The sequence below is a fragment of the Citrobacter sp. W9 genome, from assembly GCF_026719375.1.
In the GTDB taxonomy this organism is placed as follows: Bacteria; Pseudomonadota; Gammaproteobacteria; order Enterobacterales; family Enterobacteriaceae; genus Citrobacter; species Citrobacter werkmanii.
Window position 1 is genome coordinate 1 of sequence record NZ_JAPPTE010000011.1, and the last position, 57,274, is coordinate 57,274.

Here is a 57,274-nt window from a genome sequence, read left to right on the forward strand (position 1 = left end):
TTCAGTCATTACAATGAATATCACCCACACAGTGCGCTGGGATATCGCTCACCGCGGGAATTTATACGCAGGAAATTATCGCAACCGTAAGAGAGAAAATGCGTCTGGATATATAGGGGCAAATCCAAAATCAGAGATGACTGGGTAATCACGGCGGGGTTTCTGGCCTAAAATAGTGTTTTAACATGACAGGGGCTTGGCCGTGGAATACTCAGTACTAAGTAACAACTGCAGAATGCCGATGGTTGGTTTTGGCGTTTTTAAGGTCACCGATAAGGAAGAGTGTAAGCAGTCGGTTTTAAGCGCTATTCGCACCGGTTACCGCCTCATCGATACCGCAGCCGTATACAGCAATGAAGATGCCGTGGGTGGGGCCGTTCGTGAAGCCATCGCCGAAGGTTTGTGTACCCGCGAGGAGTTATTTATCACTTCTAAGCTGTGGGTCCAGGATATGGCCAACTACGATATGGCTAAAGCCGGTATTGAGGCGTCGCTGAAAAAATCGGGCCTGGAATATTTTGATCTTTATTTATTGCATCAGGCCATGGGCGATTATTTCAGCGCCTGGCGCGCTCTGGAAGAGGCTTATGAAGCCGGTAAACTGAAGGCCATTGGCGTCTCCAACTTCTATGCGCATGTGTTAGCTAACTTCTGTGAAACCGTCAGAATTCAGCCGATGGTGAACCAGGTCGAATTGCATCCTTACTTTGCGCAACCTGTAGCCATTGAAACGATGAAGCGCTACAACGTTCAGCCTGAAGCCTGGGCGCCGTTAGGCGGTGGGAGGCATAAACCATATGAAGATGAAATGCTTCAAGGAATTGCGGATGTCCATCAAAAAACCGTTGCTCAGGTTGTTCTGCGCTGGAACGTGCAGCGCGGCGTGACGGTGATTCCTAAATCCACCCGGCAGGAGCGTATTGCAGAGAATTTTGCCATCTGGGATTTCTCACTCACGGATAGTGAAATGGCGCAAATCAGCGCGCTGGATCTAGGCTATGTGGGTGAGGCGGTGAAGCATTTTAATCCTGAATTCGTTCGCGGCTGCCTTGGCGTTAAAATCCACGACTGACCGTGTTGAAAACGTCGCGAGCTCGTAAAACGGACAACTTTTTTGCCTGCGTTAAAATGGCTGGTGTGATTTTCCGCCAGCCATTTTAGGTTTCCGGGGGCTGGTGTTCCCGGCAAATCAGCAACGAATCCTCTTCACTTAACACCTCTTTCGTCAGATTACAAAATCCCTGACCACCCGTTTTTTGGTGGAATCGACAGCTATGGCAAAGACCAAAGCCAGGCACATTGTTGGTCTGCTGGATCCCACGTAACAGTTCAAATAGTAGCTCTTTAAGTACCGTCGCGCGTTCACCCATCGCCGTTTCACCTGCCACTAAAAACGTCGGCGGGAGCAGGGCATCCAGTAACGTACCGGCTGATTCAGTTAACTGTAAATGTACGCTGCGTTTATCGCGGGCATCCTGCTTGCGAACAATCAGTCCTTTGCTTTCCAGGAGCTTCAGCGATTGCGATACGGTGCCTTTGGTGAGACCGAGGTAGTCCGTTACGCCAAGCGGCGTATTGGAATAACGGTTGCAACGGGCCAGATACATTAACGCGCTGAGTTGTACCGGCTGCAGATCCGCCAGTAATGGATGTTGGCGAAACCACATCCGTGTCAGGCTGGAAAGCCTGTCCAGGACATCGAAAAGTGACATATCGTGCATAACAACTTCCTCCTCGACATATAGTATCGATTAAAAACTATATTGACAAAGCATAAAAGTGGCGTAGCATAAATTATAGTATCGAGTCGATACTATAAGTTAAAAGGAGATCCATCATGACGAAAGCCCGTTTTTATCATGCCGGTTGCCCGGTTTGCGTTTCCGCAGAACAGGCGCTGCTTCAGCATCTGTCCTCTGATGTTGCAATCGATGTTATTCATCTGGGAGAACAACCTGGCCGGGTTGCGGAAGCCGAACTGGCTGGCGTGAAGTCCGTTCCGGCGCTGGTGATCGACGGCAATGTGCTGCATATCAATTTTGGCGCCCCCATTGAAGCGCTGAAATAACCCGGTGCGTTCGGGAAGTGGCGTCAGCAATTTCCCGAACATACGGAGCTGTAAGGAAGGGACGTTATGAATGCGACGGGAAAATACCATCCGATAGATTGCGATCTTCATGATTATCTGGAGGTCGCCTGCCTGTACCATTATTGGTTGCGTATTGAGCTAACCGATGGCACGTGTATGGATGCCAGAGCGTTGACCACCTGCACCACCAGAGATAAAGAAGAATTTCTGCTGGTGGAATGCCATAACAACCAACAAAAAATTCGTCTGGATCGTTTGTCTGCGATCGCTACGCTGACGGCCGGGGCGACGTTTAGCGTCGTGAGCTTTCGTTGAGTAACGTCGCAACAAATTCGCTGCTGCTATACGGTATAAATACGAATGTCATGCGCCTGGAAAGCCGTGGCATACTCTTTGCTGATATTTTCCTCCACGACAATCACATCAATATTGCTGCTTTCGGTGACGACATAACGGGCGACGGCCGGGATCTTTTCCGCCGTCAGTGCGACGATAGTTTCATTGCACTGTTTGATTACCGCCTTTTTGAACTCGCAATCCGCATAATCAAATCCGGTTAAGCCGGATTCTGGCGACATCGCGCAGCCGCCAATAAAACCCTGATCGAATAAGATGTTCTGCACTTGTGCGGTAGCGGTGGACCCCACACATCCTCCCGAGGATCTCTGCACCGCGCCGCCCAACATGATGACCTCAAACAGCGGTTTTTCCAGCAAAACGGCGGCAATCTCTGGTGAGTTGGTCACTACGGTTAATGCCAGTTCGGCCGGCAGGGCTTCAGCCATCGCTAAATTTGTGCTGCCCGTGTCGATAAAAATGCAGCTTCCGGATTTGACCAACCGGGCGCACCTCTGCGCGATACTGCTTTTTTTCGCCATATTAATGCTCTTGCGTACGGCGATGTCTTCGGATTCAGGAAGGGTAATGACCGCGCCACCATAAACCTTTTTACACACGCCATCTTTACTCAGCTCATGCAGGTCGCGGCGGATCGTATGTTCAGAAACGCCTAACCGACTGGCGAGCTCGGAACAAATAACTCTGCCGTTTTCCTGCAAGATCTGATAGATAAGCGCCTGGCGCTGTTCCGGGAAAGTAGCATAATCGAGCATAAATACTCCAGTTAAATAAAAATATCGAGCAGCATCACGCATGATCGTGCATTATGATTAACGATGTCAACATTCTTGAGAACATACTGTTCGGAATACAACGAGAAGAGGTTCGCGATGAAGATTGCGCATATGGCTTTATGGACACAGGATCTCGAGCAGCAAGCGCGTTTCTGGGTCACGTTCTTTGACGGCAAGATTAACGAAAAATACTGCAGTCAAACCAACCCTGGATTTGAATCTTATTTTGTTCGTATTGGTGATGAGATAGCGATTGAAATAATGACCAAACCGGGCCTGACAAGATGGCAGCCAGACAATAACACCTGCGGATGGGTGCACCTTGCACTCTCTGTCGGCTGCGCGGCAAAAGTTGATGCCATCGCGAAACGCGCTCAGGAACAGGGGATTTTAATTTCTGCTCCACGAACTACCGGCGATGGCTATTACGAAGCGGTAATACGAGATCCTGATGGTAATTTCATTGAGATTGTCGCCTAAAGGTGTACAAATTTCCCTGCTGATAAATGGCATCGGTGGCTGATTATTGATGAATATTGTTCATAGGTTCGTTCTTATTTAACCCTCTAATCATCGGTGCGTTGGGTCTCTATAATTTTACTGTTTCAGTACCCACCGGCAGTACGCTGGCGTTATTTTGGAGAATCAAACATGCAACATCAACTGGATGCCAGACAGCAGGCAATCATACCTATTGCCGCGTTCACCGCTACAGGTCAGAGTGAAAAACTGGATGCAGCATTAAATGCCGGGCTGGATGCGGGACTCACCGTCAATGAAGCGAAGGAAATTCTGCAACAGCTCTATGCTTACTGCGGTTTCCCCCGCAGCCTGAACGGACTTGCTTGTTTAATGTCCGTGGTTAAAAACCGTAGAGAAAGAGGAATTACCGACCCAGAGGGAAATCCGGCCACGCCGCCGACGGAGGGCTGGGACAGTTTCCTGGCGGGGAGTTGCACCCAGACCCAGCTCGTCGGACATCCGGTCAGTGGGCCGCTGTTCGATTTTGCGCCTGCTATTGATGTCTGGCTAAAGGCACATTTATTTGGCGATATTTTTCAGCGTGATGTCCTCAACTGGAAGATGCGGGAGCTGGCGACGATTTCTGCGTTAGCGGTATTAGGCGGTGTGGACAGTCAACTGAAGAGCCATTTTGCTATCTGTCTGAATATCGGCATTACCACTGACCAACTCATTGAATTTATTGCAATACTCGAACAGCATTGTGGTAGTGAGATAGCAACTAATGCCCGCGCGGTTGTTGATGAATGTCGCGGTTAAGGTAATACCTAATCCCTGAGGAAATCTTAATGGTCATGAACGTGAAGGGTTATGCCGCTCTGGCGGTGAAAGAAGATCTGGTTCCACACAGCTTTGTTCGTCGCGATCCGCGCGAAGATGACGTGGTGATTGATATCTTATACAGCGGTGTTTGTCACTCAGATATCCACAATGCCTATAATGACTGGGGCGGGGCTAAGTATCCGATGGTGCCGGGACACGAAATCATTGGCCGTGTGGTGCATGTCGGGAAGTCGGTGACCAAATTTGCCGTAGGCGATCTCGCCGGGGTTGGCTGCATGGTTGACTCATGCCAGCACTGTAGCGCCTGCGAACAGGGGCTAGAGCAATATTGCGAAGAGGGTAACACGCTCACGTATAACGATATCGATCGTCATGATGGCCTGCCTACCTTCGGGGGCTATTCCGACAAGATTGTCGTTACCGAAAAGTTTGTTGTGAAGGTTCCAGAAGGGATAGATTTACGCGGCGCCGCGCCGCTGCTTTGTGCCGGGATCACCACATGGTCGCCGCTGCGTCACTGGCAGGTTGGAGAGGGCAGTAAAGTCGCAGTTGTTGGGTTGGGCGGCCTCGGGCATATGGCCATCAAACTCGCTAACGCATTGGGGGCTGAAGTTACGCTGTTCACGCGTTCGCCAGATAAAGAAGCAGATGCCAGACGTCTGGGTGCCAGTCACGTTGTGCTTTCCACTGACTCTGAGCAGATGAAGGCAGCCGGTAATCAGTTTGATCTGATTATTGATACTGTTCCGTATGTCCACGACCTGAATCCCTATATCCCAACGTTGGCGCTAAGCGGTACGCTGGTGCTGGTTGGCTATCTGGGCGCATTGGATCCTTTCCTGAATACGGTTCCACTGATTCTCGGGCGGAAATCCGTCGCGGGTTCGGTTATCGGCGGGATTGCAGAAACGCAGGAAATGTTAGATTTTTGCGGCCAGCACGGTATTACAGCCGATGTCGAAGTGATCAATATTCAGGATATTAATAGCGCCTGGCAGCGGATGTTGAAAAGCGATGTGAAATACCGCTTTGTGATTGATATTGCCTCGCTGAAATAACGCTAAAAAAGACGCGGATTTCCGCGTCTTTACGTATGCTAGTGTGTCGATGGCGATACTTCAGGATTATCCATATACAGCGTCTGGCTGGGGAAGGCGAAGTCGGCGCCGTTTGTCTGGACTATCGAAATAATTTTCAAATAAACGTCCTGTTGTACCGCAAGCCATTCCTGCCATACGGTAGTTTTCGTGAAGCAGTACACCATGATATTTAACGATGAATCAGCAAATTCATTGAAATAGACCAGTAGAGTTTGTTTCTGGTCTATCCCCGGATGATTTTGCAGCATTTGTCTGACCGCCTCGACAACTGCCCCAATTTTATCGGCATCTTCATATCGCAATCCGATCACCGTTTTGATTCTTCTATTGGTCATACGCCCTGGATTTTCTACGCTGATTGAGGAGAAAATCGAGTTTGGGACGTACAAGGGGCGATGATCGAAGGTGTTTATTTTGGTCATTCGCCAGCCAATTTCTGTCACTGTGCCTTCAATATTACGGTCCGGGGAACGGATCCAGTCACCGATGCTAAACGGTCTGTCGAAATAGAGCATAATGCCGGAGAAAAAATTGCTCAGAATGTCTTTACCTGCCATACCTACAGCGATACCACCGATGCCGCCAAAGGTTAGCAGACCCGATAAGCTCATGCCGAAATGTTCGCCATACAGCAAAATGATGGCGACCACGATGGTAATCTTAATGATCCGCGACAGGATCCTCGCGCTGGTAATATCTCTGCCTTTATTAATCTGCGTCTTTTCAAACTGATTAATCACCAGAAAAAGTTTGATTGTCAGAATCAGCGCAATTAACGAGGTGCAGATGAAATCGACTACGCTGGGAGAGATAAATTTCAGGTTGTAACTCTCGATCACGTTATTGGCAATACTGCCGAACGTTCCAATGATAATGGCATAGACGAAAAATTGTGCCGCATGAAATATGAACCCTTTGCAACGTCTTTCACCACGGTGAAACCAAACGCTCATCAGCACCAGTGCGGTAAAGCAACTGAGAATTACCGTCAAATTAAACGCATTATTCATAAACAGTTCAGCGATCATGATCCTTCCTGGCAGCTCCGTGGTTGCTAAATATCATCTGACATCCCGCTCATCGGATATTTTACGCAGTTTTGGCGCTCAGATCATTAATCAAAGGGCGAGAGAAATAATGCAATCAGCGCTATTTTCAGCGCAATCACGCAGGCGTCACTGATGAAGGGGCGTTATGTAGCAGACAGTAAGCTGATGTCATGGTATTGTTAGCGCAAAGTAACAAGATTTTCATCTGCAAAAGGACAGTACTATGATCATGGCTAAGCTGAAGACAGCGAAGGGACGAAAGTTTTTGTTGTGCCTGCTTGGAGTGTTTATTATCGCAGCGTCGGTAGTCACGCGAGCGACGATCGGCGGCGTTATTGAACAGTATGACATTCCGCTATCCGACTGGACCGCCTCAATGTATGCCATTCAATCTGCAATGATTTGCGTCTACAGCATGGTGTTTACCATTCTACTTGCCATTCCGCTGGGCATCTATTTTCTTGGTGGCGACGAGAAACACTAAATGTTTATCATGCCGGATGAATATCCATCCGGCATTGTATGGTGTGGTTAGTCGTCTTCGTCGTCATCCAGTTCAACTGGCGTCTGATACTGATCCGGCTTGATAACCAGCAGGTCACAGCGTAGATGATCGATAACCTGCTCAGCAGTATTACCGAGGAATGCAGCAGAGATACCGGTACGTCCGACGGTACCCAGGACCACGATGCCCGCCTGTAAGTGTTCGGCTAAATCAGGAATAACCTCTTCAGGCAATCCTTTTTCAACGTGCGTTACTTTCTCATCGATACTGAATTTCTGGCGTAATGCCTTCATTGCCAGCAGATGCTGTCCACGGATTGCATCGTTATATACGCTGGGATCAAATTCAGGGAGCTCAATCGCAATGTTTATGGGGGTAACAGGGTAGGCGCCAACCAGATGCACTTCGGTATGGTTAACCTGTTCCGCCAGTTGCAGCGTTTCTTTGACCAGTTTTTCATTAAGCGCGTTGTGATAGGCCTCTTCACTGGCGAGGTTCACCGCAACCAGCGCTTTACCGCCTTCAGGCCACGGCTGGTCTTTAACCATCCACACCGGGCTTGGACATTTACGCAATAAATGCCAGTCGGTCGGAGTGAAAATCACGGCTTCCAGACGGTCGTGTTGGTGCGCCATTTTTAGCACCAGGTCATGCCTGGCGCTAATGACTTCCTGGATGATGGCTTCAAAGGGACGGTTGTGCCAGACCACTTTGATCTCAATAGGGATCCCTGCTTCGATGTAGTATTTCGCTTGTTCACGAATCCACGCTGTTCGCTGGCTGATGACACCCTGACGCATTGCTGTACGCTCATCGGGCGACAGCAGGGTAGTCATCTCATAGGAAAAGTCATAGATCGGCAAAAAGGCTTTAATTTTGCCACCAATCCGTTGATGCAAATAAACAGCTCGCCGTAATGCTGGTTGATCGTCCTGGTTAGGGTCGATGACGACCAGCATATTTTTATACATAGCCATACAGGGTCTCCTTACAACTGTCATCGCAGTTTGTAATTAAAAGAGTAACCCAATAATGTGGATTGAAACAGGGGAGAACCTCCTGCCAGATCAATAAATCGGGAAAATTTAGTGATTTGACAGAAGGATAACAGAGATACTTGCAGAACGATTACGCAACGTTACGCGTGTGGCCAGCAAGAACTGCCAGCGCATCGCTATTCTCAATAGTGATGTATTTGCCTTTTACCGCCAGCATACCGCTTTTCTGGAAACGCCCCAGCAGGCGGCTAATAGTTTCAACCGTCAGACCGAGGTAGTTACCGATGTCGCCACGAGTCATGGTCAGACGGAATTCACGAGGCGAGAATCCACGCTGGGCGAAGCGGCGGGACAAATTGTAAATAAAGGCCGCCAGGCGCTCTTCAGCGTTTTTCTTCGACAACAGCAGGATCATGTCCTGGTCGCCTTTGATTTCGCCACTCATCAGACGCATCATCTGTTGACGCAGATTCGGCATTTTGCCGGACAGGTCATCCAGAGTTTCGAAAGGAATCTCACATACCATTGAGGTTTCCAGAGCCTGGGCAAAGCTCGGGTGATGACCGCTGCCAATCGCGTCAAAACCTACCAGGTCACCTGCCAGATGGAAACCGGTGATTTGCTCATCGCCTTGCTCGGTAATGGTATAGCTTTTAATCGTTCCGGAGCGGATAGCATAGAGTGATTTAAGTTCATCACCTGCTTTAAAGAGCGTCTGCCCCTTTTGGATAGGCTTTTTGCGCTCGATGATGTTATCGAGCTGGTCAAGCTCATGCTCGTTAAGTGTGAACGGGATGCAAAGCTGGCTGATGCTGCAATCCTGGCAATGGATAGCACAACCGCCAGACTGAATGCGCCGTATAATTCGCTTTTCCGGGATCATAGGTCTGCTCAAGCCGTAATTGATATTTGTCAATTTTAACATCTTTTTGGTGAGCACGTAAGCCTGAGCTACTCCCAATAGAGAATAATTCAGGCATAACTGGGTTGAATGTTTGTATCTACCTGATTAACCGTACTTTATTTAAGGCTGTATTATGTGGAAGTGTGATGAATAAGGCATTAATTGCCTGGATTCTAGAGTAGTAAATAGCCTTCATGACGCAATAGCCACTCTTTTCGCTGCACACCGCCGGCATATCCAGTCATAGTACCGTTACGCCCAATGACGCGATGACAAGGCACTACAATACTTACCGGGTTTGACCCATTCGCCGCTCCGACGGCTCTGGCAGCGCCAGGGCGTCCCAGTTGTTCGGCCAGTTGACCATAATGCATGACTTGTCCACAGGGAATGGTACGTAACGCTTGCCAGACTTCACGCTGGAAGGGGGTACCCGCGGTGGCGGTTTCCAGCGTGTCAATAATACTAAGGTTTCCGGCAAAATATTCAGCCAGCTTATCACTCAATCCACCGGGGTTTTTGGCAGCGATACGCTGATAACCTTCAGTGCGGTAATGAATGTCCAGCAACTGCACCATACGATCGCTGTGTTGATCCCATTCGACCGCGCGCAGACGAAATTGCTCATCGCAAATGATCCACAGCGGGCCCAGCGGCGTGGCGATGGTGTCTTCCAGTAAGTTCAGCATCCGTTTCTCTCATTGCAACATTACAGGCAAGATGACACATTATCACGCCAGTTATCGTCGCAGCTATACCTCTAAAATGGATATCCGTTTGTTGGAAGTAGATCGCTTCCACTGCGTGAACCTGGTGAATTATTGGAAATAATCGTAAACCGTTGTCGGTATAATAGTGCACGGTTATGATAAGACCCGTCGCAATACGCTGGAGGATGAAACATGAACCTTGATGACGCATCGTTGTTTCTTGACGCGATGGGGGATGTTCAACCGCTGAAAAACCGCACCGAGGTGCACTGGCAGCCTACACGCAATCTCCGCGCTCCGGCTCGTATTGATACGCTGCAATTGGATAATTTTCTCTCAACGGGTTTTCTCGATATTGTCCCGTTGAGCGTACCATTGGAGTTTCGCCGCGAAGGTTTGCAGCACGGTGTGACTGACAAACTACGAACCGGTAAATATCCGCAGCAGGCGAGTCTCAATCTCGTCCGTCAGCCCGTTGAAACCTGTCGTCAGATGCTCTTCAGTTTTATTCTGCAGGCGCAGCAAGAAGGATTGCGTAACGTGTTGGTGATACACGGCAAGGGGCGCGACGATAATTCTCATGCCAACATTGTTCGCAGCTATGTAGCGCGTTGGCTGACGGAATTTGAAGATGTACAAGCCTACTGCGCCGCACTGCCGCATCACGGCGGCAGCGGAGCATGCTATGTGGCATTACGTAAAACCGCGCAGGCAAAACAGGAGAACTGGGAGCGTCACGCTAAGCGCAGTCGCTGACCGACATAAACATCAGGCGGCCAGCACCCGGTTCCGCCCTTCGTTTTTGGCTTTGTACAGCGCGTCGTCAACGCGTTTGAATAGCTCATCAATGCTTTCATTCGTTTCGTGCCGCGCAACGCCAATGCTGACGGTAAAGCGGGGAAGGCCAGGAAGCGTCACCTTGGCCACCGCCGCGCGTATTACTTCTGCGAGATTAAGGGCAACCTCCAGTGAGGTTCGCGGCAGAAGGAGTACAAACTCTTCACCTCCCCAGCGAAAAATCAGGTCGTCCTTTCTCGCGCAGGACTCCAGCGTTCGCGCCAGAGCGCAAAGCACATCGTCACCTCTTAAATGACCGAAGAGATCGTTAATGCTTTTAAAGCGATCGGTGTCGATTAATAGCAGGCTGTAGTCCTGCGTCAATGACATTGCGTGCGTCTGTTGTGGTTCGGTTACCTGATAAAAATGTCGGCGGTTCAGTAATCCGGTCAGGGCGTCACGCAGGGCCGCTTGTTCGAGTTCCTGCTCCAGCCTTTTTTGTTCAGTAATGTCATGAATAATGCACAGCATGAGCTTATTGCTGTAGATTTCGATCGGTCCGGCATAAGTTTGTACGTGACGTAAGGAGCCATCTGCAAGCTTATGGACAAAATGCAATGGCTTATGACCTCCGGGCAGATGGGCGATTTCATGCATCACCGGTAGGATATGACGGCCCAACATGTTGATTTCCCATGTATGTTTCTGGCACATCACATCATGGCTGTAACCATAAAAATTCAGTGCGCTGAGATTCGCATCGACGATCAAACCATCGCGGGACGGATCGATAAGTAACATCGGCGCCGCATTGGTCTGGAAGAAGCGCGCGTAAAATCCCTGCTTGTTTCGCTGATAGTTCGCAGAACGACTGGCTTTCAATCCCTGCGCGGTCGGTGTTTCAATGCCTTCGAAAATAATGATGTCCCCCATATCCGGGAGCGACTTAATGGACAGGCGGCTGGCCATCGCGATTTCTTCACCGTTGCGATAAACCGTGAGAATTTCCACAATAGGGTGATGATTTTTCAAGTCACTGAGATACATGGTTAAATCATTTTGGGCATATGTCGAGAATATGCCTTTTCGCAGTGTAGCAAAACAGGAATCCTGCATTAGCTCCCGTGCAACGGTATTAGCGAACACAAGTTCTTCGGTATGTGGTGAAACAATCCACACCGGAAGAGTTAATAAGTCCAGTGAGTGCAGCGCGTTTATACTCATCGATAATCCCGTTATCTTATCTGCTGTGTTGCCCATTTAATGGCGAATGTTTTTATATTACCGTCTCATGATGTTATTGATTGTCGGTGAGACAAGGGGGTACAACTGGCTTTAGTCTGATGTTGTTATCAATTCATGCTACAGGCTATGCCAATAATAGTAGACACTATTTTGGTATTTTTACTGTTATCGCTAAAATCTTTGGCAAATAGACTTCCAATTTTTAATGTCAGTGCCGGACGTGATTTAATCATCAGTATATTTGAATGAATGGCGCTGGAATCATCAACAAAAATGGTGATCCCCATACACACTGTCGCGCCACCAGATACCCGCCAGAAGGTAGATCAACGTCGGCCAGAGATCGCCACCTTGCTGTACTCATGCTTTTACAATGTGTATTAGTTAGAACATGAAAATATTGATATTAATGCGGTAATGCTTATATAAGTATTCATGCTAATTATAATTCTGTACATTTTGTATTCTCTGCGTGCTCGCCATCACAATAATCTGATAACAAGCCTGGCAATCATTTTTGGTAGAACAAACCACCAGATTAAGGCAAATAATCAGCATCATTATGTGATTTAAGTGAAAGGGCTGCTGACTCTTATTGAATATTCGCCTTTCGTATCAGGGTAATGGCAATTTGCATGGCAGGTGCTATAAAAAATAATATTCACCTCATTTTCTTGGTAAACAGGGCTAAAATGTTAAATAATATTAGCGTCAGGACTTTTATTGTTTTATTTCTGGTAATAACAGCAGTGGCTCTTAATGTGGTGGAGATAATACTTGCAGCTGGTATTGATGTTATTATTGGCAGCAATTCGGTAAGTATTATTTCTCTATTATGTCTGTGGTGGTATATGACCAAATATCTGGTGATGCCGATTAATACGGTTAAAAGAAGTATTGAAGAGGTTACGTCCGGAAATCTGGCGATCAGCATTCCAGAATTTGGTAATAACTGCGCGGGTAGACTTATACCAGGCATCAATAGCTTATCAAGTAATATTTCAACACTTGTGAATGAGATCAGGATATCCTCACAAATGGCGATGGCGCTCTCAGAACAGCTTGCAGAACGCAGCGCTGAGCTTTCAGTGAAAACAGAACAGCAATCCGGAGCATTAATGCAGACGGCTGCCAACATGGATGAGATCGCGGTGAATACGCGAAATAATGCTGATAACACGCAAATAGCCAGCGCCCAGGCGACAATTGCTACGCAGTGCGCCCGACAGGGAGGCGAATTAATGGTGCAGGTGGCGGCAAATATGCGTTCAATCACCGAATGCGCGGAGCAGATGACCGAAATTATTACGCTGATAGATGGTATCGCATTCCAGACAAATATTCTGGCATTGAATGCAGCAGTGGAAGCGGCGAGGGCCGGGGAGCATGGAAAAGGGTTTTCCGTTGTGGCTGGTGAAGTAAGGAAGCTGGCGCACCGCAGCGCAGATGCAGCTAAAAATATTAAACAGCTGATTGCCCAAACCCATCAAAATGTTCAGCAAGGCGCGGCTATCGTACGCGAAGCAGAAAAAAATATGCAGGATATCGTCGGGGGCGCCGGACAATTAAACCAGTTGATGGGCGAGATATTAACGACTACCCAGGAGCAGGAGAAAGGGATTATCAGGATCACTCATGCTCTGGCCGAACTGGAGAACGTAACCCAAAGTAATGCCGCCATGGTGGATGAGCTTTCTGATTCCTCGGGCATCCTGAAAAACCAGGTGATTGATCTCCAGTCCCGAACCCATCAATTTCGCTTAAGTAAAAATCTTGAGCCTGCAATACGCCAGCGAGCATAACAGGATCTCTCTCACCACAAGCGTCGCATTCGTCGGCGCTTTTTCTGTTATCAGATACTTTTATGAATCATTTCAGCGCAATGGGACAATGAGATATTGCTTAACCCATTCTGACGGCTAGACTATCGAAAAAAGCTGAATGTTTGTGGAGGCGCTGTGGAAGCCATTAAGGGAACGGATGTTAATGTGCCGGATGCCGTGTTTGCCTGGCTGCTGGATGGCCGTGGTGGGGTGAAAACGCTGGAAAATAACGATGTTATCGACGCTCAGCATCCCTGCTGGCTGCATCTTAATTATACCCATTCTGAAAGTGCGCAATGGCTGGCGACCACGCCTCTGCTTCCTAATAATGTGCGTGATGCGCTGGCAGGTGAAAGTACGCGCCCACGCGTAAGCAGAGTCGGGGAAGGTACGTTGATCACGCTGCGTTGTATTAATGGCAGCACCGACGAGCGACCTGACCAACTGGTCGCTATGCGCTTGTATATGGATGAACGCCTGATTGTCTCAACGCGCCAGCGCAAAGTACTGGCACTGGATGATGTGGTCAGCGATCTCCAGGAAGGTACAGGGCCGGCTGACTGCGGTAGCTGGCTGGTGGATGTCTGCGATGCATTAACCGATCATGCCAGCGAGTTTATCGAGCAACTGCACGACAAGATTATAGACCTGGAAGATAATCTGCTCGATCAGCAAATCCCCCCGCGCGGGTTCCTGGCATTACTGCGCAAGCAACTGATTGTGATGCGCCGCTATATGGCGCCTCAGCGCGATGTCTATGCGCGCCTGGCGAGTGAGCGTTTAGCCTGGATGACCGACGATCATCGGCGACGGATGCAGGATATCGCCGACAGGTTGGGAAGAGGGCTGGATGAGATAGACGCCTGTATCGCCCGGACCGGTATCATGGCGGACGAAATTGCGCAGGTTATGCAGGAGTCTCTGGCGCGCCGAACCTATACAATGTCCTTGATGGCGATGGTTTTCCTACCCAGTACATTTTTAACCGGACTGTTTGGCGTGAACCTCGGTGGTATCCCCGGCGGCGGCTGGCAGTTTGGTTTCTCATTTTTCTGTATTCTGTTAGTGGTCCTGATTGGTGGTGTTACTTTATGGTTGCATCGTAGTAAATGGTTGTAACAACAACATTTTTTAGTGGCTTTTGCGCATGAAAACGGCCAGGTTTTTGAGCGAAGTCAATAAACCATCTACCTATTCGGGGCAATATCTCACTCGCAGGTGAATGCAACGTCAAGCGATGGGCGTTGCGCTCCATATTGTCTTACTTCCTTTTTTGAATTACTGCATAGCACAATTGATTCGTACGACGCCGACTTAGATTAGTCGGCTTTTTTTTGCCTGCAGGAAATCAGCGTCTACCCTAAAAGAGTCAACCTGATGACTGGAGGGCTATATGACCTGTCTGATTGCAATGCTACAGTGGCAAGTACCAAACGCTGATTCGCTACCCACCGACCCGGTTCCTGTTCCCGATCCGCTACCTCGTCCGCAGCCGATGCCGGATCCGCCACCGGATGAGGAGCCGATTAAATTGTCGCATCGCGGGCGCAGATCTGCGAGGATACGCGCCTGCTGAATGTGAGTTTTTACCGCGAGATTAAATTGTGACCGCTTTTTCAACCCTGAATGTTTTACCTGCCGCCCAACTCGAGAACCTCAACGAGCTGGGCTACCTTGAAATGACGCCTGTTCAGGCTGCTGCGTTACCGGCAATCCTGGCGGGGAGGGATGTTCGCGTGCAGGCTAAAACCGGCAGTGGCAAAACGGCTGCTTTTGGTCTGGGGTTGTTGCAGCATATTGATGCCGCGCTGTTTCAGACGCAGTCTCTGGTGCTGTGCCCAACGCGTGAGCTTGCCGACCAGGTGGCAGGGGAACTGCGTCGTTTAGCGCGCTTTCTGCCAAATACTAAGATCTTAACCCTGTGCGGCGGCCAGCCCTTTGGCGCACAGCGTGACTCCCTGCAACATGCGCCACATATTATTGTCGCCACGCCGGGGCGTTTACTTGACCACCTGCAAAAAGGCACCGTTTCTCTGGATGCCCTGAATACGCTGGTGATGGATGAAGCCGACCGTATGCTGGATATGGGTTTTAGCGACGCGATTGATGAGGTGATCCGCTTTGCGCCTGCATCACGTCAGACCTTGCTTTTTTCTGCGACCTGGCCGGAGGCGATTGCCGCCATCAGCGGCCGGGTACAGAAAGATCCGCTAACGATCGAAATTGATACGGTTGATGCGCTGCCAGCTATTGAACAGCAGTTTTTTGAAACGTCCAGCCACGGCAAAATTCCGTTGCTGCAAAAATTGCTCAGCCAGCACCAGCCTGCATCCTGTGTGGTTTTTTGTAATACCAAAAAAGATTGTCAGGCCGTATGCGATGCACTGAATGCGGCGGGGCAAAGCGCACTCTCATTGCATGGCGATCTTGAACAGCGCGATCGCGATCAGACGCTGGTACGTTTTGCCAACGGTAGCGCACGTGTACTGGTCGCTACCGATGTGGCCGCGCGTGGCCTGGATATCAAGTCGCTGGAACTGGTGGTTAATTTCGAACTGGCGTGGGATCCGGAAGTTCATGTCCATCGTATTGGCCGTACCGCTCGCGCTGGCAACAGCGGTCTGGCGATTAGCTTCTGCGCCCCGGAAGAAGCGCAACGTGCCAATATCCTGGCTGAAATGCTGCAGCTAAAACTGAACTGGTTGCCTGCGCCGGGCAATGGTTCAATTCTGCCGCTGGACGCTGAGATGGCCACGTTATGCATTGATGGCGGTAAAAAGGCTAAAATGCGTCCCGGCGATGTTCTGGGCGCTCTGACCGGTGATATTGGTCTGGCTGGCGCTGATATCGGCAAAATCGCCGTCCATCCGGCGCATGTTTACGTCGCTGTTCGCCAGACTGTGGCGCATAAGGCATGGAAACAATTGCAAAACGGTAAGATTAAAGGCAAGACCTGCCGCGTTCGTTTATTGAAATAAATGCGCGTCGGAGCGCCTGATGGCGCTCCGTTTATCCGGCATGATAAGTTACTTCACTTCCACCACGTTCAGGCGCAGCGCATCCAGTTGGGTATCATCCTCTTCTGGCTGCCAGCCCGCGGGTTGCAGCGGGATCTCTTCGCGGTCAAACGCTAAATCACCACCGTCCACCACCTCTGAACCGTGTTTAATGCCTTTAAAATCGAACAGATTGATATCACTCAAATGAGAAGGCACAACGTTCTGCATTGCGCTGAACATGGTTTCAATGCGGCCCGGATAGCGTTTGTCCCAGTCGCGCAGCATATCAGCGATGACCTGACGTTGCAGATTAGGCTGGGAGCCGCACAGGTTACACGGAATAATCGGGAAACCTTTCGCTTCGGAGAAACGTTCAATATCTTTCTCACGGCAGTAGGCCAGTGGACGGATCACGATGTGCTTACCGTCATCGCTCATCAGCTTCGGCGGCATACCTTTCATTTTCCCGCCGTAGAACATGTTTAAAAACAGCGTTTGCAGGATGTCATCACGATGGTGGCCGAGCGCAATCTTGGTGGCGCCTAACTCGGTTGCCGTGCGGTACAGAATGCCGCGACGCAGGCGAGAGCAGAGCGAGCAGGTCGTTTTGCCTTCAGGAATTTTATCTTTGACGATCCCGTAGGTGTTTTCTTCGACGATTTTATACTCAACACCCAACTGTTGCAGATACTCCGGCAGAATATGCTCGGGGAAGCCGGGTTGTTTCTGATCGAGGTTAACCGCAACTAAGGAAAAACTGATCGGGGCGCTTTGCTGCAAATTACGCAGGATCTCCAGCATGGTGTAGCTGTCTTTCCCTCCGGAAAGGCACACCATAATGCGATCGCCGTCTTCGATCATATTGAAGTCGGCAATCGCTTCGCCCACGTTGCGACGCAGACGTTTTTGCAATTTGTTCAGGTTGTATTGTTCTTTCTTGCTAATATCTTGATTTTGCGACATTTAATAGAGGCTCAATTCATAGTGTGGCATCAGAAGAGTATGCATCACGCCGGATAGTCCGGCAAAAGAAGTCTGATATAAAAACCGTGGCGTGTATGGTACGGATAAGCGGGAAAAATGTCAGCACATTTAGGACAGGAATCGGGGTATGAAGGGGAAAACAAAAAGCCCGCCACGATGTGCGGGCCAGACAGCTTAGCGGACAACCAGAACTGAACACTCAGCATGACGCACCACGGCCGCGGCGTTAGAACCCAGCAGGTAAGTGGTGATGTCAGGTCGGTGAGAAGCGATAATGACCATATCAGCCGGTAATTTTTTAGCCATCTCCAGAATTTTATCTTTCGGCGCACCTTCCGCGACATGAACGTGCACTCTGTCCGTTGGGATATTGAACTTCTTGATAATCTCTTCCAGTTGAGATTTCGCTTCGGCTTTCAGATCGTCCATGGCCGGTAACTCTGCCGAGTAGGCCAGTCCCAGGGAAGCGTAATAGGGCAGTGACGGAATAACGGTCAAAAAATGGACCTGCGCATCGTCAATTTTTGCTTCTGCTTCAACATGGGCAATAACGCGTTGAGTTAATTCTGAGTCTGAAATATCGATGGGTACAAGAATCGTTCTGTTCATAAAACCTCCTGTTTAAGTATCCATCTAAAGCTTACCGCGTAATGGCACTTTATGTACAATGACAAAGATCACATTTTGGCATCACTTTATTTTGATTTCAGGGAATTTTCCTTTTATTACCCCATCATAAAATCGACCTTTAGAGACTACGCTCAGGAAATCACGAAAAATACGGGCAGGCACATGCTGGTATTGCAGCGTAGACAATTGATGAAAGCGAATTTCAAGCGTGCAGGAGGATTCGTCATAACCGACGGATGCAATACGGGATGATTTTACAGGGTGATGATTCATTGCAGGTATCCTCTACTACAGGTCTTTATGCAATATATCATCTATCAGGGATGTGTTTTGAAGCAACAGATATAATGTTTTGATCTGGATAAAACAGAATTGCGATAACAGAAAGAAAACCCGCCGTTGCCGGCGGGCTGACAAAATTAGAACTGGTAAACCATACCCAGAGCTACAACGTCATCGGTAGAGATGTCAGCGTGATCTTTGTTGTAGAAGCTATCGTCTTCATCCAGCAGGTTGATTTTGTAGTCAACGTAGGTGGAGAAGTTTTTGTTGAAGAAGTAAGTTGCACCTACAGAAGCATATTTAACCAGATCTTTATCATCGTTACCATTTACAGTCGCCAGATCCTTACCTTTAGACATCAGGAAAGACACTTCCGGACGCAGGCCAAAGTCGAACTGGTACTGTGCAGTGACTTCGAAGTTCTGAGTCTTATTGGCGATACCATCTTTACCGTATGGGGTCATATTACGGGTTTCGGAATACATGGTTGCCAGGTAGATGTTGTTAGCATCGTATTTCAGACCAGCAGTCCAAGCATCAGCTTTGTCGCCACCAGCATTATAGGAATTAATCTGCTCGTTAGTACGGTCAGAAGAGGTATAGGCTGCACCGAAGCTTACGCCCATTCCCAGATCATAGGTTGAGGAGATACCGAAACCGTCCCCATTGTCATAGCGCTTATCGCCATCTTTGCGGTTATTAGTACCTACATCGTCATTCAGGCTTTGGTTTTCGTTTTTACCCTGATATTGCAGTGCAAAGTTCAGGCCGTCAACCAGACCGAAGAAATCGTTGTTACGGTAAGTAGCAACACCATTCGCACGGCCAGTCATAAAGTTATCTGCCTGGGTGTAGGAGTCACCACCGAATTCTGGCAGCATATCGGTCCAGGCTTCTACGTCGTACAGCACGCCGTAGTTGCGACCGTAGTCGAATGAGCCGTAATCGCCAACTTTAATACCTGCGAAGGCCAGACGAGTCCAGGAATCGCCTTTATCGTCGCCTTCAGTACCGTTAGCCTGAATCTGATATTCCCACTGGCCGTAGCCGGTGATCATATCGTTAACCTGAGTTTCACCTTTGAAACCCATACGCATATAAGTCTGATCGCCATCTTTAGAAGAGTCGTCAGAGAAGTAGTGCAGGCCGTCTACTTTGCCATACAGGTCTAACTTGTTACCATCTTTGTTATAAATTTCAGCAGCGTGAGCCGCGCCTGCAGCCAGCAGGGCAGGAATTACGAGAGCCAGTACTTTTCTGTTCATTGAAATAATCCTTTAGTTTTTTTATTAACCTGTGACTACCCATGTAGGGAGTAAAAGCATGCTAAAGGAGAAGTTCCGTAAACAGATAAATATGAATTGTTACGTCTTAAGTAAAACCTTAAATAAATAATTCTACAGAAACAGTGATAATTATTATGAATGTATGGATTTAATATATATAAAATAAAAATTATACAAGTGAATTTTGTTGAGCTATTCTGCGCGTGTTATATGCCTTTATTGTCACGTTTTATTTTTTCGTTGTCGTATTGATAGCCAATATTAATTAGCCAGCGAATAAATTGACAAGCCCGAACAACTGTTCGGGCTTTTTTTTCGTTCCACTTTAATAGTGATCTAAACGTATTACTCGGTTCCGCTCTTTTCCGCTTTACCTGCCAGTTGCGCCAGGAAATCGTAGCGTTTTTGCAGATCGGCTGTTGCATCTTTCCACAGCTGTTCAGCGACTTCTGGCTGTTGGGCATTTAAGCGGCGGAAGCGTTGCTCGTTAAGTAAAGTTTCAGCCAAAGCATCTGACGGCGGGCGAGAATCCAGCGCCAGCGGCAGTTTACCTTCGTCAGCACGACGCGGATCAAAGCGATACAGCGGCCAGAACCCGGTTGCCGTGAGCTGACGCATCTGATCGTGGCTCAACGCGAGATCATAACCATGCTCCTCACAAGGGCTATACGCGATAATCAGCGACGGCCCCGGATAGGACTCTGCTTCCTGAATAGCTTTCACCGTCTGGTTCAACTGGGCGCCCAGGGAAATCTGCGCGACATAAACATGCCCGTACATCATCATACTGACGCCAAGATCTTTACGAGCCTTACGTTTGCCGTGCTCCCCAAATTTAGTGACAGCCCCGAGAGGCGTGGCTTTTGACGCTTGCCCACCCGTGTTGGAGTAACACTGGGTATCCAGCACCAGAATATTGACGTTCTCGGTCAGGCTAAGAACGTGATCCAGCCCGCCGAAGCCAATATCGTAGGCCCAGCCATCGCCGCCAATCAGCCAGATGGATTTCTCAACCAGCGCGTCGGCATCGGTTAACAACTGCTGTGCGCCTTCGACATCTTTCAGGTGCTCGCGCAGGGCCGCGACTTGCTCACGACGGAGCTCCGGCGTGGCTTCTGCGTGCAAAGCGTCATTGAGTTCAGCCGGGATGTTATCGGCAAACTGCTCCAGCAGACGCATAACGCGCGCCCGGTGTTGATCCACCGTCAGACGGAAGCCCAGACCAAACTCGGCGTTATCTTCAAACAGCGAGTTTGCCCATGCTGGCCCACGCCCATTGGCATCGGTGGTGTATGGCGTTGAGGGCAGGTTACCGCCATAAATTGATGAACACCCGGTGGCATTCGCAATCAACATGCGGTCACCGTACAACTGCGTAAGCAGTTTGATATACGGCGTTTCACCACAGCCTGAGCAGGCGCCGGAATATTCAAATAGCGGTGTAATCAACTGCGAGGTGCGAATATCAATACGTTCCAGTTTGGTGCGATCAATCTCCGGCAGATCGAGGAAGAAGTCATAGTTAACTTTTTCTTCTTCGACATGCTCAAGGCGCGACATCATATTGATGGCTTTGATCTCAGGATTTTGGCGATCTTTCGCCGGGCACACTTCGACGCACAGATTACAACCGGTGCAATCTTCAGGAGCAACCTGCAGGACATATTTCTGGCCGCGCATGTCGCGTGATTTCACATCCAGAGAATGCAGGCTGGCAGGGGCGTTTTCCATCGCTTCTGGGGAAACCACCTTGGCGCGGATAGCCGAGTGGGGGCAGGCGGCAACGCAGTGGTTACATTGCGTACACAGCTCTTCTTTCCAGATTGGGATCTCTTCGGCGATATTGCGTTTTTCCCAACGCGTAGTCCCCATTGGCCAGGTACCGTCCGGCGGCAGCGCGGAAACGGGCAGTGCATCGCCCAGACCGGCGAGCATTGCTGCGGTGACGGTTTTCACGAAGTCTGGTGCGGCATCAGAAACCACCGGTGGGCGGTTGGCGCTATGCGGATCAACAGGCTGCAGGGCCACTTCGGCGACGGATTCACGCGCCAGAGCCAGCGCCTGCCAGTTACGTTCGACCAGATCCTGGCCTTTACTGCTGTAGCTTTTCGCAATCGCCCCCTGCAACTCTGCCAGCGCGCTGTCGCCTGGTAAAATTTGCGTCAGGTGGAAGAACGCCATTTGCATCACGGTGTTTATACGCGCCGCCAAACCACACTCACGGGCGATTTTAGCCGCATTAATCACGTAGAAACGGGCTTTCTTCTGATTCAGCACCGCCTGAACTTCCTGCGGCAGACGCGCCCAGACTTCATCCACACTGTATGGGGTATTAAGCAGGAATATACCGCCAGGTTTCAGGCGTTCGGCCATCTGGTACTTATCGATAAATTGCAGCTGGTGGCAGCCGATAAAATCGGCTTGTGAAACCAGATACGCAGAACGAATGGTGTGCTCACTGACGCGCAGGTGGGAGACGGTCAGGCCGCCTGCTTTTTTCGAGTCATACACGAAATAACCCTGCGCATACCATGGCGTAGAGTTACCGATAATCTTGATATTGTTTTTGGTGGCCGACACGCTGCCATCGCTACCCAGGCCGTAAAACAGCGCTTCGAGCTTAGCGGTGCCGGGCAGGGTGTTTTCCGGCAACGGCAATGACAGATTGGTGACATCATCATAGATACCGACCGTGAAGCGTGGTTTAGGTTTCGTGCTATTCAACTCATTAAAGACCGCCATGACGCAGTCGGGGCCAAACTCTTTGGACGAAAGACCATAGCGTCCGCCAATCACACGCGGTAAGGTTTCTCGTTCGCCACAGTTAAAAGCTTCCGCCAGCGCGGTCATGACATCCAGATATAATGGTTCTGCCTGCGCGCCGGGTTCTTTGGTGCGATCCAGAACGGCGATGCTGCGCGCGCTTTCCGGCAGCGCGCGCAGTAAATGTTTGGCGGAGAAGGGGCGGAACAGACGGACTTTCAGCACACCCACTTTCTCGCCGTGCGCCATCAGCTCTTCGACAACTTCTTCACTGGTGCCAATCGCCGAGCCCATTAAAATAATGACGCGTTCTGCCTGCGGATGACCGTAATATTCAAATGGCTGGTACTGGCGGCCCGTGGCTACGGCGAAGTCGTTCATCGCCTGTTCTACGTGATCGTAAACCGCGTTGTACCATGGGTTTGTCGCTTCGCGTGACTGGAAGTAGGTGTCCGGATTCGCTGATGTACCGCGGATAACCGGATGCTCTGGATTTAGTGCCCGAGCGCGGTGAGCATCGATCTCCGCCTGAGGCATCAGCCCGAGGATGGTGTTATCAGCCAGCGGCACAATTTTATTGATTTCATGTGATGTACGGAATCCATCAAAGAAATGAATAAACGGAACCCGGCTTTTCAGGGTGGCCATTTGCGAAATTAGCGCAAAATCCTGCGCTTCCTGAACGCTACTGGCGCACAGCATCGCGCATCCGGTTTGGCGTACAGCCATCACGTCGGAATGATCGCCAAAGATCGATAACGCGTGCGTGGCAATAGTTCGCGCTGCAACGTGCAGTACAAACGGGGTCAACTGACCGGCCAGTTTGTACAGCGTTGGGATCATCAACAGCAAACCCTGTGATGAGGTAAACGACGTAGAGAGCGCACCGGTCTGCAACGCGCCGTGAACGGTCGCAATCGCACCGCCTTCCGACTGCATTTCTACGACGCGAGGGATATCTCCCCACACGTTTTTAAGCCCGTTTCCGGCCCAGGCATCGGCCTGTTCCGCCATCGTCGAACTGGGCGTAATCGGGTAGATGGCGATAACCTCGCTGGTACGAAATGCGACCGAAGCAACCGCACCATTACCGTCAATTGTGATCATACTGACACCCTTACATTGCGCAAAAAGAGGGACACGCGAAAGCGTTGCGAGTCCTGTAATTATCCTTCTATTTTAGCAAAAGCCATTCAGGCGCATTTTCGCTTTTGTGTCCCTGGAATAAAGAGAATGTATGGTTTGATCAAAGGAGCAGCCAAAAAATTGCCAGAAAATGTAAACAGCGCGCATAAATGCGTGGTTTGCCTCTCGACGGCGGTGTCTCTGCTGCCTATTATTTATGGCTGTGTCGTTTGGTTAATCTTCAGAGGGGAGTAAGATGCGCGCAGCGTTTTGGGTAGGGTGTGCCGCGTTATTATTATCGGCGTGTAGCAGTGAACCTGTTCAGCAGGCAACGGCAGCACATGTCGCACCGGGCATGAAGGCAGCAATGTCCAGTTCTGGAGAAGCTAATTGCGCCATGATTGGTGGTTCGCTCTCCGTTGCCCGTCAGCTGGATGGCTCAGCCATCGGGATGTGCGCGCTACCCAACGGCAAACGCTGTAGTGAGCAGTCGCTTGCCGCCGGAAGCTGTGGGAGCTATTGAGCCTGCGCGTTCATTACATTAAATCCGCAAGTTTATACGTCAGCGTTTGTTCTGCTGTCGCCAGTGTCAACTGGTCAGCAGTCAAATCTACCTGTGCGCCTTGCTTAAACATTTCGCTGACGATACCGTCGAGCGCGTTAAGCTGTGGATCGGCGCACATCATGCGGGTCATCGCCATATCTTTCACCTTCAACTCGCCGTCGGACAACTTGCCCTGACCGTGGAATTGATTACACATCTTTCCCGATACCGTCATGTTTTCGCCAAAACTCAATTCGGGTGGGTTGTTGGCGACGGTAACGGCTTTACCATTCACGCTCTGCAAAACGAAACGGTGATGCTGTAACTGGTCGCGATTGACGGAAATGTTTCCACTGCTCACACAGCCAGCCATCAGCGTGCTGAGGGCAATCAACGTGACAACTTTCTTCATTAACATTCTCTAATTTCGTGACCGGAATACATTCAATATGATAATGATACTGACTGTTTTATCATCGGCAATTGTCTGAAAATGCCCCCCTTAAATCAGGGGAGCACAGGGATTAAAAGAGGGCGTTTGGACAGGTTTCGCCTTTGGAGATTTGTTCCAGATTTTGCAGTGTCGTTTCAGAAATGCTGGTCAACGCTTCGGCGGTCAGAAACGCCTGATGCCCGGTAAACAGCACGTTATGGCAGGCTGACAGGCGACGGAACACATCATCCTGAATCACATCATTGGATTTATCTTCAAAGAACAGGTCGCGTTCGTTTTCATACACATCCATACCCAGAGAACCAATTTTCTGGTTTTTCAGGGCATCGATAGCCGCCTGTGAATCGATCAGCGCTCCGCGACTGGTGTTAATAATCATCACGCCGTTTTTCATTTGCTCAAAGGCTTCCTGATTGAGCAGATGATAATTTTCCGGCGTTAACGGGCAGTGCAGGGAGATAACGTCGGACTCAGCAAACAGCGTTTTAAGATCGACATATTCCACGCCTAATTCCAGAGCAGCGGCGCTTGGGTAGGGATCGAACGCCAGCAGGCGCATACCAAAACCTTTCAGGATCCGCAGCGCAGCAATACCGATTTTACCGGTACCAATCACCCCGGCCGTTTTGCCATACATGGTAAAGCCGGTCAGCCCTTCAAGAGAGAAGTTGGCATCACGGGTACGTTGATACGCGCGATGAATACGGCGGTTCAGGGTCATCATCATGCCAATCGCATGCTCAGCGACGGCTTCAGGCGAATAGGCCGGGACGCGTACCACCTGCAGACCCAGCTCTTTTGCCGCCTCGAGATCGACGTTATTGAATCCGGCGCAGCGCAGGGCGATATATTTCACACCCAGCTTTTTCAGTTCTTCCAGAACCGGTCGGCTGCCATCGTCGTTGACGAAGATGCATACAGCTTCGCAACCATGGGCTGTTTTAGCTGTTTTCTCCGTCAACAGAAAGTCAAAAAATTCAAGTTCAAAACCAAAAGCCTCGTTAACCTGCTGCAGATACTTTTTGTCGTACTGTTTTGTACTATAGATGGCGAGTTTCATAAGACTTTCTCCAGTGATTTTGACGTCACATTAATCCAATTAAAATTATTTTACAAAATCTAAAAAGTTATTGATAGTCATAGAAGTAATGAATGTTTAAAGCGTATCTTTTGTTAGTGTGGGCAGGTTACGCGATTTCAACAACTGGATATTTTCCATTCGCTGAGCAGGTTGTGTGGGTAAAAAGCCAGGTGATTCACATCCAGACAGCTACGCTTATACAGGTAGCAGATATCGGGAGGAGTTATGCTAACTCACTCTGAAGCAAAACGATGGGCCACCTTAATGCTTAAGGCGGCTTTATGCGATGGAATGAAACCTGAAGAAATTTCCCGCCAGGTGCATCTTGTCTGTGATCATCATGGCAAGGAGTGTCTTGAAGAACTTATAGAAGAAATACTGATAGAGGCTGGTCGGATAGGACCTAAACATAGCGATGGACAACTGAACCATCATTGAGTCCGAATCCACGCGCTACTGTGTTGGAATCATTCCTGACGGCACGTGTAACAGCGTGCCACATAGCGCTGTTATCTGTCCTTAATGTGGGAATATGCAGTTAAACATGCCACAATACAGGCCTAAACCGGCTTAAATTTTGCTAATTCAGGATATTAACTACCCATGAAGGGTAAATATAAAGCCGTTCTGGCACTCCTCTTATTATTGATTCTCGTACCGCTGACGCTGGTGATGACGCTTGGCCTGTGGGTCCCGACCCTGGTGGGCGTCTGGTTACCTGTGGGGACACGTATCGCGCTGGATGAGAGTCCACGGCTGACACGGCATGGGCTGCATATCCCGGAACTCCGCTATCTGGTCGATGATTGCCCGCTGGCGCGCATTACTCAGGCGGACCTGTCCCATCCCAGCCGCTGGTTGCTCAATGTCGGGACAATTGAGCTGGATTCCGCTTGCCTGGCCAAATTACCGCAGACAGAAGCGTCTCCGGTAGCACCCAAAACGCTGGCTGAATGGCAATCGATGCTGCCCAATACCTGGATTAACATCGACAAACTTATTCTCTCTCCTTGGCAGGAATGGCAGGGGAAACTGTCGCTTTCGCTAACGCCCTCTACTCAGCAACTGCGCTACCAGGGGGAAAAGGTTAAATTCCAGGGGCGGCTGCACGGGCAAAATCTCACGGTAAATGAGCTGGATGTCGCTGCATTTGAAGGGCAACCGCCGGTAAAACTGGTCGGTGAATTTACCATGCCGCTGGTTCCTGATGGGTTACCGGTGAGCGGTCATGCCGTTGCGACGCTGAACTTGCCGCAGGAGCCTACGCTTGTGGACGCCGAACTGGAGTGGCAAGAAAACAGCGGACAACTGATCGTCATGGCGCGCGATAGTGCCGATCCGCTGCTCGATCTTCCGTGGGAAATAACCCGTCAACAACTGACTATCAGCGACGGTCGCTGGAACTGGCCTTATCAGGGATTCCCGCTAAGCGGGCGGCTGGGCATGAAAGTTGAAAACTGGCAGGCCGGGCTGGAAAACGCGGTGGTGAGCGGGCGTCTGAACATTCTGACGCAAGGCGATGCCGGTAAAGGAAACGCTGTTTTAACGCTGGGGCCGGGTAAGCTGGGTATCGATAACAACGAGATGCCGTTACAGCTGATCGGCGAAGCGAAACAGGGCGATCTGATCTTCTACGCGAAATTACCCGCCAAACTCATCGGTAGCCTGAACGATCCGCAACTGGCGTTTGAACCAGGGGCGCTGTTGCGTTCGCGGGGGCGGGTAATTGATTCGCTGGATATTGACGAGATTCGTTGGCCGCTGGCGGGCGTAAAGGTAACACAACGCGGTGTGGATGGTCGTCTACAGGCTATTTTGCGTGCGCATGAAAACCAGATGGGTGGCTTTGAACTGCACCTGGATGGTCTGGCAAATGATTTTCTTCCTGATGCTGGTCGTTGGCAATGGCGCTACTGGGGCGAAGGCAGCTTTACGCCGATGCATGCCCGCTGGGACGTGGCGGGTAAGGGAGAGTGGCATGACAACACGCTGAAGCTCTTTGATCTCTCCACCGGATTTGACCACTTGCAATACGGCACCATGACGGTGGAAAACCCACGCCTGGTAATGGACGAACCGATCGTATGGGTACGGGACGCGACCAAACCGACGTTTAGCGGCGCACTGTCACTGGACGCAGGAAAAACCGTCTTCACCGGCGGAAGCGTCTTACCTCCCTCAACGCTAAAGTTCAGCGTGGAAGGCAGCGACCCGACGATTTTCCAGTTCAAGGGCCAGCTTCACGCGGGTGCGATTGGCCCCGTACAGCTAAATGGCCGTTGGGACGGGATCCGTCTGCGCGGACAGGCCTGGTGGCCAAAACAATCACTCACCGTGTTCCAGCCGCTGCTCCCGCCTGACTGGAAAATGAAACTGCGTGAAGGTGATCTCTATGCGCAGGTCGCATTCTCGGCCGCACCGGAACAGGGCTTTGAAGCGGGCGGTCATGGGGTATTAAAAGGCGGTAGCGCCTGGATGCCTGATAACCAAATTAATGGCGTCGATTTTATCTTACCGTTTCGGTTTAGCGAAGGCGCATGGCAGTTGGGTACGCGTGGGCCTGTTTCACTGCGTATTGCGGAAGTCGTGAATCAGGTGACGGGGAAAAATATTACTGCCGATCTACAGGGAGCGTACCCCTGGAGTGAAGGCAATCCGTTACTGCTGAGCGATGTCAGCGCCGAACTGCTGGGAGGCAAAGTCATCATGCGGCAACTGCGGATGCCACAGCACGACCCGGCCTTATTACGGGTGCAGAATATCTCCTCCAGCGAGCTTATTAGCGCGGTTAACCCCAAGCAGTTCGCTATGTCGGGTCCGGTCAGCGGCGCGTTGCCATTATGGTTGGATAACGAAAAGTGGATCATCAAAGACGGCTGGTTAACCAACCCAGGTCCGATGACGCTGCGTATTGATAAAGACACGGCAGATGCCGTCGTTAAAGATAATATGGCGGCTGGCGCGGCAATTAACTGGCTGCGCTATATGGAAATAACCCATTCCTGGACGAAAATAAACCTGGATAACCTGGGTGTCTTAACGATGCAGGCAACCGTTACTGGCAATAGCCGGGTAGATGGCAAAGTGGGGACGGTTAATTTGAATTACACCCACGAGGAAAACGTCTTTACGCTATGGCGCAGTTTGCGTTTTGGCGACAATTTACAGGCATGGCTTGAGCAAAATGCAACGCTGCCGGAAACCCATTGCCTGGAAGGCAAGGAATGTGAGGAACAACAATGAAAACGATAGCCGCCATGCTGGGGTTGCTGGCTTCATCTCTGGTGGTAGGTTGTACCCCGAGAATCGAAGTGGCTGCGCCAAAAGAGCCGATCACGATTAATATGAACGTCAAAATCGAACATGAGATTCATATCAAAGTTGATAAAGACGTCGAGAGCTTATTGAAATCGCGCAGCGATCTGTTCTGAGGTAATGATGAAAAAACAGCTTGCAGCGATCCTGGTGGCGCTGAGTTTTATCACCAGCAATGCATGGGCGTTGACCCTGAATGAAGCCAGAACTCAGGGGCGAGTGGGGGAAACACTCAATGGTTATCTGGTGGCATTACAAACCGATGCTGAAACGCAGGCGCTGGTGAGTGAGATTAATAAGGCGCGTAGCGCCAGTTATCAGCAACTGGCTGAGAGCAATAATATTCCGCCAGAGGAAGTGGCAAAAATGGCCGGACAAAAGTTAGTCGCTCGCGCTAAACCGGGGGAGTACGTGCAAGGTATTAATGGTAAGTGGTTGAGGAAAGAATAATCATTTCTGAACGCCACTGGGGGAATGGTATTACAAGTGGAGGATCCTTCCGGATTATTCATCGACATCGCAATAGTTGCCACACGGCATCAAACGGATGTTGATATAGTTCAACACCGGTCGCGTCGTGGAGTGGAATCATGTGGCTTCTCAAATGGTATGTCTGGAATCGTTGGGTATTCAAGCTGTTAAGCCGGGATGTCGCGGAGCCGGAACAATTTTTACTTCATTGCTGGGAAGAAAATCTGGCGAAGTGCAGGGAGTATGCCACCATCTGGCGTGATATTAATCGCATTCACGGCAAGCAGGTACATGTGCGGGCAAAGAAGTAAGTACCGAGAATCCCTCCCACCGGATGGTGAGAGGGTGAATTATCAGGCTGCAACCACGCTGTCGATAGCGGCTTTCGCATCGGACTGGGCTTTAGATGCCACTTCCGGGCCGTAAGCGATACCTTCAGCAAAGACAACATTCACGTCGGTGATACCGATAAAGCCCAGGAACACGTTCAGATACGGTGTGATCAGGTCAGTCGGCGTATCTTTATGAATACCACCGCGGCTGGTCAGCACCACTGCGCGTTTACCGGTCACCAGACCTTCCGGACCTTTCTCGGTGTAGCGGAAGGTCACGCCTGCACGGGCAATCAGGTCAAAGTAGTTTTTCAACTGCGTCGGAATGTTGAAGTTATACATCGGCGCGGCGATAACAATCACATCATGCGCTTTCAGTTCAGCGATCAATTCGTCAGACAGCGCCAGCGCTTCTTGCTGACGCGGCGTCAGTGGCGCATCGCTTGGGCGCAGCGCACCCACCAGTTCGCCATCCAGTACCGGAACAGGGTTTGCAGCGAGGTCGCGGACGGTGATTTCATCAGCAGAGTGCTTTTCACGCCACTGTTCAACAAAATAATCAGACAACTGACCAGACTGAGAGTACCCTGCCAGAATACTGGATTTAAGAACTAATACCTTGCTCATGGGTGTTTCCTTTTATGTGTTTGAAGGGGTAGTGCCCCGTTGCTTGTTGACACTTTATTCACAATCCTGTCGCAGTGATAGCGCAATATATCGAATCCTATGTTCGAAATTATTGAACAACACATGAAAAGCCCCGATGTGGTACTCTATATCTATCATCTAAAAGAGATTTAACCCGGCAGATCGCTGCCTTTTAACGCTATGACAGAACAACCAAAATTAACCTTCAACATGTTGCAGCAACAGCTGGACTCGCTGATGCTGCGTGACAGACAGCGATTTACCCGCCGTTTGCACGGCGTGAAGAAGGTTAAAAATCCTGATGCACAACAGGCCATTTACCAGGAGATGGCAAAAGAGATCGACCAGGCAGCCGGTAAAGTTGTGCTGCGTGAAGCGGCGCGTCCGGTCATCAGCTATCCGGAAAACCTGCCTGTCAGCCAGAAAAAACAGGATATTCTGGAAGCCATTCGCGACCATCAGGTGGTGATTGTGGCTGGTGAGACCGGTTCAGGTAAAACCACCCAGTTGCCGAAAATCTGTATGGAGCTAGGGCGCGGGGTGAAAGGGCTGATCGGCCATACTCAGCCGCGTCGTCTGGCGGCGCGTACCGTGGCGAATCGTATTGCGGAAGAGCTGCAAACCGAGCCGGGCGGCTGTATCGGCTATAAGGTCCGTTTTAGCGATCATGTTAGTGACAACACCATGGTTAAGCTGATGACGGACGGTATCCTGCTGGCGGAAATCCAGCAGGATCGGCTGCTAATGCAGTACGACACCATCATCATCGATGAAGCGCATGAACGCAGCCTGAATATTGATTTTCTGCTTGGCTACCTGAAAGAACTCCTGCCGCGTCGTCCGGATCTAAAAATTATCATCACTTCGGCGACCATTGACCCGGAACGCTTTTCTAAGCATTTCAACAATGCGCCGATTATCGAAGTCTCTGGTCGCACCTATCCGGTGGAAGTTCGCTATCGCCCGATTGTTGAAGACGCAGATGACACCGAGCGTGACCAGTTGCAGGCAATTTTTGATGCCGTAGATGAGTTAGGCCGTGAAAGTCAGGGCGACATACTGATCTTCATGAGCGGCGAGCGCGAAATCCGCGATACCGCTGATGCCCTGAATAAGCTGGATTTGCGTCACACCGAAGTGCTGCCACTGTATGCACGTCTCTCCAATAGCGAGCAGAACCGTGTGTTCCAGTCGCACAGCGGTCGTCGTATTGTGCTGGCCACCAACGTGGCGGAAACCTCGCTGACCGTACCGGGTATCAAGTATGTCATTGATCCTGGCACCGCGCGTATCAGTCGCTACAGCTATCGCACGAAAGTCCAGCGTTTGCCGATTGAACCGGTGTCGCAGGCCTCTGCCAACCAGCGTAAAGGCCGCTGCGGTCGCGTTTCGGAAGGGATCTGTATTCGTCTGTATTCTGAGGACGACTTCCTGTCGCGTCCGGAGTTTACCGATCCGGAGATCCTGCGTACCAACCTGGCGTCCGTTATTTTGCAGATGACCGCGCTGGGGCTGGGGGATATCGCGGCGTTCCCGTTTGTTGAAGCGCCGGATAAACGCAATATTCAGGACGGGGTGCGCCTGCTCGAAGAGCTGGGTGCGATAACCACCGATGAACAGGCAACCGCTTACAAATTAACGCCGTTGGGCCGCCAGCTGTCGCAACTTCCGGTGGATCCGCGTCTGGCGCGTATGGTGCTGGAAGCGCAAAAACATGGCTGTGTGCGTGAGGCGATGATCATCACCTCGGCGCTGTCCATTCAGGATCCGCGCGAGCGTCCAATGGACAAGCAGCAAGCTTCCGACGAGAAGCATCGCCGCTTCCATGACAAGGAGTCTGATTTCCTGGCGTTTGTGAACTTATGGAATTACCTCGGCGAGCAGCAAAAAGCGTTGTCGTCAAACCAGTTCCGCCGTCAGTGTAAAGTCGACTTTCTTAATTATCTGCGCGTACGTGAATGGCAGGATATCTACACACAACTGCGCCAGGTGGTAAAAGAGTTGGGCATTCCGGTCAACAGCGAACCCGCTGAATATCGGGAGATCCACGTCGCATTGTTGACCGGTTTACTGTCCCATATTGGGATGAAAGATGCCGATAAGCAGGAATTTACCGGTGCGCGTAACGCCCGTTTCTCGATCTTCCCGGGTTCCGGTTTATTCAAAAAACCGCCGAAGTGGACGATGGTGGCGGAGCTGGTGGAAACCAGCCGCCTGTGGGGACGTATTGCCGCGCGTATCGATCCCGAGTGGGTGGAACCCGTTGCGCAGCATCTGATCAAACGTTCATACAGCGAACCGCACTGGGAACGCGCGCAGGGCGCGGTCATGGCGACAGAAAAGATCACCGTCTACGGCTTACCGATTGTTGCTGCCCGTAAGGTGAACTACAGCCAGATCGATCCGGCGCTGTCACGTGAACTGTTCATTCGTCATGCGCTGGTGGAGGGCGACTGGCAAACGCGCCATGCTTTCTTCCGTGACAACCTGAAGCTGCGGGCGGAGGTGGAAGAGTTAGAACATAAATCGCGCCGTCGCGACATCCTGGTTGATGATGAAACGCTGTTTGAGTTTTACGACCAGCGTATTAGCCATGATGTGATTTCTGCTCGCCACTTTGATAGCTGGTGGAAGAAAGTTTCCCGCGAGACCCCGGACCTGCTCAACTTTGAAAAGAGCATGCTTATCAAAGAGGGCGCGGAAAAAATCAGTAAGCTGGATTATCCGAACTTCTGGCATCAGGGCAATCTCAAACTGCGTTTGAGCTACCAGTTCGAACCGGGAGCCGATGCGGACGGTGTGACCGTGCATATTCCGCTCCCTCTGCTTAATCAGATCGAAGAGAACGGTTTTGAATGGCAGATTCCTGGCCTGCGCCGCGAGCTGGTGATCGCCCTGATTAAGTCGTTGCCGAAACCGGTACGACGTAACTTTGTTCCTGCTCCGAACTATGCTGAGGCATTTTTAGGCCGCGTGACGCCGCTGGAACTGCCGCTGCTGGACGCGCTGGAACGTGAACTGCGACGGATGACCGGCGTTACCGTTGACCGCGATGACTGGCATTGGGATCAGGTACCCGATCACCTAAAAATCACCTTCCGGGTGGTGGATGACAAGAACAAGAAGCTACAGGAAGGGCGTTCGCTACAGGATCTGAAAGATGCCTTGAAGGGTAAGGTTCAGGAAACGCTGTCCGCGGTGGCGGATGACGGTATCGAACAGAACGGATTGCATATCTGGAGCTTCGGACAGCTTCCGGAAAGTTACGAGCAAAAACGCGGTAACTATAAGGTAAAAGCGTGGCCAGCGCTGGTCGATGAGCGTGACAGCGTCGCCATCAAATTGTTTGATAATCCGCTGGAGCAGCAACAGGCTATGTGGTGCGGTTTACGCCGCCTGTTGCTGTTAAATATTCCTTCGCCGATTAAATACTTACACGAGAAGTTGCCCAACAAAGCCAAGCTGGGGCTGTATTTTAACCCGTATGGCAAAGTGCTGGAGTTGATTGACGACTGTATCTCCTGCGGTGTGGATCGGTTGATCGACGCCCATGGTGGTCCCGTGTGGACGGAAGAGGGCTTTGCGGCGTTGCATGAGAAGGTACGGGCTGAACTGAACGATACGGTGGTGGATATCGCGAAGCAGGTCGAACAGATCCTCACCGCGGTGTTTAATATCAATAAGCGTCTGAAAGGGCGTGTGGATATGACCATGGCGTTAGGGCTTTCAGATATCAAAGCGCAAATGAGCGGGCTGGTGTACCGCGGATTTGTCACTGGTAATGGTTTCAAACGCCTGGGCGATACGTTGCGTTATTTGCAGGCTATTGAAAAGCGTCTGGAAAAACTGGCCATCGATCCGCACCGTGACCGTGCACAGATGCTGAAAGTGGATAGTGTGCAGCAGGCCTGGCAGCAATGGTTCAATAAACTACCGCCTGCGCGCCGTGAAGATGACGACGTCAAAGAGATCCGCTGGATGATAGAAGAGCTGCGCGTCAGCTACTTTGCCCAGCAGCTTGGTACGCCGTACCCTATTTCAGATAAACGTATTCTGCAGGCGATGGATCAGATCACGGGATAACGCCGCGCTGAACCACCGGCCGGACAAGGCGTAACCGCCATCCGGCCTCTGTACCCGGTAAAGAATAAACACCAGGAGTCATGAATATGAGTCAGTTTCCGACGCTCTCCGCGACCACGCTGGCGGCGATCAATACTGTAGGGCAATGGCTGGCGCAGAGCGATTTTACGGGGGACATCACGGTTCAGTCAGATTGCGTAATTCTGGCGGGGAACGCGGTGATCCCGACCATCGATGCCGCCTGCCGGATCGCGAAAGACCAACAGGTTCCCTTATTGATTAGTGGGGGCATCGGCCATTCCACGCGCTTTCTGTATGACGCGATTGCCCGACATCCTCGCTACAATATCATTCGAACCACCGGACGTGCGGAAGCGGCGATCCTTGCCGATATCGCTCACCAGTTCTGGCACATTCCGGGGGAGAAGATTTGGGTGGAAGACCAGTCAACAAACTGCGGTGAGAATGCCCGATTTAGCTGTGTGTTACTGAGCCAGGCGACAGCAAGCATGCATACCGTCATTGTGGTGCAGGATCCGACCATGCAACGCCGCACGATGGCCACGTTTCAGCGCGTAACCCGCGATGAGCCGCATGCGCCGCGCTGGTTGAGTTTCCCGGGATTCGTTCCTGAGCTGGTCCAACAGGGCGACGGCGTGGACTTTGCGCCGACGGCCGAAGGGCTATGGTCAGTGGATCGCTATCTTTCGCTCATTACCGGAGAGTTGCCGCGTCTGCGGGACGATGTTAATGGCTATGGTCCCTGTGGCCGCGATTTTATCGTGCACGTGGATATTCCCGGTAACGTTGAGGCCGCCTGGCAGCAATTGAAAAGCGATACCGCGCTGTCAGACTTACTGGAGAGCCGCTCTCTGTGATCCCCGCTGCCCGTTTGTAAGCGTTTTGTTGCAAACGGGCATAAATCCCGCCCGTTTTTTCCTTTCATCAGCGCGTTGCCAGACGCTTTTATGAAGCCGCTCACAGAACAGTCACTGTAGTGATAATTCGTCAGGCATGATTGATATTAATTAACAATAGTTTTACTTGTTAAAAACAAATCAATCACAGGAGAAGCGCATGTCAGTACCCGTACAACATCCTATGTATATCGATGGGCAGTTTGTGACCTGGCACGATGACGCCTGGATTGATGTCGTCAATCCGGCCACGGAAGAGGTTATCTCACGTATTCCGGATGGACGTGCCGAAGATGCGCGTAAAGCGATAGACGCCGCCGAGCGCGCTCAGCCTGAATGGGAAGCGCTGCCTGCCATTGAACGGGCGAACTGGCTACGCAAAATATCTGCGGGTATCCGTCAACGCGCCAGCGAAATCAGCGCATTGATAGTGGCTGAAGGCGGGAAAATACAGCAACTGGCCGACGTTGAAGTCGCATTTACCGCCGATTATATCGATTACATGGCCGAGTGGGCACGCCGTTATGAAGGCGAGATCCTGCAAAGCGATCGCCCGGGCGAGAATATCCTGCTGTTTAAGCGCGCTCTGGGCGTGACAACGGGCATTCTGCCGTGGAATTTTCCGTTCTTCCTGATTGCTCGCAAACTGGCCCCCGCGCTGCTGACGGGCAATACCATTGTCATTAAACCGAGTGAGTTTACGCCCAACAACGCCATCGCCTTTGCCAAAATTGTTGATGATATTGGCTTGCCTCGCGGAGTATTTAATCTGGTCCTGGGACGCGGTGAAACGGTCGGCCAGGAACTGGCCGGAAACCCGAAAGTCGCAATGGTCAGCATGACCGGTAGCGTCGGAGCGGGCGAGAAAATTATGGCTGCAGCGGCCAAAAACATCACTAAAGTCTGCCTGGAACTGGGGGGCAAAGCCCCAGCTATCGTGATGGATGATGCTGACCTTGAGCTGGCCGTGAAGGCAATTGTTGACTCACGGGTGATCAATACCGGGCAGGTATGCAACTGCGCCGAACGCGTGTACGTCCAGAAAGGTATTTATGACCAGTTCGTTAATCGTCTGGGTGAAGCGATGAAAGCCGTACAGTTCGGCAATCCGGCTGAGCGCAATGACATTGCGATGGGACCGTTGATTAACGCCGCTGCGCTGGAACGAGTGGAGCAGAAAGTTGCGCGAGCGGTGCAGGAGGGGGCCAGAGTAGTGCTGGGCGGTAAGGCGGTAGAAGGCAAAGGCTATTACTATCCGCCGACATTACTGTTGGATGTGCGTCAGGAGATGGCGATTATGCACGAGGAGACCTTTGGTCCGGTGCTGCCGGTGGTGACGTTTAATACGCTGGAAGAGGCGCTGACGATGGCCAACGACAGCGACTACGGGCTGACTTCATCAATTTACACGCAAAATTTGAACACCGCGATGAAGGCGATTAAGGGGCTGAAGTTTGGCGAAACCTATATTAATCGTGAAAACTTCGAGGCAATGCAGGGTTTCCACGCGGGGTGGCGCAAGTCCGGGATTGGTGGGGCAGACGGTAAACACGGCCTGAATGAATATCTGCAAACGCAGGTAGTTTATCTGCAGTCCTAAGCTTTTAGCCGGGTGAGTTTGTACGTCACCCGGCGTAATTTTTACACTTTGTCGGCTATCACGTTCATTCGACCTCCGCCACAACGTCAGAGCTTGATAAATTTATCCAGCGTGCGAATAAGTTGGGTCACAAAACCGTACTCGTTATCGTACCAGGCGACGGTTTTTACCAGTTGCAGATCGCCCACTTCGGTAATCTCAGTTTGTGTCGCATCAAATACCGAACCGAAATGTGAGCCAATCACATCTGACGAGACAATCTCCTCGTCGGTATAGCCAAATGACTCATTATTCAGCGTGGCTTTTTTCAGCGCGTTATTAACCTCTTCAGCGGTGACCTTTTTACCCAATACCGACACCAGTTCCGTGACGGATCCGGTTTTCACCGGTACGCGCTGGGCGTGGCCTTTTAATTTTCCGCTCAATGCCGGAATCACCAGGCCAATCGCTTTCGCCGCACCGGTGGTATGGGGAATGATGTTCTCCGCCGCCGCCCGCGAGGCGCGCAGATCTTTTCCGCGAGGGCCATCTACCAGCGATTGTGTCCCCGTGTAGGCATGGATGGTTGTCATGGTGCCCAGTTGAATACCGAAGTTGTCATGCAGGGCTTTCGCCATCGGCGCCAGGCAGTTAGTGGTGCACGATGCGACAGAGATAATTCGATCGTTCGCATCCAGCGTGTCGTCGTTCACGTTAAAAACAATGGTTTTCATATCCCCGGCAGGGGCGGATATCAGGACTTTTTTGGCGCCTGCGTCCAGGTGCGCGTTGGCTTTTTCTGTTGAGGTGTAAAAACCGGTGCATTCGATGATGATCTCTGCGCCAGTGGCTTTCCACGGAATATTTTTGGCCTCTTTTTCTGCATAAACAGCGATTCTTTTACCGTCGACAATCAGCGCGTCTTCGGTAAAGTCGATACTCCAGGGAAATGGACCGTAATTTGAGTCGTGTTTTAACAGATAGGCGAGAATTTTGGGCGAGGTCAGGTCATTAATGGCGACGACCTCCACGCTGCTTTTGACCTCCAGTAGTCGACGCAATACCAGACGACCGATACGACCAAAGCCGTTAATGCCAATTTTACTCATGGTTTTCTCCTGTCAGGATGAGGCGGTACGACATATTTTCCCTACCAGGCATAGTCCAGTCAGGCATCCGGGGCAATAGCTGTTTTTGCGCTTAAACGTAACTGACTGATAATGGATGAACAAAAATTAATGAATTTTTAACAAAAGCCCGTTATGTTGACGCATTATTGTTTTTATTCAGGAAGTGTTATGGGGAATAAGTATTCTGGCCTGCAAATTGGTATTCACTGGCTGGTTTTTTTGTTGGTCATTGTGGCCTACAGCGCCATGGAGTTTCGCGGATTTTTCCCGCGTAGCTATCGTCCCTTGTTCAACATGGTGCACGTATCCTGTGGCATCACGATTTTAACGCTGATGGTGGCGCGTCTGCTGGTCAGGCTGAAATATCCGGCGCCGCCGATTGTGCCAAAACCGAAACCGATGATGACCGGAATGGCGCATCTGGGGCATCTGGTCATCTATCTGTTGTTTATTGCGTTGCCGATTATTGGTCTGGTGATGATGTACAACCGGGGCAATCCGTGGATGGCATTTGGCCTTGTCATGCCATATGCGGCAAAAGCCAACGTTGATCTTGTGGAGATGCTGAAGTCCTGGCACGTGACGCTGGCAAACCTGGGCTATTTTGTTATTGGTTTGCATGCTGCAGCCGCCCTGATGCATCACTACTTCTGGAAGGATAATACGCTGCTGCGCATGATGCCGCGTAAGCGTTCCTGACGTAAAGCCCCGCAAGCGCGCAATGTCGTTCAGGTTGAACATGTGATTCTTGATCAGCGTTCCGTTCACCTCAGCCGTATCACTTTTCTAAAGCACAGATACCCGTGAACGTGCAAGGGAGGCTCACCGCCGCCTCCCTTGCATCCCAGGCTCCCGGCGGGAAAATCGTCGCTGCGCGAGCTATTCGTCTTATGCCGTCTGCCTGTCGGGTCGGGGCCGAGCCTGCGTCCCTGCAGGCCGTCCCCTCTGTCCGCATCCCTGCGGACAGACCCGGTCAGCCGTCAACGCCTCATCGATTTTCAGCCGGACCGGGGTCATCGCTTCAACGCTCTGACTTTCAGTAAAATCTTTTTTGCTGTTCAACATATTCAAATAAAAACACAGGAGGTCAGGTGTGGCTGGTCCGGCTGAAAATTGCCGACGTGTTTCCGTAAGGCCGGGAGAGCCAGCATGGATGCTGGCTCAGGGCGCGCTTTGCAGGGACGCTACCTCGCGCCCGGCCCGGTCGCCTGGAGGAATAAACGGAGGGGACCGCGGAGCGGCAATTTTCCCGCCGGGAGCCGGGATTGTTAAGGGTACGGCGATAGTACCCTTAACACGTTCACTGGCGTTCAGTGTACAGAGAAGAGATACGGCTGAGGTGAACGGAACCCTTTCCCTGAAATAGCATGTTTATTACCTACGCCAATACCGTCCTTATCGCTCCGGTTAAATGAACATCTTCCTCTGCGGAATAAAACAAAAAATTATTTTTCCAGACACGATAAAAGCTTACCGACGAGATGATTAAACAATACCCAGTTCGCTACTCTCGTCACTTGATCGCCGTCCTCATTAAAACTACTGTATATAAATACAGTTAAGTGAGAGGCAGATTATTATGTTGTTTTTCCAGCCTGCAAAACGTCGACAAACGAAAAATTTTCCCCTGTTCAGCGACCTTGTGCCCTGTGGTTTTCCTTCTCCGGCGCAGGATTACGTTGAGAAAGGTATCGATCTCAATGACCTGCTGGTACAGCATCCCAGTGCAACCTATTTTGTAAAATCATCGGGTGATTCTATGGTCGGGGCGGGGATCGGTGAGGGTGATTTGCTGATTGTCGACAGCGCCAGAAACCCGGCTCATGGAGACATCGTGATTGCCGCCATTGGGGGAGAGTTCACCGTTAAACGTCTGCAATTGCATCCAATTGTGATGCTCAAGCCAGAGAACAGAACCTACGCGCCCATTATCATCGGCAGCGAGGACTCGCTGGATATCTTTGGCGTGGTGACCTTTATCGTTAAGGCGGCTGGCTGATTATGTTTGCCCTGGTGGATGTTAATTCGTTTTACGCCAGTTGTGAGATGGCATTCCGGCCCGATCTGAAAGACAAACCGGTTGTCGTTCTTTCCAATAACGACGGTTGTGTTATCGCCTGTAGCGCGAAGGCTCGGGCGCTTGGCGTCACAATGGGCGCTCCGTACTTCAAACAGAAAGATCTGTTTCGGCGCTACGGCGTGGTGTGTTTTAGTTCCAACTATGAACTGTATGCGGATATGAGCAGTCGGGTCATGTCTATCCTGGAAGACCTCTCTCCACATGTGGAAAGGTACAGTATTGATGAAGCATTCTGCGATTTGACGGGAGTAAGAAACTGTAGGGATCTGACGGATTTTGGTCTCGAAATCAGGGCCACAATTCTACAGAAAACACGCCTTCAGGTTGGCGTTGGCATCGCCCAGACCAAAACGCTGGCAAAGCTCGCGAATTACGCCGCCAAAAGATGGCCGCAACAGACTCGCGGAGTGGTGGATTTATCAAATATTGACCACCAACGTAAGCTGATGGCCGCACTCCCTGTCGGTGAAGTGTGGGGCGTGGGCCGCCGTATCAGTAAAAAACTGGACGCGATGGGGATTAAAACCGTCCGTGACCTGGCTGATACCGACATTCGCTTTATTCGCAAACACTTCAACGTCGTTCTTGAACGAACCGTACGGGAATTGCGCGGTGAGTCGTGCCTGGCGCTGGAAGAGTTTTCGCCGGTTAAACAGGAAATCGTCTGTTCACGATCGTTTGGTGAAAAACTCACGGATTACAACGCGATGCGTGAAGCGATTTGCACCTATGCCTCACGTGCGGCGGAAAAGCTGCGCGGGGAGCATCAGTTCTGTCGGTTTATCTCTGTATTTATCAAAACCAGTCCATTTGCCCTGAAGGAACCGTATTACGCTAACAGCGCGTCGGTAAAGCTGCTGATCCCGACCCAGGACACCCGGGAAATCATGAGTGCGGCAACGCGCAGTCTGGACGCTATCTGGCGAGAGGGGCAACATTATCAAAAAGCGGGTGTGATGTTGGGCGATTTTTTCAGTTCTGGCGTGGCGCAACTGAATCTGTTTGATGGCAACGCACCCCGGAGCCACAGCGCGGAATTAATGATGGTGATTGATCGGTTGAATAAAAAGGGGCGCGGGACAATCTGGTTTGCCGGGCAGGGGATTGAACAGCCGTGGCAAATGAAACGAGAGATGCTCTCACCTCGCTATACGACGCGTTTTACTGATTTACTGCGCGTCAGGTGAGTCTTAATACCTGCTGATTCAAATTTTTAATGTATCGATGACGGCTCGCAAGGCAGGTGACACGTTACGGTGCGGGTAATACAGAAATGAACCATCCAGACGCTGACTGTAACGTTGCAGAACCCGGATAAGCGTGCCTCGTTCTAAATCATCGGCAATCAACTCTTCGGGGACATAACCCAGCCCCAGGCCCAGTCTGGCTGCTTTTGCTTCCATGTAACTGTCAGCAAAGGCCCACTGTCCCTGCGGCCGGTGGGTGATTCTTTTACCACCATCGTTGAGCTCCCAGGCATACAGGCTTCCATCACCAAACTGATATGCGATGCAGGGGTGGATCACTAAATCTGCTGGTGTTTGGGGAAAGCCGTAGCGACGAAAATGCTCCGGCGTGCCAACTACCGCCATCTCCATATCGGGTGAAATGCGCACCGCGACCATGCCACTACCTACTTCTGAACCCAGGCGGACGCCCGCATCAAATCGTTCAGCAATAATATCGACGAACCGACTTTCGCTAATAAGTTCAAGTCGGATATCGGGGTAGCGTTGTTTAAATACCGCCAGCTTCGGCAGGAGTACTTTATCAATGGCGTGCTGGCTGGCATTGATACGTACCGTACCTGAGGGAGTATTACGATAGTACGCCAGAGTGGAAAGTCCTGAATTCAAAGCATCGAACCCCGATTCTACAGTCCGGTAGAGCTGTTCGCCGGCATGCGTCAACGACAATTTACGCGTAGTACGGGCCAGCAACTGAACCCCCAGACGCTGCTCCAGCTCACGCACTGAACGGCTGATGCCTGATTGCGCCAACCCAAGTCGTTGTGCGGCCGCGGTAAAACTGCCTTCCCGCACTACCTGCATAAACAGGTAGAGATCGTTATAGTTTTCCCGTTTTGCCATTCTTCAGTCCTCGCCTGATATGCCGCCATTTATAACAATATGATATTAATTCTAGCATTTTACACCCTCTAATCAGAACGAATACTGCTACCTATAATGAGCGCATTGCAACCAGGCACAGCAATGTTGTCCGTATAAGACCTGTACCCACAACCTATTTTTAGGGGAACAAGTGATGAAAGCTTTCACCAGAAAACTGTCGACCACCCTACCTGCCATGCTGCTATGCGCATCATTAAATGGAGTCACAACGATGAGTTATGCTGATACAACCAACCCAAACGCGCCCGTTTCGATGGTCGAAAAATGGGATAAAACCTTCGCCGAGAGTACGAAAGTCAATCATCGCAAGGTAACTTTTCAGAACCGCTATGGGATCACGTTAGTTGGAGATCTCTATATTCCAAAAGATCGAGGCGAACGCAAACTGGCGGCAATTGCGGTTAGCGGTCCTTTTGGCGCAGTAAAAGAGCAGTCCAGTGGACTGTACGCGCAGACGCTGGCTGAACAGGGTTTTGTGACGCTGGCCTTCGATCCTTCATATACCGGCGAAAGCGGCGGTATTCCACGTAATGTTGCCTCTCCTGATATCAACACCGAGGATTTCAGCGCGGCGGTTGATTTCCTTGGCCTACAAAAAGAAGTGGATCGCAATCGCATCGGCTTACTTGGTATCTGCGGTTGGGGCGGGATGGCGTTAAATGACGCAGCAATGGATACACGTGTTAAGGCCGTTGCGACTAGCGTAATGTATGACATGAGTCGCGCAATGGGCCATGGCGTCGGTGATGGCAAAGACCGGTATACCTCCGCAGACCGCCACGCGGTATTGCAGTATCTGAATGCGCAGCGCTGGAAAGATGCGGAAAAGGGCACATTTGCCCCGGGTGGACATGACATTAATGTTGACGAAAAAGGTAATGTCAGTGCAGGGGATCGTATTCTGCCGGAAACCTTACCTGCAAATCCGCATCCGGTACTGAAAGAGTTTTACGATTATTACCGGATGCCACGTGGTTTCCATGCGCGTTCTGTCAATTCAACAGGCGCATGGAACGCAACAATGCCCCTGTCGTTTATGAATATGCCGCTGCTAAGCTACGCCAATGAAATTACTGTTCCTGTGCTGATCGTAACGGGTGAAAAAGCGCACTCACGTTATTTTGCCGAAGACGCCTTTAAGGCCGTTGGTAGTAAAGATAAAGAGCTGGTGGTCGTTCCGGGGGCTAACCATGTTGATTTATATGACAATGTGGCCGGTAAAATACCATTCAGCAAATTTGAGCAGTTTTTCAAAACCTCCTTAAGATAAATTCCTGGCCGGAAAACTTAACAAAGCTACCTGTTTGGCAGGTGGCTTTGCCCTTGTTTTGCCCCGGCAATATACAGAGAAAATAATAATGTCCACACTGAGCCATAATACCTTGTGTAATAAAACGCACGCACACTGGGGCGGCGTATTTGCCATGACGCTCTGCGTCTTTATTCTTATTGCCTCAGAATTTATGCCGGTCAGTTTATTGACGCCGATTGCCAGAGATTTGCACGTTTCAGAGGGACTGGCTGGTCAGGGAATAGCGATTTCCGGCGTGCTGGCAGTACTAACCAGCCTGACCATTTCACATGTTGCCGGGGATCTGAATCGTAAATATCTTCTGCTGGGGTTGACCGTTTTAATGGCTGTGTCGGCAATAATGATCGGATTAGCTCCCAGTTATCCGCTTTATATGTTGGGAAGAGCCACAATTGGTATTGTCATTGGCGGCTTTTGGTCATTGTCGGCAGCAACGGCAATACGGTTGGTACCGCAGCACCAGGTTCCCCGGGCGCTGGCTATTTTTAATGGCGGGAATGCGCTGGCAACCGTCGTGGCAGCCCCGCTGGGCAGTTACCTGGGGGCAACCGTCGGCTGGCGTGGGGCCTTTTTATGCCTCGTGCCTCTTGCGATAACGGCGTTCATCTGGCAAAGCATCAGTTTGCCCGAAATGAAAAAGGATACAGTGCACAAGACGCGTGGGTCGGTACTTCGTCTGTTTCGTGTCTCCATTGTATCAACCGGTCTGCTGGCCTGCGGACTCTTCTTTATGGGGCAGTTTGCATTATTTACCTACGTCCGTCCGTTTCTGGAGACGGTGACCAGGGTGAATGCTTCTGGTCTATCTTTGATTTTGCTCGCAATTGGCATCGCGGGGTTGGCTGGTACGCTTATAGTGACGACATTCCTGAACGCCAGATTTTATCAAACACTCATGGCTATACCACTACTGATGGCTATCATTGCCGGAATGTTACTCCTGGTCGGGCACTGTGCCTGGGCTGTTACTGGGCTATTAAGCCTGTGGGGAATGCTCGCTACTGCTGCGCCAACGGGGTGGTGGACATGGCTGGCGCGGACGCTGCCCGAGGATGCTGAGGCGGGCGGTGGTCTGATGGTCGCCGTCATCCAGCTTTCGATTGCGCTTGGTTCAACGGCTGGGGGGCTAATGTTCGACCGTCTGGGATGGCAAAGTTCTTTTGGACTCAGCGCTCTACTACTTGTTGGTGCGCTAGCCGTAACGTTTCTTACGTTCCGCCAAATACGCCAGCGTCACTAATACACCATCAGCAAATCTGTATGGATTAAGTGACGGAGAATAAATACCCCTTCAATTTTACAAATATGTAAAAATTCTGATAGTATACCCCCCTATAGTATCTGGAGGGCGTATGCCACATTCACCTGAAGATAAAAAACGTATCCTCACCCGTGTTCGCCGTATTCGCGGTCAGGTTGACGCGCTTGAGCGGGCGCTGGAGTCCGGCGAACCGTGCCTTGCGATCCTGCAACAAATTGCCGCTGTACGCGGCGCATCCAATGGCCTGATGGGCGAAATGGTGGAGATCCACCTGAAAGACGAACTGGTCAGCGGCGAGACAACGCCAGACCAGCGAGCCGTGCGTATGGCTGAAATCGGCCATCTTCTTCGCGCTTATCTAAAATAACACCATCACCTCGCAATAATGGGAAGAGACCAATGAAATCACGTGCAGCAGTTGCATTTGGCCCCGGCCAACCGCTAAAAATTGTCGAAATCGACGTCGCACCGCCAAAGAAAGGTGAAGTTCTGGTTAAAATTACCCACACTGGCGTGTGTCATACTGACGCTTTTACGCTCTCAGGCGACGATCCGGAAGGGGTGTTCCCGGCGGTGCTTGGCCATGAAGGCGGCGGTATTGTGGTTGAAGTGGGTGAAGGCGTCACCAGCCTGAAAGCGGGCGACCATGTCATCCCCCTGTACACGGCAGAATGCGGTGAGTGTAAGTTCTGTAAATCGGGGAAAACCAACCTGTGTCAGGCCGTACGCGCCACCCAGGGCAAGGGGTTGATGCCGGATGGCACGACTCGCTTCTCATATAACGGCGAGCCGATTTATCACTATATGGGCACCAGTACCTTCAGTGAATATACCGTTTGCGCGGAGATCTCACTGGCGAAGGTTAACCCGCAGGCTCCGCTGGACAAAGTGTGCCTGCTGGGCTGTGGCGTCACTACCGGGATCGGGGCAGTACATAACACCGCGAAAGTGAAAGAAGGCGATACCGTGGCCGTATTTGGTCTTGGCGGCATCGGCCTGGCGGTGATTCAGGGCGCGGTGCAGGCGAAAGCCGGACGTATTCTGGCCGTTGATACCAACCCGGAGAAATTCAAACTGGCGGGTGAAATGGGCGCGACGGATTTCATCAACCCGAATGATTACGATAAACCGATTCAGGATGTGATTGTTGAGCTTACTGATGGCGGTGTGGACTTCAGCTTTGAATGTATCGGCAACGTTAACGTAATGCGTGCGGCGCTGGAATGCTGCCATAAAGGGTGGGGCGAGAGCATCATCATCGGCGTGGCAGGCGCTGGACAAGAAATCAAAACGCGTCCGTTCCAACTGGTTACCGGGCGAGTCTGGCGCGGTTCGGCGTTTGGCGGCGTGAAAGGGCGCACTCAACTCCCGGGAATGGTCGAAGAAGCGATGAGCGGAAAAATCCAGTTGGATCCGTTTATCACCCATCGCTTACCGCTGGAGCAGATTAACGAAGCATTCGATTTAATGCATCAGGGTAAGTCCATCCGTACCGTTATCCACTTTGGCGATAACTGATTCATTGGCCAGCGGATTTATCCGCTGGCACTTTCCTGAATTTTTTAGAATTATGTTGTGAAAGTGTGACGAATCCGGCGCTTTTTACGGTAAGTAAACCTCACGGATTGCCGATGACTATCTAACGGGCGTGTTTTCACGCATAAACCCTACAAGAGAGTCGACGGTCATGGACAACACAACATCGATGCAGGCCCAGCATAAACTGGGATTTCTGCATCAAATCCGACTGGTTCCGCTGTTTTCCTCCATTCTCGGTGGCATCCTTCTGTTGTTCGCCTTAAGTTCAGGGCTGGCAAGCTATTTTCTTATGCAGGCCGATCGCGATCAGCGCGACGTGACCGATGAGATTCAGGTCAGGATGGGGTTATCTAACAGCTCTAACCACTTACGCACCGCACGTATCAACATGATCCATGCCGGCGCGGCGAGCCGTATTGCCGAAATGGATGACATGAAGGCCAATATCGCCGAGGCAGAAAAACGGATTAAGCAATCGCAGGACGGCTTCAATGCTTATATGGCGCGTACGGTGAAAACGTCTGCTGATGAAGCATTAGACGCCGAATTAAGCGCCAGCTTCAAAGCCTATACCGACGGTTTACAGCCGATGCTGAAATACGCAAAAAACGGCATGTTTGAAGCGATTATCAACCATGAAAATGAACAGGCCAGACCGCTGGATTCCGCTTACAACAAGGTGCTGCTGAAAGCCATTGAGATTCGTACTGCCAGGGCGAATAACCTCAGCGAGCAGGCGCACCAACGTACGCAACTTGGTATGGCGTTTATGCTCGGCGCATTTGCCCTCGCGTTGGTGCTCACCGTGATGACGTTTATCGTTCTGCGCCGCACCGTTATCCATCCTCTGTTACGTGCAGCCCTGCGCATCGAGCAAATTTCGGCAGGCGACCTGACCATGCCAGAGGAACCGACCGGGCGCAGTGAAATTGGTCGCCTGAGTCGTCATCTGCAAACTATGCAGCATTCGCTGGTGAAAACCGTGGGCACGGTGCGCCAGGGGGCAGAGGAAATTTATCGCGGTACCAGTGAGATTTCTGCAGGGAATACCGATTTGTCCTCACGTACAGAGCAACAGGCCGCGGCGATTGAAGAAACGGCGGCCAGTATGGAAGAGTTAACGGCTACGGTGAAGCAAAACGCTGACAACGCGCACCATGCGAGCAAGCTGGCGGAAGACGCTTCCGGCAAGGCCAGTCGTGGCGGTCAGATGGTTTCTGGCGTGGTGAAAACCATGGGCAATATCTCAGGTAGTTCGAAGAAAATCTCTGAAATCACAGCCGTTATAAACAGTATTGCTTTCCAGACGAATATCCTGGCGTTGAACGCGGCGGTAGAAGCGGCGCGGGCGGGAGAGCAGGGACGCGGGTTTGCCGTGGTCGCCAGTGAGGTACGCACGCTGGCGAGCCGAAGCGCGCAGGCGGCAAAAGAGATTGAGGGGTTGATTAGCGAATCGGTACGACTCATTGACCAGGGATCCGATGAAGTGGTCGCGGCGGGTAATACCATGACGGATATTGTCGATGCGGTAAAACGCGTGACCGATATCATGCTGGAAATTGCGGCGGCCTCTGATGAGCAGAGCCGTGGCATTGTGCAGGTGAGCCAGGCGATTTCGGAGATGGATAAGGTGACACAGCAAAACGCCTCTCTGGTTGAAGAAGCGTCGGCCGCAGCGGCATCGCTGGAAGAACAGGCGGCACGTTTAACTGAAGCCGTCGGTACATTCCGCTTAAATGGGGGAAGCGCAATAAAGCGCGCTGCTGGTACCAAAATATCGGGCCATTCAAGTCTGCAGGCAGCAACGGTCAGTGATGATAACTGGGAAACGTTTTAACACGCTATAAGGGACCAGATGGTCCCTTAATTTTGGGTATCAAAACGGTATGGTTTTGCGTATCGCGCCAATGAGGATTTGCGCGGCAGAGGAAAGCTGCACGTCTACACGGGTAAGAATGCCAATAGGTTCACCCGCCCCGTGGGTGGGAATCGGCAATGATACCAACGTCGCCTGACGTAAATCTTCCCGGACCGCGCCTGACGGCACAAACCATACATAGTCGTAGTCAACCGTCAGCTGGCGGGAAAGCGATGCTGACAGCGTTTCGATGCAGCCCGGCGGCATTTTGCAACCCTGGCTTTGCAGCAGCGTCTCCGCGTGCTGACGAGGAGCGGTTCCTTTTGGTGACACCACAACGGGCCATTCCATCACCCGACTCAGCGTGATGGTTTCCTGCAACAACGGGTGGTTAGGCCGCACTACCAGTTTGAGCGACTCAAGAAACAACAGCTCGTAATTCAGACCGACCATTAATTCCGGATCGGCCATCCGACCGATACCGAGATCGATTTCTCCCGATTTTAAACCGGCCAGAATCATGGGATTACTCATGGTGGCAACTTGCAGCGTCGTCTCCATTTGCTGCTTATGGAACGGACCGATTACCGCCGGAAGAATACCCAGCGCAGCGGTGGGTAAGGCCCCAATCCGTACGACGTCCGTCTGCGACTCTTCGCGCTGGTTTAACGCCTGTCCGGCAGTATTGAGCGCGTCCAGTACTCTCACCGCATGGGTAAGAAACTGCTCGCCGGGCAATGTTAACTGCGCGCCAAGGCGACCGCGTTCAAAGAGCCGGGTACCGGTCAGTTGCTCCAGTTCATTCAGTGTTTTGGAGAGGGCCGGCTGGCTCAGATTAAGGGTTTCAGCCGCGCGCCCCAACGTTCCCTGTTGTGCAACGGCGACAAAAGTATGCAGGTGGCGCAAGCGAATGCGCTGATTGAACAGAACATTTTTTTCCATAAGCGATGTTAAAAACAGAGCCGTGTCGGTGACAAGTGAAGTTGTTCGTTTTTGATAACTTGATAGCAAAATATTATTAACATTTATCATGTTTTACTTACAACTTATTTATTTTGCTCATGTTTTGTACAGCCAGGCAGGGGGGTGGGATCATGGAAGGGAATGCACCCAGTCGTTATACTTTGAATATTGTTTGCTTTTGCACCCTTTCTCTCAAAGGCACTGATTAATGATACATGTAGTAGGACACCTTAATCCCGATAGCGATGCTATTTGCACTGCCGCAATGACGGCGCGTTGGCTTACCTTACGCGGTCAGCAGGCCACAGCATGGCGTCTGGGTGAACCTAACCGCGAAACGCAGTTTATCTTTGCGCAAGCGGGGCTGGCACTTCCTGAACGGCTGACGTTTGAGTTGACCGATCGTGACGTCTGGTTGGTTGATTTCACCGAACCTGCCCAGGGGCCGCAATCGCTGGCAGACAGTAACGTCGTGGGGATTATCGATCACCACCGGCTCGGTGGATTAGTCACCCGTCTGCCGCCAGAAGTGTGGGTGAAGCCTGTCGGCAGTAGCGCGACGCTGTTATGGCAACTGATGTCGGAAGATGAGCGTAGCCAGTTATCTCTCGCGGAGGCCGTTTTGTTGCTGGGTGCCGTGCTGAGTGACACTGTCACGCTTCGTTCACCCACGACCACCGCTGATGATCGTTTGGCGGTCGATGCGCTGGTTCAAAAGGCCGGTGTAGACCTGGACGCCTTCAGTCGCGACCTGCTGTCTGCCAAAACGAGCGTGGACGGGATGAGCGCCCGCGAACTCCTGCAGAAAGACATTAAAACCTTCACTATCCATGGGCATCAGGTCTGTGTGGCGCAGCTTGAACTGTACGCGCTGCAGCAGGTTGATACAGTGCTGGATGAATTACGCCTGGAAATGACGCGCTATGCGCAGGAAAAGAATGCCGCGCTGGTTGTGCTCATGCTCACCGATATTAATCTGGGCGACACCAGTCTGTGGTTTGCCGGTTCTGAGCTTTCTGACATCCCGCAGCCCTGCAAGGTGGAAGGTATGCTCAGCCGTAAAAAACAGATGCTCCCCTGGCTGGAAAGACATTTAAAACCACGCCAGTAGGTTCTGTTCGCCGTCTGTATGGGGTGGGAAACTTACGCGGGGTCACACTTTGTAAATTCTTCCCACCGGACTTTGCAGCGTTCTCTACACTCCAGGTAATATTCACTGGAGGCATGACATTATGGCGAACACCATCACGGCAGATGAGATTCGGGAACAATTTTCGCAGGCAATGTCAGCAATGTACCAGCAGGAAGTCCCGCAGTATGGCACGTTGCTGGAACTTGTCGCTGATGTGAATCTGGCGGTACTGGAAAATAATCCGACGCTGCATGAAAAACTGGCTAATGCGGATGAACTGGCCCGGCTAAACGTTGAGCGCCACGGCGCCATCCGGGTGGGCACTGCGCAGGAGCTTGCTACGCTGCGCCGGATGTTTGCCATTATGGGCATGTATCCGGTGAGTTACTACGACCTCTCTCAGGCCGGCGTCCCTGTACATTCCACGGCTTTTCGGCCCATCGACGCTGCATCGCTTTCGCGCAACCCTTTTCGGGTATTCACCTCGTTATTACGGCTCGAATTAATCGAGAACGTAGCGCTGCGGCAAAAGGCTGCGGAGATCCTTGCAAAACGCGACATTTTCACTCGTCGTTGTCATGAACTGCTGGATGAGTTTGATGCGCAGGGCAGTTTTACGCCTGAGCAGGCGCAGGAGTTTGTCCATGAAGCACTGGAAACCTTCCGCTGGCATCAGCACGCCACGGTAGATGAAGCGACCTATCACGCATTACACAACGAACACCGGCTGATTGCCGATGTGGTGTGTTTCCCTGGTTGTCACATCAACCATCTGACGCCGCGCACGCTGGATATTGACCGGGTACAGTCCATGATGCCGGAATGCGGCATAGAGCCGAAAATATTGATTGAAGGGCCGCCGCGCCGCGAGGTGCCGATTTTATTACGTCAGACCAGTTTCAAAGCGCTGGAAGAACCGGTGCTGTTTGCCGGTGAAATGCGCGGCACTCACACGGCGCGTTTTGGCGAGATTGAACAGCGCGGCGTAGCGCTCACACCGAAAGGCAGAGCCTTGTATGACGAACTGTTGAATAAAGCGGGAACGGGAAAAGACAATCTGACGCACCAGCTGCATCTTCAGGAGGTATTCAAGGCATTCCCGGATAGCGAGTTTCTGCTGCGCCAACAGGGACTTGCCTGGTTTCGTTATCGACTGACGCCATCAGGTGAAGCGCATCGCCAGGCCATTCGCCCGGATGACGATCCGCAACCGCTCATTGAGCGCGGCTGGCTGGTTGCGCAACCTATCACCTACGAAGATTTCTTACCGGTTAGCGCAGCGGGGATTTTCCAGTCAAATCTGGGTAATGAAACTCAGGCTCGCAGCCATGGAAATTCCAGTCGCGAAGCGTTTGAAGAGGCACTGGGTTGCAAGGTATATGACGAATTTATGCTGTATCAGGAGGCTGAAGAGCGAAGTAAACGGCGGTGTGGTTTACTTTAACAGAATTTACACGGGATTCAGTCTGTTCCCATCGACATAAAATATTTTCGATTTTGTACAGATAATCGGCGACCAACAATTGGATTATTAATGAATTTTGTCTAGAGTGAGCGGTCAGAAATGTGCACTCTCTTGCCGCAGATTTTGACCGGCGCGGGACCATTTACACGACCAGAAGGACTCACTTTCAGGCATGAATCGCAGACGATTTATTAAAGGTTCAATGGCAATGGCCGCCGTGTGCGGAACCAGTGGTATTGCATCACTCTTTTCCCGCGCCGCCTTTGCGGCAGAGTCTGACATTGCAGACGGAAAAACCGTACGTTTTGATTTTTCCGTTCTGCAATCGATGGCCCACGACTTAGCACAGAAACCCTGGGGCGGGGAGCCGCGTGCGTTACCCGACACGCTGGCGAAATTGACGCCGCAGGCCTACAACAGCATTCAATATGACGCAGAGCAGTCTCTGTGGAACAATGTTGAAAATCGTCAGCTTGATGCGCAGTTCTTCCATGTGGGAATGGGATTCCGCCGCCGGGTTCGCATGTTCTCGGTCGATGACAGTACGCATATGGCGCGTGAAATCCACTTCCGTCCGGAGTTGTTTAAATACAACGACGCGGGTGTGGATACCAAACAACTGGAAGGGCAAACTGACCTCGGGTTCGCGGGTTTCCGCGTATTTAAAGCGCCAGAACTGGCTCGTCGTGATGTGGTTTCTTTCCTCGGCGCCAGCTACTTCCGCGCAGTGGATGACACCTACCAGTACGGTTTATCGGCGCGTGGTCTGGCGGTAGATACCTATACCGACAGCAAAGAAGAGTTTCCTGATTTCACCGCTTTCTGGTTCGAAACGGTTAAACCGGGCGCGACCTCCTTTACCGTGTATGCGCTACTCGATAGCCCAAGCGTAACAGGTGCCTTTAAGTTCGTGATCCACTGCGAGAAAACGCAGGTGATCATGGATGTACAAAACCATATCTACGCGCGTAAAGACATCAAGCAGCTCGGCATTGCGCCGATGACCAGCATGTTCAGCTGTGGCAACAATGAACGCCGGATGTGCGACACCATTCACCCGCAGATTCATGACTCCGATCGTCTGGCGATGTGGCGGGGCAACGGCGAGTGGATCTGCCGTCCGCTGAATAACCCGCAAAAACTGCAGTTCAATGCCTATACCGATAACAACCCGAAAGGGTTTGGTTTACTGCAGCTCGATCGCGACTTCTCTCATTACCAGGACATCATGGGCTGGTATAACAAGCGTCCGAGCCTGTGGGTCGAACCGCGTAACCAGTGGGGCAAGGGGACCATCGGCCTGATGGAGATCCCGACGACTGGCGAAACGCTGGATAACGTCGTCTGCTTCTGGCAGCCGGAGAAGTCGATTAAAGCCGGCGATGAGCTGGAATTTAAATATCGTCTGTACTGGAGCGCGCAGCCGCCGGTACGTTCGCCGTTGGCTCGCGTGATGGCGACCCGTACAGGCATGGGCGGCTTCCCGGAAGGATGGGCGCCGGGCGAGCACTACCCGGAGAAATGGGCGCGTCGTTTTGCCGTTGACTTCGTCGGTGGCGATCTGAAAGCCGCTGCGCCGAAAGGCATTGAGCCGGTGATAACGCTCTCCAGCGGTGAAGCAAAACAAATTGAGATCCTCTACGTGGAGCCTATCGACGGCTACCGTATCCAGTTTGACTGGTATCCGACGTCTGACTCAACCGACCCGGTAGATATGCGTATGTTCCTGCGTTGCCAGGGCGACGCCATCAGCGAAACCTGGCTGTATCAGTACTTCCCGCCAGCGCCGGATAAACGTCAGTACGTTGACGACCGTGAGATGCGTTAATCACTCCTTTTACGGCTCTCCTGAGGGGGAGCCGTATCTGCAATCTTTCTGAAAATAGTCTGTACGCTATTTACTCGATCCTGTTCGCATTTTTCTGTATGGGAAATGGGTACTCTGGAGCTGTGTATTTCTTATACACGTTCTTGTCCACTAACAGGGAGAAAGTATGTTTCCAGAATACAGAGACCTTATTTCCCGACTGAAAACCGAGAACCCTCGCTTTCTGTCCTTATTCGAAAAACACAACAGCCTTGATCATGAGATCTCCAGACTGGAAGGTGCGGATGGTCGGGGGTATAGTTTGGACATTGTTCGCCTTAAGAAACAGAAACTCCACCTGAAGGAAGATCTGCTCAAAATTTTGCAAAAAGAGAGTGTCGGTGAGAGCTAAGTAAAACAGCGCTTGCTGTGTAAAAGGGCTTCCAAAAGGGAAGCCCTTCCTGTTTTATGATGAGCAGAATTAGCTGCTTAACGATCGTAACGGAAAGAAAATGCCAGAAGTGATAACCATTAATGATTCGCTGGAACTGCGTGCCGTCGAAGAACAACACGTCACCCCTCTGCATCAGTTGGTGCTGAAAAATAAAACCTGGCTCCAGCAGTCGCTGAACTGGCCGCAGTTTGTCGAATCCGAGGACGACACGCGCAAAAACGTGCAGGGAAATATGATGTTGCACCAGCGCGGCTACGCCAAAATGTTCCTGATTTTTGCACAACAGAATCTGGTGGGTGTCATCGCGTTTAACCAGATAGAGCCGCTGAACAAAGCGGCCTATATTGGCTACTGGCTGGATGAAGCTCACCAGGGTAAGGGCATTATGTCCCGGGCGCTACAGGCATTGATTCATCATTATGCGCAGCGCCAGGAAATTCGCCGCTTTGTGATTAAATGCCGCGTAGAAAACGTTGAGAGCAACCGGGTGGCATTGCGCAATGGCTTCCAACTGGAAGGATGTTTACGACAAGCGGAGTTCCTCAATGGCGATTACTATGATGTGAATCTCTATGCCCGCATCATTGATGGTCCCTCAGAATAAGCCTGCGATAGGTGTGCGCGTAATGCGCTGCTCACCATTGATCACCTTCGGCCCGCGCAGATGAATAGCATCGCCATCAAATGCTTCAATGTGCGCCTGGCCGGTTATCTCAATGTGATTCTCGACCAACACTTCTCCAAGAACGCAGGCGTGACCTTCAACCAGGATGTGATCGTCAAGCTGGATTGGTCCGCCGCGTAATGTAGCATGTCCCCCGACCAACACATGGTGCTTCAGCACGCAATTACCCTCGACTACCGCGTGTTCTGCCACCTGTGAGCTGTAGCGCAGGGTAGGAATAGCATCTTCATCGGTTCCGGCGATGACGCGCGCATGCCCGTAGACTTTGGCGCAATCGCAAATCCAGACATTATTCTCTTCATTACCTTCCACCTGGGCAAAATCAAAAACTTCCGCCCGATGTTCAATAAAGGCGTAGTTGATTTTTGCATCGCCATAGATCTGCGCCTGATGCACTACGCGTGAGTTGCTGATGGTCGCCCGATCGTAAATCTGCAGCAACTGGTCGTTTTCAACAGTGAGTCCCCTGGCGGCAATGATTTCGGATCCACATACAACGCGTGCATTACCCCAGAGAAGGCACTCGCCGTGAATAACCGAATCCTGTATCGTGACGTTGTCACGTATTTGTGCGTGATGGCTGATTTCAGCCCGGTCAATCCACACGGCATCGCCTATTTGCGCGCCATCTCTGACGACGCTTGCCTGAGTAACCCGGGCGTTTCCGGTTATCGATGCGCCGGAAAATGCGAGCGCATTTTCATCGTAAATCCAGCAATCACCGCTTTGCGACAAGACGCTTTCGTCATCAATCCAGCCGCCAGGCGTACCGGCGGTAACATCATTAAAATCAATGAGCGCAATGATTTGGCGTAGTAATACGCTTTTTTTATTGCCATTATCCTGGTAACTAAAGGAGCGAAGCTCATCGCTGAGTCGATATTTGGTCATTGCTCATTTCCATGTTGCGCACCTTAGTTAAACGTAGCAAAGTTTTCCGCACTGGCTAAACCCGCTGAAATTCCATAAAATGCATTTCAAATATACTTTAAAAAATAAACAAAATGAGTAAGAGCAAACAGAGTGAACGGGTCCTCAATCTTCCGGCCGGTTATTTTGGCATGGTACTGGGGACAATCGGGATGGGATTCGCCTGGCGCTATGCCAGCCAGATTTGGCCGGTGAGCCACTGGATTGGCGACGGTTTAGTGATTCTCGCCATGGCCATTTGGGGGCTGCTGACGCTGGCTTTTATGTATCGCTTGCTGCACTTCCCGCACAGCGTACTGGCTGAAATTCGTCACCCGGTGATGAGTAGCTTTGTCAGTCTGTTTCCGGCCACAACCATGCTGGTAGCAATTGGTTTTGTTCCCTGGTATCGACCGCTGGCGATCGGGTTATTCAGCATTGGCGTGGTGATACAGCTGGCGTACGCGGCCTGGCAAACAGCAGGATTATGGCGTGGAGCGCATCCAGAGGAAGCCACCACGCCGGGTCTGTATCTGCCGACCGTCGCCAATAACTTTATCAGCGCAATGGCCTGTGGTGCGCTTGGTTTCAATGATGCCGGAATGGTGTTTTTGGGGGCAGGCGTATTTTCCTGGCTCAGCCTGGAACCGGTGATCCTGCAACGTTTACGTAGCTGCGGGGAACTGCCAGCGGTCTTACGGACTTCGCTTGGCATTCAACTGGCGCCCGCGCTGGTCGCTTGCAGCGCCTGGCTTAGCGTCAACGGCGGTGAGGGGGATACGTTAGCCAAAATGCTGTTCGGCTATGGTCTGCTGCAACTTCTGTTTATGCTACGTCTCATGCCATGGTACCTGTCGCAACCATTTAATGCCTCGTTCTGGAGCTTCTCGTTTGGCGTGTCGGCCCTGGCGACGACGGGCCTGCATCTGGGACACGGCAGCGAATCAGGATTTTTTCATACGCTGTCTATCCCTCTGTTTATTTTTACCAATTTTATCATTGCATTATTACTGATACGTACGCTTGCTTTGCTGCTGCAGGGAAAGCTGCTTATCCGCACAGAACGTGCTGCACTACTGAAATCTGAGGATAAATGATGACTCATTGCGACGAAAACTACTTTACTGAGAAATACGATTTAACCCGTACGCATTCCGATGTTGTTGAAGCGGCAAAAGTGGTCGCGCCAGGTAAAACATTAGATCTGGGCTGCGGTAATGGTCGTAACAGCCTGTACCTTGCGGCAAACGGCTATGACGTTACCGCATGGGATAAAAACCCCATGAGCATAGCGAACCTTGAGCGCATTAAAGCGGCGGAAGGACTGACCAACCTGCATGCGCAAGTCGCGGATCTTAACGCCTTACGCTTTGATGGCGAATATGATTTTATTCTTTCTACCGTTGTGCTGATGTT

General features: G+C 51.2%; 55 protein-coding genes (1 of these 55 cut by a window edge). 36 read left to right on the forward strand and 19 right to left on the reverse strand.

All coding sequences use genetic code 11. The annotated features are described in order from the left end of the window. The first annotated feature begins 202 nt into the window (after nt 1-202). Nucleotides 203-1,072 (forward strand): aldo/keto reductase, encoded by an 870-nt coding sequence (locus tag OOJ59_RS15920; protein ID WP_160955656.1) that lies wholly within the window; start codon nt 203-205, stop codon nt 1,070-1,072. An 85-nt stretch (nt 1,073-1,157) separates the two neighbouring features. Here the strand turns inward: OOJ59_RS15920 and OOJ59_RS15925 are convergent, their stop codons facing one another. Beyond that, a complete protein-coding gene (locus OOJ59_RS15925) occupies nt 1,158-1,721 on the reverse strand; it encodes a MarR family winged helix-turn-helix transcriptional regulator (RefSeq protein ID WP_137347868.1) in 564 nt (187 codons plus the stop codon). 116 nt (nt 1,722-1,837) lie between these two features. Between OOJ59_RS15925 and OOJ59_RS15930 the strand changes: the two genes are divergently transcribed. Together OOJ59_RS15930 and OOJ59_RS15935 are read left to right on the forward strand one after the other, a co-directional pair. Further along, nucleotides 1,838-2,068, forward strand: coding sequence for a glutaredoxin family protein (locus tag OOJ59_RS15930; RefSeq protein WP_087856150.1), 231 nt, complete (start codon nt 1,838-1,840; stop codon nt 2,066-2,068). Nucleotides 2,069-2,134: 66 nt separating this feature from the next. Then, a complete protein-coding gene (locus OOJ59_RS15935; protein ID WP_137347870.1) occupies nt 2,135-2,404 on the forward strand; it encodes a Rho-binding antiterminator in 270 nt (89 codons plus the stop codon). A 26-nt stretch (nt 2,405-2,430) separates the two neighbouring features. Here OOJ59_RS15935 and OOJ59_RS15940 read toward each other — a convergent pair whose 3' ends face one another. Next, nucleotides 2,431-3,201 carry a DeoR/GlpR family DNA-binding transcription regulator gene (locus tag OOJ59_RS15940; RefSeq protein WP_137351433.1) on the reverse strand — a complete coding sequence of 257 codons (771 nt, stop codon included), beginning with the start codon at nt 3,199-3,201 and terminating at the stop codon, nt 2,431-2,433. Between the two features lie 117 nt (nt 3,202-3,318). On the opposite strand from OOJ59_RS15940, the gene OOJ59_RS15945 reads away from it, so the two are divergent. From OOJ59_RS15945 to OOJ59_RS15955, 3 genes are all read left to right on the forward strand, one after another. After that, nucleotides 3,319-3,702 (forward strand): VOC family protein, encoded by a 384-nt coding sequence (locus OOJ59_RS15945; protein ID WP_137351434.1) that lies wholly within the window; start codon nt 3,319-3,321, stop codon nt 3,700-3,702. Nucleotides 3,703-3,822: 120 nt separating this feature from the next. Further along, on the forward strand, nt 3,823-4,503 hold the full coding sequence (locus tag OOJ59_RS15950; protein ID WP_226809267.1) for a carboxymuconolactone decarboxylase family protein: 681 nt from the start codon (nt 3,823-3,825) through the stop codon (nt 4,501-4,503). 29 nt (nt 4,504-4,532) lie between these two features. Next, complete coding sequence (locus tag OOJ59_RS15955; RefSeq protein WP_159121788.1) at nt 4,533-5,585, forward strand: NAD(P)-dependent alcohol dehydrogenase; 1,053 nt, start codon at nt 4,533-4,535, stop codon at nt 5,583-5,585. Nucleotides 5,586-5,623: 38 nt separating this feature from the next. Here OOJ59_RS15955 and OOJ59_RS15960 read toward each other — a convergent pair whose 3' ends face one another. After that, on the reverse strand, nt 5,624-6,655 hold the full coding sequence (locus tag OOJ59_RS15960; RefSeq protein ID WP_160955653.1) for a mechanosensitive ion channel family protein: 1,032 nt from the start codon (nt 6,653-6,655) through the stop codon (nt 5,624-5,626). Nucleotides 6,656-6,899: 244 nt separating this feature from the next. Between OOJ59_RS15960 and OOJ59_RS15965 the strand changes: the two genes are divergently transcribed. Then, nucleotides 6,900-7,160, forward strand: coding sequence for a DUF2534 family protein (locus tag OOJ59_RS15965; protein ID WP_038640840.1), 261 nt, complete (start codon nt 6,900-6,902; stop codon nt 7,158-7,160). A gap of 47 nt (nt 7,161-7,207) precedes the next feature. On the opposite strand, the gene uspE is transcribed toward OOJ59_RS15965, so the two are convergent. The 3 genes from uspE to ogt all read right to left on the reverse strand — a co-directional run bounded on the left by uspE (nt 7,208) and on the right by ogt (nt 9,772). Continuing rightward, a complete protein-coding gene (uspE, locus tag OOJ59_RS15970; RefSeq protein WP_038640838.1) occupies nt 7,208-8,158 on the reverse strand; it encodes a universal stress protein UspE in 951 nt (316 codons plus the stop codon). Nucleotides 8,159-8,309: 151 nt separating this feature from the next. Beyond that, nucleotides 8,310-9,062, reverse strand: a complete 753-nt coding sequence (gene fnr, locus OOJ59_RS15975) for a fumarate/nitrate reduction transcriptional regulator Fnr (RefSeq protein ID WP_003020397.1) — start codon at nt 9,060-9,062, stop codon at nt 8,310-8,312. A gap of 194 nt (nt 9,063-9,256) precedes the next feature. Then, on the reverse strand, nt 9,257-9,772 hold the full coding sequence (gene ogt, locus OOJ59_RS15980; RefSeq protein WP_137347874.1) for a methylated-DNA--[protein]-cysteine S-methyltransferase: 516 nt from the start codon (nt 9,770-9,772) through the stop codon (nt 9,257-9,259). Between the two features lie 213 nt (nt 9,773-9,985). Here ogt and smrA point away from each other — a divergent pair, with 213 nt between their 5' ends. Next, the gene (gene smrA / locus OOJ59_RS15985) at nt 9,986-10,549 is read left to right on the forward strand and encodes a DNA endonuclease SmrA (RefSeq protein WP_137347875.1); all 564 of its coding nucleotides are present in this window, start codon (nt 9,986-9,988) and stop codon (nt 10,547-10,549) included. A gap of 12 nt (nt 10,550-10,561) precedes the next feature. On the opposite strand, the gene OOJ59_RS15990 is transcribed toward smrA, so the two are convergent. Next, the gene (locus tag OOJ59_RS15990; RefSeq protein ID WP_121529102.1) at nt 10,562-11,794 is read right to left on the reverse strand and encodes a sensor domain-containing diguanylate cyclase; all 1,233 of its coding nucleotides are present in this window, start codon (nt 11,792-11,794) and stop codon (nt 10,562-10,564) included. 713 nt (nt 11,795-12,507) lie between these two features. On the opposite strand from OOJ59_RS15990, the gene OOJ59_RS15995 reads away from it, so the two are divergent. From OOJ59_RS15995 to dbpA, 4 genes are all read left to right on the forward strand, one after another. Next, nucleotides 12,508-13,617, forward strand: coding sequence for a methyl-accepting chemotaxis protein (locus OOJ59_RS15995; RefSeq protein ID WP_160956343.1), 1,110 nt, complete (start codon nt 12,508-12,510; stop codon nt 13,615-13,617). Between the two features lie 156 nt (nt 13,618-13,773). Beyond that, nucleotides 13,774-14,757, forward strand: coding sequence for a zinc transporter ZntB (gene zntB, locus OOJ59_RS16000; protein ID WP_038640826.1), 984 nt, complete (start codon nt 13,774-13,776; stop codon nt 14,755-14,757). A 274-nt stretch (nt 14,758-15,031) separates the two neighbouring features. Beyond that, nucleotides 15,032-15,214, forward strand: coding sequence for a proline-rich small protein YnaL (gene ynaL / locus OOJ59_RS16005; protein ID WP_071888136.1), 183 nt, complete (start codon nt 15,032-15,034; stop codon nt 15,212-15,214). Between the two features lie 28 nt (nt 15,215-15,242). After that, nucleotides 15,243-16,616, forward strand: coding sequence for an ATP-dependent RNA helicase DbpA (gene dbpA, locus OOJ59_RS16010; protein WP_085048137.1), 1,374 nt, complete (start codon nt 15,243-15,245; stop codon nt 16,614-16,616). A gap of 48 nt (nt 16,617-16,664) precedes the next feature. Here the strand turns inward: dbpA and ttcA are convergent, their stop codons facing one another. From ttcA to nifJ, 5 genes are all read right to left on the reverse strand, one after another. Then, nucleotides 16,665-17,600, reverse strand: a complete 936-nt coding sequence (gene ttcA, locus OOJ59_RS16015) for a tRNA 2-thiocytidine(32) synthetase TtcA (RefSeq protein WP_038640822.1) — start codon at nt 17,598-17,600, stop codon at nt 16,665-16,667. Between the two features lie 195 nt (nt 17,601-17,795). After that, the gene (gene uspF / locus OOJ59_RS16020; RefSeq protein ID WP_006684401.1) at nt 17,796-18,230 is read right to left on the reverse strand and encodes a universal stress protein UspF; all 435 of its coding nucleotides are present in this window, start codon (nt 18,228-18,230) and stop codon (nt 17,796-17,798) included. A gap of 81 nt (nt 18,231-18,311) precedes the next feature. Beyond that, the gene (locus OOJ59_RS16025) at nt 18,312-18,524 is read right to left on the reverse strand and encodes a KTSC domain-containing protein (protein ID WP_069324961.1); all 213 of its coding nucleotides are present in this window, start codon (nt 18,522-18,524) and stop codon (nt 18,312-18,314) included. A gap of 146 nt (nt 18,525-18,670) precedes the next feature. After that, nucleotides 18,671-19,798, reverse strand: coding sequence for a porin OmpC (ompC, locus tag OOJ59_RS16030; protein WP_069324960.1), 1,128 nt, complete (start codon nt 19,796-19,798; stop codon nt 18,671-18,673). Nucleotides 19,799-20,164: 366 nt separating this feature from the next. After that, nucleotides 20,165-23,689: a pyruvate:ferredoxin (flavodoxin) oxidoreductase gene (gene nifJ / locus OOJ59_RS16035; RefSeq protein ID WP_160956228.1), complete on the reverse strand. Its 3,525-nt coding sequence runs from the start codon at nt 23,687-23,689 to the stop codon at nt 20,165-20,167. 274 nt (nt 23,690-23,963) lie between these two features. Between nifJ and OOJ59_RS16040 the strand changes: the two genes are divergently transcribed. Further along, complete coding sequence (locus OOJ59_RS16040) at nt 23,964-24,230, forward strand: putative hemolysin (protein ID WP_003833199.1); 267 nt, start codon at nt 23,964-23,966, stop codon at nt 24,228-24,230. 13 nt (nt 24,231-24,243) lie between these two features. Here the strand turns inward: OOJ59_RS16040 and hslJ are convergent, their stop codons facing one another. Beyond that, on the reverse strand, nt 24,244-24,663 hold the full coding sequence (gene hslJ, locus OOJ59_RS16045; RefSeq protein WP_085048266.1) for a heat shock protein HslJ: 420 nt from the start codon (nt 24,661-24,663) through the stop codon (nt 24,244-24,246). A 112-nt stretch (nt 24,664-24,775) separates the two neighbouring features. Further along, on the reverse strand, nt 24,776-25,765 hold the full coding sequence (locus tag OOJ59_RS16050) for a 2-hydroxyacid dehydrogenase (RefSeq protein WP_160956229.1): 990 nt from the start codon (nt 25,763-25,765) through the stop codon (nt 24,776-24,778). 246 nt (nt 25,766-26,011) lie between these two features. Between OOJ59_RS16050 and OOJ59_RS16055 the strand changes: the two genes are divergently transcribed. From OOJ59_RS16055 to OOJ59_RS16075, 5 genes are all read left to right on the forward strand, one after another. Next, the gene (locus tag OOJ59_RS16055; RefSeq protein WP_074458538.1) at nt 26,012-26,224 is read left to right on the forward strand and encodes a hypothetical protein; all 213 of its coding nucleotides are present in this window, start codon (nt 26,012-26,014) and stop codon (nt 26,222-26,224) included. 165 nt (nt 26,225-26,389) lie between these two features. Continuing rightward, nucleotides 26,390-29,029, forward strand: coding sequence for a YdbH family protein (locus tag OOJ59_RS16060; protein ID WP_160956230.1), 2,640 nt, complete (start codon nt 26,390-26,392; stop codon nt 29,027-29,029). Beyond that, nucleotides 29,026-29,217, forward strand: a complete 192-nt coding sequence (locus OOJ59_RS16065; protein WP_038640810.1) for a YnbE family lipoprotein — start codon at nt 29,026-29,028, stop codon at nt 29,215-29,217. The genes OOJ59_RS16060 and OOJ59_RS16065 overlap by 4 nt, the downstream gene beginning before the upstream one ends. A gap of 7 nt (nt 29,218-29,224) precedes the next feature. Next, nucleotides 29,225-29,551: a YdbL family protein gene (locus tag OOJ59_RS16070; RefSeq protein WP_038640808.1), complete on the forward strand. Its 327-nt coding sequence runs from the start codon at nt 29,225-29,227 to the stop codon at nt 29,549-29,551. 140 nt (nt 29,552-29,691) lie between these two features. Continuing rightward, nucleotides 29,692-29,883 (forward strand): hypothetical protein, encoded by a 192-nt coding sequence (locus tag OOJ59_RS16075; RefSeq protein ID WP_042308220.1) that lies wholly within the window; start codon nt 29,692-29,694, stop codon nt 29,881-29,883. Nucleotides 29,884-29,925: 42 nt separating this feature from the next. Here the strand turns inward: OOJ59_RS16075 and azoR are convergent, their stop codons facing one another. Beyond that, nucleotides 29,926-30,531: an FMN-dependent NADH-azoreductase gene (gene azoR, locus OOJ59_RS16080; protein WP_006684422.1), complete on the reverse strand. Its 606-nt coding sequence runs from the start codon at nt 30,529-30,531 to the stop codon at nt 29,926-29,928. A gap of 201 nt (nt 30,532-30,732) precedes the next feature. Here azoR and hrpA point away from each other — a divergent pair, with 201 nt between their 5' ends. The 3 genes from hrpA to aldA all read left to right on the forward strand — a co-directional run bounded on the left by hrpA (nt 30,733) and on the right by aldA (nt 37,152). After that, nucleotides 30,733-34,635, forward strand: a complete 3,903-nt coding sequence (gene hrpA, locus OOJ59_RS16085) for an ATP-dependent RNA helicase HrpA (protein WP_193157056.1) — start codon at nt 30,733-30,735, stop codon at nt 34,633-34,635. Between the two features lie 80 nt (nt 34,636-34,715). After that, a complete protein-coding gene (locus tag OOJ59_RS16090; protein WP_193157055.1) occupies nt 34,716-35,513 on the forward strand; it encodes a YdcF family protein in 798 nt (265 codons plus the stop codon). A gap of 199 nt (nt 35,514-35,712) precedes the next feature. After that, the gene (gene aldA, locus OOJ59_RS16095; protein ID WP_160956233.1) at nt 35,713-37,152 is read left to right on the forward strand and encodes an aldehyde dehydrogenase; all 1,440 of its coding nucleotides are present in this window, start codon (nt 35,713-35,715) and stop codon (nt 37,150-37,152) included. 86 nt (nt 37,153-37,238) lie between these two features. Here the strand turns inward: aldA and gap are convergent, their stop codons facing one another. Beyond that, entirely contained in the window at nt 37,239-38,240 is a 1,002-nt protein-coding gene (gene gap / locus OOJ59_RS16100) for a type I glyceraldehyde-3-phosphate dehydrogenase (protein ID WP_160956234.1), read from the reverse strand. 189 nt (nt 38,241-38,429) lie between these two features. On the opposite strand from gap, the gene cybB reads away from it, so the two are divergent. The 3 genes from cybB (at nt 38,430) to OOJ59_RS16115 (ending at nt 41,528) form a co-directional block, all read left to right on the forward strand. Next, nucleotides 38,430-38,960: a cytochrome b561 gene (cybB, locus tag OOJ59_RS16105; RefSeq protein WP_160956235.1), complete on the forward strand. Its 531-nt coding sequence runs from the start codon at nt 38,430-38,432 to the stop codon at nt 38,958-38,960. A gap of 880 nt (nt 38,961-39,840) precedes the next feature. Further along, on the forward strand, nt 39,841-40,260 hold the full coding sequence (locus tag OOJ59_RS16110; protein ID WP_087856558.1) for a translesion error-prone DNA polymerase V autoproteolytic subunit: 420 nt from the start codon (nt 39,841-39,843) through the stop codon (nt 40,258-40,260). A gap of 2 nt (nt 40,261-40,262) precedes the next feature. Further along, complete coding sequence (locus OOJ59_RS16115; protein WP_069324951.1) at nt 40,263-41,528, forward strand: Y-family DNA polymerase; 1,266 nt, start codon at nt 40,263-40,265, stop codon at nt 41,526-41,528. A gap of 18 nt (nt 41,529-41,546) precedes the next feature. Here the strand turns inward: OOJ59_RS16115 and OOJ59_RS16120 are convergent, their stop codons facing one another. Next, a complete protein-coding gene (locus OOJ59_RS16120) occupies nt 41,547-42,431 on the reverse strand; it encodes a LysR family transcriptional regulator (protein ID WP_085048147.1) in 885 nt (294 codons plus the stop codon). A gap of 175 nt (nt 42,432-42,606) precedes the next feature. Here OOJ59_RS16120 and OOJ59_RS16125 point away from each other — a divergent pair, with 175 nt between their 5' ends. The 5 genes from OOJ59_RS16125 (at nt 42,607) to OOJ59_RS16145 (ending at nt 48,422) form a co-directional block, all read left to right on the forward strand. Next, complete coding sequence (locus OOJ59_RS16125) at nt 42,607-43,743, forward strand: alpha/beta hydrolase (RefSeq protein ID WP_087856561.1); 1,137 nt, start codon at nt 42,607-42,609, stop codon at nt 43,741-43,743. A gap of 88 nt (nt 43,744-43,831) precedes the next feature. Further along, nucleotides 43,832-45,025 (forward strand): MFS transporter, encoded by a 1,194-nt coding sequence (locus tag OOJ59_RS16130; RefSeq protein WP_160956167.1) that lies wholly within the window; start codon nt 43,832-43,834, stop codon nt 45,023-45,025. A gap of 112 nt (nt 45,026-45,137) precedes the next feature. Further along, nucleotides 45,138-45,413 carry a metal/formaldehyde-sensitive transcriptional repressor gene (locus OOJ59_RS16135; protein WP_003833178.1) on the forward strand — a complete coding sequence of 92 codons (276 nt, stop codon included), beginning with the start codon at nt 45,138-45,140 and terminating at the stop codon, nt 45,411-45,413. A 32-nt stretch (nt 45,414-45,445) separates the two neighbouring features. Beyond that, the gene (locus OOJ59_RS16140) at nt 45,446-46,564 is read left to right on the forward strand and encodes an S-(hydroxymethyl)glutathione dehydrogenase/class III alcohol dehydrogenase (RefSeq protein WP_038640779.1); all 1,119 of its coding nucleotides are present in this window, start codon (nt 45,446-45,448) and stop codon (nt 46,562-46,564) included. Nucleotides 46,565-46,733: 169 nt separating this feature from the next. Continuing rightward, nucleotides 46,734-48,422 (forward strand): methyl-accepting chemotaxis protein, encoded by a 1,689-nt coding sequence (locus OOJ59_RS16145; RefSeq protein WP_159121777.1) that lies wholly within the window; start codon nt 46,734-46,736, stop codon nt 48,420-48,422. Nucleotides 48,423-48,461: 39 nt separating this feature from the next. On the opposite strand, the gene OOJ59_RS16150 is transcribed toward OOJ59_RS16145, so the two are convergent. Beyond that, the gene (locus OOJ59_RS16150; RefSeq protein ID WP_038640774.1) at nt 48,462-49,385 is read right to left on the reverse strand and encodes a LysR substrate-binding domain-containing protein; all 924 of its coding nucleotides are present in this window, start codon (nt 49,383-49,385) and stop codon (nt 48,462-48,464) included. Nucleotides 49,386-49,614: 229 nt separating this feature from the next. Here OOJ59_RS16150 and OOJ59_RS16155 point away from each other — a divergent pair, with 229 nt between their 5' ends. The 5 genes from OOJ59_RS16155 to rimL all read left to right on the forward strand — a co-directional run bounded on the left by OOJ59_RS16155 (nt 49,615) and on the right by rimL (nt 54,868). Continuing rightward, on the forward strand, nt 49,615-50,517 hold the full coding sequence (locus tag OOJ59_RS16155; protein ID WP_160956169.1) for a manganese-dependent inorganic pyrophosphatase: 903 nt from the start codon (nt 49,615-49,617) through the stop codon (nt 50,515-50,517). Nucleotides 50,518-50,638: 121 nt separating this feature from the next. After that, nucleotides 50,639-51,982 carry a 2-oxoadipate dioxygenase/decarboxylase HglS gene (hglS, locus tag OOJ59_RS16160; protein WP_160956170.1) on the forward strand — a complete coding sequence of 448 codons (1,344 nt, stop codon included), beginning with the start codon at nt 50,639-50,641 and terminating at the stop codon, nt 51,980-51,982. A 193-nt stretch (nt 51,983-52,175) separates the two neighbouring features. After that, nucleotides 52,176-53,831, forward strand: coding sequence for a glucan biosynthesis protein D (locus tag OOJ59_RS16165; RefSeq protein WP_038640767.1), 1,656 nt, complete (start codon nt 52,176-52,178; stop codon nt 53,829-53,831). A 166-nt stretch (nt 53,832-53,997) separates the two neighbouring features. Further along, nucleotides 53,998-54,222, forward strand: coding sequence for a YdcH family protein (locus OOJ59_RS16170; RefSeq protein ID WP_038640766.1), 225 nt, complete (start codon nt 53,998-54,000; stop codon nt 54,220-54,222). A gap of 100 nt (nt 54,223-54,322) precedes the next feature. After that, nucleotides 54,323-54,868, forward strand: coding sequence for a 50S ribosomal protein L7/L12-serine acetyltransferase (gene rimL / locus OOJ59_RS16175; RefSeq protein WP_085048155.1), 546 nt, complete (start codon nt 54,323-54,325; stop codon nt 54,866-54,868). Here rimL and ydcK read toward each other — a convergent pair. Further along, nucleotides 54,860-55,840: a YdcK family protein gene (gene ydcK / locus OOJ59_RS16180; protein WP_160956171.1), complete on the reverse strand. Its 981-nt coding sequence runs from the start codon at nt 55,838-55,840 to the stop codon at nt 54,860-54,862. The genes rimL and ydcK overlap by 9 nt on opposite strands. Before the next feature lie 113 nt (nt 55,841-55,953). On the opposite strand from ydcK, the gene tehA reads away from it, so the two are divergent. Together tehA and tehB are read left to right on the forward strand one after the other, a co-directional pair. Then, complete coding sequence (tehA, locus tag OOJ59_RS16185; protein ID WP_085048156.1) at nt 55,954-56,955, forward strand: dicarboxylate transporter/tellurite-resistance protein TehA; 1,002 nt, start codon at nt 55,954-55,956, stop codon at nt 56,953-56,955. Continuing rightward, nucleotides 56,955-57,274: the 5' portion of a tellurite resistance methyltransferase TehB gene (gene tehB / locus OOJ59_RS16190; RefSeq protein ID WP_160956186.1), read on the forward strand. It continues 277 nt past the right edge of the window; the window shows 320 of its 597 coding nt (coding positions 1-320); the start codon lies at nt 56,955-56,957; its stop codon lies off the right edge, out of view. The genes tehA and tehB overlap by 1 nt, the downstream gene beginning before the upstream one ends.

Bases quoted from the DNA above. Each gene is read 5' to 3' on its own strand.
- OOJ59_RS15930 (WP_087856150.1), top strand. From the start codon at position 1,838: ATGACGAAAGCCCGTTTTTATCATGCCGGTTGCCCGGTTTGCGTTTCC.
- OOJ59_RS16110 (WP_087856558.1), top strand. From the start codon at position 39,841: ATGTTGTTTTTCCAGCCTGCAAAACGTCGACAAACGAAAAATTTTCCC.
- OOJ59_RS16120 (WP_085048147.1), bottom strand. From the start codon at position 42,431: ATGGCAAAACGGGAAAACTATAACGATCTCTACCTGTTTATGCAGGTA.
- ogt (WP_137347874.1), bottom strand. From the start codon at position 9,772: ATGCTGAACTTACTGGAAGACACCATCGCCACGCCGCTGGGCCCGCTG.
- OOJ59_RS15935 (WP_137347870.1), top strand. From the start codon at position 2,135: ATGAATGCGACGGGAAAATACCATCCGATAGATTGCGATCTTCATGAT.
- OOJ59_RS16055 (WP_074458538.1), top strand. From the start codon at position 26,012: ATGCTAACTCACTCTGAAGCAAAACGATGGGCCACCTTAATGCTTAAG.
- smrA (WP_137347875.1), top strand. From the start codon at position 9,986: ATGAACCTTGATGACGCATCGTTGTTTCTTGACGCGATGGGGGATGTT.
- hslJ (WP_085048266.1), bottom strand. From the start codon at position 24,663: ATGAAGAAAGTTGTCACGTTGATTGCCCTCAGCACGCTGATGGCTGGC.
- fnr (WP_003020397.1), bottom strand. From the start codon at position 9,062: ATGATCCCGGAAAAGCGAATTATACGGCGCATTCAGTCTGGCGGTTGT.
- OOJ59_RS16040 (WP_003833199.1), top strand. From the start codon at position 23,964: ATGCGCGCAGCGTTTTGGGTAGGGTGTGCCGCGTTATTATTATCGGCG.
- OOJ59_RS16145 (WP_159121777.1), top strand. From the start codon at position 46,734: ATGGACAACACAACATCGATGCAGGCCCAGCATAAACTGGGATTTCTG.
- OOJ59_RS16130 (WP_160956167.1), top strand. From the start codon at position 43,832: ATGTCCACACTGAGCCATAATACCTTGTGTAATAAAACGCACGCACAC.
- OOJ59_RS15990 (WP_121529102.1), bottom strand. From the start codon at position 11,794: ATGAGTATAAACGCGCTGCACTCACTGGACTTATTAACTCTTCCGGTG.
- hglS (WP_160956170.1), top strand. From the start codon at position 50,639: ATGGCGAACACCATCACGGCAGATGAGATTCGGGAACAATTTTCGCAG.
- uspE (WP_038640838.1), bottom strand. From the start codon at position 8,158: ATGGCTATGTATAAAAATATGCTGGTCGTCATCGACCCTAACCAGGAC.
- OOJ59_RS16135 (WP_003833178.1), top strand. From the start codon at position 45,138: ATGCCACATTCACCTGAAGATAAAAAACGTATCCTCACCCGTGTTCGC.
- ynaL (WP_071888136.1), top strand. From the start codon at position 15,032: ATGACCTGTCTGATTGCAATGCTACAGTGGCAAGTACCAAACGCTGAT.
- OOJ59_RS16025 (WP_069324961.1), bottom strand. From the start codon at position 18,524: ATGAATCATCACCCTGTAAAATCATCCCGTATTGCATCCGTCGGTTAT.
- OOJ59_RS15925 (WP_137347868.1), bottom strand. From the start codon at position 1,721: ATGCACGATATGTCACTTTTCGATGTCCTGGACAGGCTTTCCAGCCTG.
- OOJ59_RS16170 (WP_038640766.1), top strand. From the start codon at position 53,998: ATGTTTCCAGAATACAGAGACCTTATTTCCCGACTGAAAACCGAGAAC.
- ompC (WP_069324960.1), bottom strand. From the start codon at position 19,798: ATGAACAGAAAAGTACTGGCTCTCGTAATTCCTGCCCTGCTGGCTGCA.
- OOJ59_RS16075 (WP_042308220.1), top strand. From the start codon at position 29,692: ATGTGGCTTCTCAAATGGTATGTCTGGAATCGTTGGGTATTCAAGCTG.
- OOJ59_RS15965 (WP_038640840.1), top strand. From the start codon at position 6,900: ATGATCATGGCTAAGCTGAAGACAGCGAAGGGACGAAAGTTTTTGTTG.
- OOJ59_RS15940 (WP_137351433.1), bottom strand. From the start codon at position 3,201: ATGCTCGATTATGCTACTTTCCCGGAACAGCGCCAGGCGCTTATCTAT.
- gap (WP_160956234.1), bottom strand. From the start codon at position 38,240: ATGAGTAAAATTGGCATTAACGGCTTTGGTCGTATCGGTCGTCTGGTA.
- OOJ59_RS16050 (WP_160956229.1), bottom strand. From the start codon at position 25,765: ATGAAACTCGCCATCTATAGTACAAAACAGTACGACAAAAAGTATCTG.
- OOJ59_RS16065 (WP_038640810.1), top strand. From the start codon at position 29,026: ATGAAAACGATAGCCGCCATGCTGGGGTTGCTGGCTTCATCTCTGGTG.
- OOJ59_RS15995 (WP_160956343.1), top strand. From the start codon at position 12,508: ATGTTAAATAATATTAGCGTCAGGACTTTTATTGTTTTATTTCTGGTA.
- azoR (WP_006684422.1), bottom strand. From the start codon at position 30,531: ATGAGCAAGGTATTAGTTCTTAAATCCAGTATTCTGGCAGGGTACTCT.
- ydcK (WP_160956171.1), bottom strand. From the start codon at position 55,840: ATGACCAAATATCGACTCAGCGATGAGCTTCGCTCCTTTAGTTACCAG.
- rimL (WP_085048155.1), top strand. From the start codon at position 54,323: ATGCCAGAAGTGATAACCATTAATGATTCGCTGGAACTGCGTGCCGTC.
- ttcA (WP_038640822.1), bottom strand. From the start codon at position 17,600: ATGTCGCAAAATCAAGATATTAGCAAGAAAGAACAATACAACCTGAAC.
- OOJ59_RS16115 (WP_069324951.1), top strand. From the start codon at position 40,263: ATGTTTGCCCTGGTGGATGTTAATTCGTTTTACGCCAGTTGTGAGATG.
- uspF (WP_006684401.1), bottom strand. From the start codon at position 18,230: ATGAACAGAACGATTCTTGTACCCATCGATATTTCAGACTCAGAATTA.
- OOJ59_RS16090 (WP_193157055.1), top strand. From the start codon at position 34,716: ATGAATATGAGTCAGTTTCCGACGCTCTCCGCGACCACGCTGGCGGCG.
- OOJ59_RS16155 (WP_160956169.1), top strand. From the start codon at position 49,615: ATGATACATGTAGTAGGACACCTTAATCCCGATAGCGATGCTATTTGC.
- tehA (WP_085048156.1), top strand. From the start codon at position 55,954: ATGAGTAAGAGCAAACAGAGTGAACGGGTCCTCAATCTTCCGGCCGGT.
- hrpA (WP_193157056.1), top strand. From the start codon at position 30,733: ATGACAGAACAACCAAAATTAACCTTCAACATGTTGCAGCAACAGCTG.
- nifJ (WP_160956228.1), bottom strand. From the start codon at position 23,689: ATGATCACAATTGACGGTAATGGTGCGGTTGCTTCGGTCGCATTTCGT.
- aldA (WP_160956233.1), top strand. From the start codon at position 35,713: ATGTCAGTACCCGTACAACATCCTATGTATATCGATGGGCAGTTTGTG.
- OOJ59_RS16165 (WP_038640767.1), top strand. From the start codon at position 52,176: ATGAATCGCAGACGATTTATTAAAGGTTCAATGGCAATGGCCGCCGTG.
- OOJ59_RS16125 (WP_087856561.1), top strand. From the start codon at position 42,607: ATGAAAGCTTTCACCAGAAAACTGTCGACCACCCTACCTGCCATGCTG.
- OOJ59_RS16060 (WP_160956230.1), top strand. From the start codon at position 26,390: ATGAAGGGTAAATATAAAGCCGTTCTGGCACTCCTCTTATTATTGATT.
- cybB (WP_160956235.1), top strand. From the start codon at position 38,430: ATGGGGAATAAGTATTCTGGCCTGCAAATTGGTATTCACTGGCTGGTT.
- OOJ59_RS16140 (WP_038640779.1), top strand. From the start codon at position 45,446: ATGAAATCACGTGCAGCAGTTGCATTTGGCCCCGGCCAACCGCTAAAA.
- OOJ59_RS16150 (WP_038640774.1), bottom strand. From the start codon at position 49,385: ATGGAAAAAAATGTTCTGTTCAATCAGCGCATTCGCTTGCGCCACCTG.
- OOJ59_RS15960 (WP_160955653.1), bottom strand. From the start codon at position 6,655: ATGATCGCTGAACTGTTTATGAATAATGCGTTTAATTTGACGGTAATT.
- OOJ59_RS15945 (WP_137351434.1), top strand. From the start codon at position 3,319: ATGAAGATTGCGCATATGGCTTTATGGACACAGGATCTCGAGCAGCAA.
- OOJ59_RS15955 (WP_159121788.1), top strand. From the start codon at position 4,533: ATGGTCATGAACGTGAAGGGTTATGCCGCTCTGGCGGTGAAAGAAGAT.
- OOJ59_RS16070 (WP_038640808.1), top strand. From the start codon at position 29,225: ATGAAAAAACAGCTTGCAGCGATCCTGGTGGCGCTGAGTTTTATCACC.